The organism is Frigoribacterium sp. 9N (assembly GCF_902506305.1).
Lineage (GTDB): Bacteria > Actinomycetota > Actinomycetes > Actinomycetales > Microbacteriaceae > Frigoribacterium.
On sequence record NZ_LR733392.1, the window covers coordinates 412246 to 469129 of the forward strand.

At 72.3% G+C, this 56884-nt stretch carries 47 protein-coding genes and 3 pseudogenes (1 of these 50 cut by a window edge); 20 read left to right on the forward strand and 30 right to left on the reverse strand.

Translation table 11 applies throughout. The features are described from left to right. The first annotated feature begins 56 nt into the window (after window positions 1-56). Window positions 57-1823: an alpha-glucosidase gene (locus tag ARTHRO9V_RS05045; protein WP_159825919.1), complete on the forward strand. Its 1767-nt coding sequence runs from the start codon at window positions 57-59 to the stop codon at window positions 1821-1823. A gap of 140 nt (window positions 1824-1963) precedes the next feature. Further along, window positions 1964-2632, forward strand: coding sequence for a hypothetical protein (locus ARTHRO9V_RS05050; protein WP_159825921.1), 669 nt, complete (start codon window positions 1964-1966; stop codon window positions 2630-2632). 149 nt (window positions 2633-2781) lie between these two features. On the opposite strand, the gene ARTHRO9V_RS05055 is transcribed toward ARTHRO9V_RS05050, so the two are convergent. Next, the gene (locus tag ARTHRO9V_RS05055) at window positions 2782-3084 is read right to left on the reverse strand and encodes an SIP domain-containing protein (protein WP_236556922.1); all 303 of its coding nucleotides are present in this window, start codon (window positions 3082-3084) and stop codon (window positions 2782-2784) included. On the opposite strand from ARTHRO9V_RS05055, the pseudogene ARTHRO9V_RS05060 reads away from it, so the two are divergent. After that, window positions 2978-3271: pseudogene (locus tag ARTHRO9V_RS05060) on the forward strand (ATP-binding protein); the annotation flags it as partial. The gene ARTHRO9V_RS05055 and the pseudogene ARTHRO9V_RS05060 overlap by 107 nt on opposite strands. Further along, complete coding sequence (locus ARTHRO9V_RS05065; RefSeq protein WP_056044794.1) at window positions 3268-3981, forward strand: response regulator; 714 nt, start codon at window positions 3268-3270, stop codon at window positions 3979-3981. The pseudogene ARTHRO9V_RS05060 and the gene ARTHRO9V_RS05065, both read left to right, overlap by 4 nt. A 21-nt stretch (window positions 3982-4002) precedes the next feature. On the opposite strand, the gene ARTHRO9V_RS05070 is transcribed toward ARTHRO9V_RS05065, so the two are convergent. Continuing rightward, window positions 4003-4770 carry a hypothetical protein gene (locus tag ARTHRO9V_RS05070; RefSeq protein ID WP_159825925.1) on the reverse strand — a complete coding sequence of 256 codons (768 nt, stop codon included), beginning with the start codon at window positions 4768-4770 and terminating at the stop codon, window positions 4003-4005. A gap of 146 nt (window positions 4771-4916) precedes the next feature. On the opposite strand from ARTHRO9V_RS05070, the gene ARTHRO9V_RS05075 reads away from it, so the two are divergent. Continuing rightward, window positions 4917-5273 carry a hypothetical protein gene (locus tag ARTHRO9V_RS05075; protein ID WP_123569952.1) on the forward strand — a complete coding sequence of 119 codons (357 nt, stop codon included), beginning with the start codon at window positions 4917-4919 and terminating at the stop codon, window positions 5271-5273. 52 nt (window positions 5274-5325) lie between these two features. On the opposite strand, the gene ARTHRO9V_RS05080 is transcribed toward ARTHRO9V_RS05075, so the two are convergent. From ARTHRO9V_RS05080 to ARTHRO9V_RS05090, 3 genes and pseudogenes are all read right to left on the reverse strand, one after another. Beyond that, window positions 5326-7425: a carboxylate--amine ligase/circularly permuted type 2 ATP-grasp protein gene (locus tag ARTHRO9V_RS05080; RefSeq protein WP_201298917.1), complete on the reverse strand. Its 2100-nt coding sequence runs from the start codon at window positions 7423-7425 to the stop codon at window positions 5326-5328. Window positions 7426-7507: 82 nt separating this feature from the next. Further along, window positions 7508-7861: pseudogene (locus ARTHRO9V_RS15875) on the reverse strand (glutamate-cysteine ligase family protein); the annotation flags it as partial. A gap of 97 nt (window positions 7862-7958) precedes the next feature. After that, entirely contained in the window at window positions 7959-8615 is a 657-nt protein-coding gene (locus tag ARTHRO9V_RS05090; protein ID WP_056044801.1) for a TetR/AcrR family transcriptional regulator, read from the reverse strand. Between the two features lie 75 nt (window positions 8616-8690). Here ARTHRO9V_RS05090 and ARTHRO9V_RS05095 point away from each other — a divergent pair, with 75 nt between their 5' ends. Beyond that, entirely contained in the window at window positions 8691-10223 is a 1533-nt protein-coding gene (locus ARTHRO9V_RS05095) for an MFS transporter (RefSeq protein ID WP_159825927.1), read from the forward strand. Window positions 10224-10311: 88 nt separating this feature from the next. On the opposite strand, the gene ARTHRO9V_RS05100 is transcribed toward ARTHRO9V_RS05095, so the two are convergent. Both ARTHRO9V_RS05100 and ARTHRO9V_RS05105 read right to left on the reverse strand, forming a co-directional pair. Beyond that, a complete protein-coding gene (locus tag ARTHRO9V_RS05100; protein ID WP_056044802.1) occupies window positions 10312-12819 on the reverse strand; it encodes a glycoside hydrolase family 65 protein in 2508 nt (835 codons plus the stop codon). Next, complete coding sequence (locus ARTHRO9V_RS05105; protein ID WP_233568305.1) at window positions 12816-13658, reverse strand: HAD family phosphatase; 843 nt, start codon at window positions 13656-13658, stop codon at window positions 12816-12818. Before ARTHRO9V_RS05105 ends, ARTHRO9V_RS05100 begins: the two co-directional genes overlap by 4 nt. Before the next feature lie 341 nt (window positions 13659-13999). Here ARTHRO9V_RS05105 and ARTHRO9V_RS05110 point away from each other — a divergent pair, with 341 nt between their 5' ends. After that, window positions 14000-17461, forward strand: coding sequence for a DEAD/DEAH box helicase (locus ARTHRO9V_RS05110; RefSeq protein WP_159825929.1), 3462 nt, complete (start codon window positions 14000-14002; stop codon window positions 17459-17461). Window positions 17462-17489: 28 nt separating this feature from the next. On the opposite strand, the gene ARTHRO9V_RS05115 is transcribed toward ARTHRO9V_RS05110, so the two are convergent. Together ARTHRO9V_RS05115 and ARTHRO9V_RS05120 are read right to left on the reverse strand one after the other, a co-directional pair. Next, entirely contained in the window at window positions 17490-17789 is a 300-nt protein-coding gene (locus ARTHRO9V_RS05115; protein ID WP_056044807.1) for a putative quinol monooxygenase, read from the reverse strand. Between the two features lie 98 nt (window positions 17790-17887). Next, window positions 17888-19543 (reverse strand): molybdopterin-dependent oxidoreductase, encoded by a 1656-nt coding sequence (locus ARTHRO9V_RS05120; RefSeq protein ID WP_370516181.1) that lies wholly within the window; start codon window positions 19541-19543, stop codon window positions 17888-17890. A 192-nt stretch (window positions 19544-19735) separates the two neighbouring features. On the opposite strand from ARTHRO9V_RS05120, the gene ARTHRO9V_RS05125 reads away from it, so the two are divergent. Further along, complete coding sequence (locus ARTHRO9V_RS05125) at window positions 19736-21223, forward strand: APC family permease (RefSeq protein ID WP_159825931.1); 1488 nt, start codon at window positions 19736-19738, stop codon at window positions 21221-21223. Between the two features lie 61 nt (window positions 21224-21284). On the opposite strand, the gene ARTHRO9V_RS05130 is transcribed toward ARTHRO9V_RS05125, so the two are convergent. After that, complete coding sequence (locus ARTHRO9V_RS05130) at window positions 21285-22406, reverse strand: SDR family oxidoreductase (protein ID WP_123569946.1); 1122 nt, start codon at window positions 22404-22406, stop codon at window positions 21285-21287. A gap of 113 nt (window positions 22407-22519) precedes the next feature. On the opposite strand from ARTHRO9V_RS05130, the gene ARTHRO9V_RS05135 reads away from it, so the two are divergent. Both ARTHRO9V_RS05135 and ARTHRO9V_RS05140 read left to right on the forward strand, forming a co-directional pair. Beyond that, complete coding sequence (locus tag ARTHRO9V_RS05135) at window positions 22520-23068, forward strand: hypothetical protein (protein WP_056044812.1); 549 nt, start codon at window positions 22520-22522, stop codon at window positions 23066-23068. Between the two features lie 130 nt (window positions 23069-23198). After that, window positions 23199-25025, forward strand: coding sequence for a threonine/serine exporter ThrE family protein (locus ARTHRO9V_RS05140; protein WP_236556924.1), 1827 nt, complete (start codon window positions 23199-23201; stop codon window positions 25023-25025). On the opposite strand, the gene ARTHRO9V_RS05145 is transcribed toward ARTHRO9V_RS05140, so the two are convergent. Then, window positions 25022-25876, reverse strand: coding sequence for a site-specific DNA-methyltransferase (locus ARTHRO9V_RS05145; protein WP_123569944.1), 855 nt, complete (start codon window positions 25874-25876; stop codon window positions 25022-25024). The two genes, ARTHRO9V_RS05140 and ARTHRO9V_RS05145, sit on opposite strands and share 4 nt — an antisense overlap. Before the next feature lie 107 nt (window positions 25877-25983). On the opposite strand from ARTHRO9V_RS05145, the gene ARTHRO9V_RS05150 reads away from it, so the two are divergent. The 3 genes from ARTHRO9V_RS05150 (at window position 25984) to ARTHRO9V_RS05160 (ending at window position 28939) form a co-directional block, all read left to right on the forward strand. Further along, window positions 25984-26487 carry a hypothetical protein gene (locus ARTHRO9V_RS05150; protein ID WP_159825933.1) on the forward strand — a complete coding sequence of 168 codons (504 nt, stop codon included), beginning with the start codon at window positions 25984-25986 and terminating at the stop codon, window positions 26485-26487. A gap of 60 nt (window positions 26488-26547) precedes the next feature. Next, a complete protein-coding gene (locus ARTHRO9V_RS05155) occupies window positions 26548-28341 on the forward strand; it encodes a DEAD/DEAH box helicase (RefSeq protein ID WP_056044815.1) in 1794 nt (597 codons plus the stop codon). 181 nt (window positions 28342-28522) lie between these two features. After that, window positions 28523-28939, forward strand: coding sequence for a hypothetical protein (locus tag ARTHRO9V_RS05160; RefSeq protein WP_159825935.1), 417 nt, complete (start codon window positions 28523-28525; stop codon window positions 28937-28939). 216 nt (window positions 28940-29155) lie between these two features. Here ARTHRO9V_RS05160 and ARTHRO9V_RS05165 read toward each other — a convergent pair whose 3' ends face one another. After that, window positions 29156-30130: a RimK family alpha-L-glutamate ligase gene (locus ARTHRO9V_RS05165; protein WP_159825937.1), complete on the reverse strand. Its 975-nt coding sequence runs from the start codon at window positions 30128-30130 to the stop codon at window positions 29156-29158. A 1542-nt stretch (window positions 30131-31672) separates the two neighbouring features. Between ARTHRO9V_RS05165 and ARTHRO9V_RS15980 the strand changes: the two are divergent. Next, window positions 31673-31866 (forward strand): annotated as a pseudogene (locus tag ARTHRO9V_RS15980) (LysR family transcriptional regulator); the annotation flags it as partial. 124 nt (window positions 31867-31990) lie between these two features. On the opposite strand, the gene ARTHRO9V_RS05180 reads toward ARTHRO9V_RS15980, so the two are convergent. The 7 genes from ARTHRO9V_RS05180 to ARTHRO9V_RS05210 all read right to left on the reverse strand — a co-directional run bounded on the left by ARTHRO9V_RS05180 (window position 31991) and on the right by ARTHRO9V_RS05210 (window position 36890). Then, on the reverse strand, window positions 31991-32329 hold the full coding sequence (locus ARTHRO9V_RS05180; RefSeq protein WP_159825941.1) for a hypothetical protein: 339 nt from the start codon (window positions 32327-32329) through the stop codon (window positions 31991-31993). Continuing rightward, a complete protein-coding gene (locus ARTHRO9V_RS05185) occupies window positions 32326-32670 on the reverse strand; it encodes a HepT-like ribonuclease domain-containing protein (protein ID WP_056046849.1) in 345 nt (114 codons plus the stop codon). The genes ARTHRO9V_RS05180 and ARTHRO9V_RS05185 overlap by 4 nt, the downstream gene beginning before the upstream one ends. After that, window positions 32667-33158 (reverse strand): nucleotidyltransferase family protein, encoded by a 492-nt coding sequence (locus ARTHRO9V_RS05190; protein WP_056046851.1) that lies wholly within the window; start codon window positions 33156-33158, stop codon window positions 32667-32669. The genes ARTHRO9V_RS05185 and ARTHRO9V_RS05190 overlap by 4 nt, the downstream gene beginning before the upstream one ends. A gap of 56 nt (window positions 33159-33214) precedes the next feature. Further along, window positions 33215-34423, reverse strand: coding sequence for a GAF domain-containing protein (locus ARTHRO9V_RS05195; protein WP_159825943.1), 1209 nt, complete (start codon window positions 34421-34423; stop codon window positions 33215-33217). Between the two features lie 135 nt (window positions 34424-34558). Then, window positions 34559-35161 carry a hypothetical protein gene (locus ARTHRO9V_RS05200; protein WP_159825945.1) on the reverse strand — a complete coding sequence of 201 codons (603 nt, stop codon included), beginning with the start codon at window positions 35159-35161 and terminating at the stop codon, window positions 34559-34561. A 139-nt stretch (window positions 35162-35300) separates the two neighbouring features. After that, a complete protein-coding gene (locus ARTHRO9V_RS05205) occupies window positions 35301-35867 on the reverse strand; it encodes a type 1 glutamine amidotransferase domain-containing protein (RefSeq protein ID WP_123570651.1) in 567 nt (188 codons plus the stop codon). Window positions 35868-35990: 123 nt separating this feature from the next. Continuing rightward, window positions 35991-36890, reverse strand: a complete 900-nt coding sequence (locus ARTHRO9V_RS05210; RefSeq protein WP_236557075.1) for a sugar-binding transcriptional regulator — start codon at window positions 36888-36890, stop codon at window positions 35991-35993. 192 nt (window positions 36891-37082) lie between these two features. Between ARTHRO9V_RS05210 and ARTHRO9V_RS05215 the strand changes: the two genes are divergently transcribed. Together ARTHRO9V_RS05215 and ARTHRO9V_RS05220 are read left to right on the forward strand one after the other, a co-directional pair. After that, complete coding sequence (locus ARTHRO9V_RS05215) at window positions 37083-38828, forward strand: glycerol-3-phosphate dehydrogenase/oxidase (RefSeq protein WP_192124368.1); 1746 nt, start codon at window positions 37083-37085, stop codon at window positions 38826-38828. Between the two features lie 180 nt (window positions 38829-39008). Then, window positions 39009-39668 (forward strand): GntR family transcriptional regulator, encoded by a 660-nt coding sequence (locus ARTHRO9V_RS05220; protein ID WP_056046860.1) that lies wholly within the window; start codon window positions 39009-39011, stop codon window positions 39666-39668. Between the two features lie 73 nt (window positions 39669-39741). On the opposite strand, the gene ARTHRO9V_RS05225 is transcribed toward ARTHRO9V_RS05220, so the two are convergent. The 8 genes from ARTHRO9V_RS05225 to ARTHRO9V_RS05260 all read right to left on the reverse strand — a co-directional run bounded on the left by ARTHRO9V_RS05225 (window position 39742) and on the right by ARTHRO9V_RS05260 (window position 50060). Continuing rightward, window positions 39742-40782: a hemolysin family protein gene (locus ARTHRO9V_RS05225; RefSeq protein WP_159825960.1), complete on the reverse strand. Its 1041-nt coding sequence runs from the start codon at window positions 40780-40782 to the stop codon at window positions 39742-39744. Beyond that, the gene (locus ARTHRO9V_RS05230; protein ID WP_056046864.1) at window positions 40779-42158 is read right to left on the reverse strand and encodes a hemolysin family protein; all 1380 of its coding nucleotides are present in this window, start codon (window positions 42156-42158) and stop codon (window positions 40779-40781) included. Before ARTHRO9V_RS05230 ends, ARTHRO9V_RS05225 begins: the two co-directional genes overlap by 4 nt. 171 nt (window positions 42159-42329) lie before the next feature. Next, on the reverse strand, window positions 42330-43154 hold the full coding sequence (locus tag ARTHRO9V_RS05235; protein WP_200413342.1) for a GntR family transcriptional regulator: 825 nt from the start codon (window positions 43152-43154) through the stop codon (window positions 42330-42332). Further along, on the reverse strand, window positions 43135-44799 hold the full coding sequence (locus ARTHRO9V_RS05240) for an ABC transporter ATP-binding protein (protein ID WP_159825962.1): 1665 nt from the start codon (window positions 44797-44799) through the stop codon (window positions 43135-43137). Before ARTHRO9V_RS05240 ends, ARTHRO9V_RS05235 begins: the two co-directional genes overlap by 20 nt. Then, on the reverse strand, window positions 44783-46744 hold the full coding sequence (locus ARTHRO9V_RS05245) for a gamma-glutamyltransferase family protein (protein ID WP_236556926.1): 1962 nt from the start codon (window positions 46742-46744) through the stop codon (window positions 44783-44785). Before ARTHRO9V_RS05245 ends, ARTHRO9V_RS05240 begins: the two co-directional genes overlap by 17 nt. A 7-nt stretch (window positions 46745-46751) precedes the next feature. Further along, window positions 46752-47639 (reverse strand): ABC transporter permease, encoded by an 888-nt coding sequence (locus tag ARTHRO9V_RS05250; protein ID WP_236556928.1) that lies wholly within the window; start codon window positions 47637-47639, stop codon window positions 46752-46754. Next, on the reverse strand, window positions 47636-48589 hold the full coding sequence (locus tag ARTHRO9V_RS05255) for an ABC transporter permease (protein ID WP_056046871.1): 954 nt from the start codon (window positions 48587-48589) through the stop codon (window positions 47636-47638). Before ARTHRO9V_RS05255 ends, ARTHRO9V_RS05250 begins: the two co-directional genes overlap by 4 nt. A 4-nt stretch (window positions 48590-48593) precedes the next feature. Further along, window positions 48594-50060, reverse strand: coding sequence for an ABC transporter substrate-binding protein (locus ARTHRO9V_RS05260; protein ID WP_159828470.1), 1467 nt, complete (start codon window positions 50058-50060; stop codon window positions 48594-48596). Between the two features lie 601 nt (window positions 50061-50661). Here ARTHRO9V_RS05260 and cysK point away from each other — a divergent pair. Continuing rightward, on the forward strand, window positions 50662-51600 hold the full coding sequence (cysK, locus tag ARTHRO9V_RS05265) for a cysteine synthase A (protein ID WP_056046838.1): 939 nt from the start codon (window positions 50662-50664) through the stop codon (window positions 51598-51600). Between the two features lies 1 nt (window position 51601). Then, a complete protein-coding gene (gene epsC / locus ARTHRO9V_RS05270; RefSeq protein ID WP_159825964.1) occupies window positions 51602-52153 on the forward strand; it encodes a serine O-acetyltransferase EpsC in 552 nt (183 codons plus the stop codon). Between the two features lie 144 nt (window positions 52154-52297). Here epsC and ARTHRO9V_RS05275 read toward each other — a convergent pair whose 3' ends face one another. Then, window positions 52298-53059, reverse strand: coding sequence for an ABC transporter permease (locus ARTHRO9V_RS05275; protein WP_159825966.1), 762 nt, complete (start codon window positions 53057-53059; stop codon window positions 52298-52300). A gap of 53 nt (window positions 53060-53112) precedes the next feature. Then, window positions 53113-54054 carry an ABC transporter ATP-binding protein gene (locus ARTHRO9V_RS05280; RefSeq protein ID WP_159825968.1) on the reverse strand — a complete coding sequence of 314 codons (942 nt, stop codon included), beginning with the start codon at window positions 54052-54054 and terminating at the stop codon, window positions 53113-53115. Between the two features lie 131 nt (window positions 54055-54185). On the opposite strand from ARTHRO9V_RS05280, the gene ARTHRO9V_RS05285 reads away from it, so the two are divergent. Both ARTHRO9V_RS05285 and ARTHRO9V_RS05290 read left to right on the forward strand, forming a co-directional pair. Continuing rightward, window positions 54186-55412, forward strand: coding sequence for a sensor histidine kinase (locus tag ARTHRO9V_RS05285; RefSeq protein WP_159825970.1), 1227 nt, complete (start codon window positions 54186-54188; stop codon window positions 55410-55412). Beyond that, window positions 55409-56011 carry a response regulator transcription factor gene (locus ARTHRO9V_RS05290; protein ID WP_159825972.1) on the forward strand — a complete coding sequence of 201 codons (603 nt, stop codon included), beginning with the start codon at window positions 55409-55411 and terminating at the stop codon, window positions 56009-56011. Before ARTHRO9V_RS05285 ends, ARTHRO9V_RS05290 begins: the two co-directional genes overlap by 4 nt. A gap of 72 nt (window positions 56012-56083) precedes the next feature. Here ARTHRO9V_RS05290 and ARTHRO9V_RS05295 read toward each other — a convergent pair whose 3' ends face one another. After that, window positions 56084-56884, reverse strand: the 3' portion of a protein-coding gene (locus tag ARTHRO9V_RS05295; protein WP_159825974.1) for an acyltransferase. The gene runs 369 nt beyond the window's last position; 801 of the gene's 1170 nt are visible here — the last part of the coding sequence; its start codon lies off the right edge, out of view — the gene reads right to left on this strand; the stop codon is at window positions 56084-56086.

Consider the following 56884-nt stretch of genomic DNA (forward strand, 5'->3'; position numbering starts at 1 on the left):
CCCCTGGGGTCTCGGCGCCACGGCGTGGCCGGGGCCGGCCGTGACAGGCTGGGCGCGTGAGCGACTCGACGACGAACGACACCACCCCCACGACCGCCGGAGGCGCGGCGCACGACGCCCCGCCCGTCACCACCCCGCCCGCCTGGTGGACGACCGCGACGGTCTACCAGATCTACCCGCGCAGCTTCGCCGACTCGAACGGCGACGGGGTCGGCGACCTCGGCGGCATCCGGCAGCGGCTCGGCCACCTGCACGACCTCGGGGTCGACGTGATCTGGCTGTCGCCGATCTACCGCTCGCCCCAGGCCGACAACGGGTACGACATCAGCGACTACGACGACGTCGACCCGCTGTTCGGCACGCTCGCCGAGTTCGACGCCCTGATGAACGAGGTGCACGCGCTCGGCATGAAGCTGGTCATGGACCTCGTCGTCAACCACACGAGCGACGAACACCCGTGGTTCGTCGAGGCCCGGTCGTCGCGCGACTCCCCCAAGCGCGACTGGTACCTCTGGCGCGACCCGCTGCCGTCGGGCGAGGGGACCGACGCCGCGGGCACCCCCGGGGCCGGCACCCACCCGACCGCCTGGCGCAGCGCCTTCAGCGGTCCGGCCTGGACCCTCGACGAGCCCACCGGCCAGTACTACCTGCACATGTTCGCGTCGAAGCAGCCCGATCTCAACTGGGAGGACCCCGACCTGCGCCGGGCCGTCTACGACATGATGAACCGCTGGCTCGACCGGGGCGTCGACGGGTTCCGCATGGACGTCATCAACCACATCGCGAAGGAGCCCTCGTCGCTGGCGCCCGGAGCCCCGCACTTCGTCATGGGCGGGCAGATCCACGACCACCTGCGCGAGATGCACCGCGAGGTCTTCGCCGACCGCACCGACCGCGAGCTGATCACGGTGGGCGAGATGCCGGGGGTGACGGTCGACGACGCCCGGCTGTTCACGGCCGCCGACCGGCACGAGCTCGACATGGTGTTCCAGTTCGAGCACGTCGGCCTCGACCACGGACCGGCCTCGAAGTTCGACAACCTCCCGTTCGACCTCGTGGCGCTCAAGCGCTCGCTGTCGCGGTGGCAGGAGGGCCTCGCCGACCAGGGCTGGAACAGCCTCTACCTCGGCAACCACGACCAGCCGCGGTCGGTCTCGCGCTTCGGCGACGACGGCCGCCACCGGTTCGAGTCGGCGACGCTGCTCGCCACCGTGCTGCACCTGCACCGGGGCACGCCGTACGTCTACCAGGGCGACGAGATCGGCATGACGAACGCCGGGTTCACCGCGGTCGAGCAGTACCGCGACATCGAGTCGATCAACTGGTTCGACGAGTCGGTCGCGGCGGGGGCCGACCCCGAGTACCTGCTCGAGGCGTTGCGCTTCCGCAGCCGCGACAACGCGCGCACCCCCGTGCAGTGGTCAGGAGGCGCGGCGGCGGGCTTCAGCACCGGCACCCCGTGGATCGAGGTGGTCGCGAACCACGACGCCGTGAACGTCGACGCCGACCGCGCGGCGGGTGACCGCTCGGTGTTCGAGCACTACCGGCGGTTGATCGCGCTGCGGCACGAGTCGCCCGTGGTGGCGCTCGGGTCGTTCGAGCTGCTCGCTCCGGACGACGAGCGGCTCTACGCGTTCACCCGCACGCTCGGCGACGAGCAGCTGCTCGTGCTGGCGAACTGGTCGGGCGAGGCGTACGAGCTCGACCCGGCGCTCCACCCGGCGCTGCGGCGCCGGTCCGTGCCGCAGGTCGTGATCGGCAACGTGCCCGGTGGGGGCGGGCTGACGCTCGCGCCCTGGGAGGTGCGCGTCCTGCGGGGCTGACCCGCGCCTCCTCGGCTCCCCCGCGCCGCGCCGCGGGCTCGCATCGCACCGTCCGCTGAACGTCGCACCGCCGATGTTCGCGGTGCGACGTTCAGTCGACGGTGCGACTCGCGCCCCCGGGACGCGCTAGCGTCAGCGAGGTGAGCGATCCCGACGACGCGCCCGCGCCTCCCGACGACCCGGCACCCGCCGAACCGGCACCCACCGAGCTCCCGCACGGCTGGGTGCGCGTCGGCGAGCGCCGCTGGTGGTCGACGTGGGTCGGGGCGACGACCGCGTTCGCCTTCTTCGCGGCGATCCAGGCAGTCCAGTTCGTCTTCCGCATCGCCGAGATCAGCTTCCGGTGGGATCTCGCCCTGTTGGTGGCCGTCGGGGTGACGGTCGGGATCTTCGCGCTGATCACGGTGATCCGGAACGCCCTGGCGCCGCAGCCCTGGGTCGACCTCGACTCCGGGCAGCTGCGCGCCGGCACCCGCCGGCCGATCCCGCTGACCCAGGTCGATCGTGCCGTCCTCACGACGGCGCCCGTCGGCAACGGCGGCCGCGTGCTCGTGCTGCGCCTGACGGCGAAGGAGGCGCGGGTCGAGTTCATCCTGCGCGACCGGAAGGACGCGACCCTCGACCCGACCTCGACCGCCGTGTTGGCGGAGGCGCTGCGCCGCACCTCCGTCGCCATGCCGACCTCGATCCACGACCCCACCGGCCGGTTCGCGCGGTACAACTTCCCCGGCCACGTCGACCGCGACGACGCCGTCGCCCTCGTCGAGCACCCGCCCGCGGCCGGCGACCCGCTGCCCGCGGCCTGGTGACCGCGGCCCGGTGACCACGGCCTCGTGACCGGTTCGCCCTCGAGCGCCCTCGTCCGAGACCACGTCGCACCACCGTCGCGTCGTCGAACCACGCGAGAAGGTGGTTCCCCGACGCGACGGTGGTGCGACCTCGCCGACGGGTCCCGGACTCAGCGCTTCCAGTACCCCGAGAACGTGATGCGGTTCTTCGGCAGGCCCGCCGCGTGCAGGTGCCGCCGCCCGCCGGTCGCCAGCGCGGACTCGCCCACGACGTAGGCGTAGGCCCGTGGGTCGGCCGCCGACCGCGAGAGCAGTGCGGCGAGCGCCCCCTCCCCGGCGCGACACCCCCGGCACCGCCCGCCCCGGGTCGAGGTGACCGTCGCCCGGGTCGAGGGCGGCGTCCAGCTCGACGTCGAGGACGACGGCCCGGGGCTCGGCGACGTCGAGCTCGCCTTCCGGCGGGGGTTCAGCACCAAGCCGACGTCGGCGGGCGGACGCGGCATCGGCCTCGCGCTCGTCCGTCAGGCCGTGGGTCGGGTCGGAGGTCGGCTCGACGTCGCCACGGGACCCGACGGGACCACCTTCTCGGTGCTGCTGCCCGACCGGCGGCCGGACGACGTCGACACCACCGCCCGACGTCGGGGTGGGGTGCGGTCGTGACCGGCGCCTCCTCGTCCGTCGACCGGGTCCGCGTGCTCGTCGTCGAGGACGAGCCCCTGACCGCGGAGGCGCACGTCGCGTACCTCGACCGGCTGGACGGCTTCGAGGTGGTCGGCCGGGCGCGGGACGGACGCGAGACCCTCGACGCGGTCCGCGCTCTCGGCGGTCCCCATGGGCGCGGTCTCGACCTCGTGCTGCTCGACATGAACCTGCCCGACACGCACGGTCTGCAGCTCTGCCGGGCCCTGCGGGCGGCGGGCTCGAGCGTGGACGTCATCGCGATCACGGCCGTACGGGACGCCTCCGTCGTGCGGACCGCGGTGTCGCTCGGCATCGTCCAGTACCTGATCAAGCCGTTCACCTTCGCGACGTTCGCCGACCGGCTCGGGGCCTACCGGGCGTTCCGCGAGTCGCTGGCGACCGGGCAGGGACAGGTGACCCAGTCGGACGTCGACTCGGGGTTCGCCACCCTGCGCCGGGCACCGGCACCGACGCTGGCCAAGGGCCTCGCGCCGGCCACGCTCGAGCAGGTCGTGGCGGTGCTGCGTCGCGGCGGGTCACCGTCCGCGGGCGAGGTGGCGGACGCCGCCGGGGTGTCGAGGGTGACCGCCCGCCGGTACCTCGAGCACCTCGCCGACACGGGGGCGGCGACCCGCGAGCCCCGGTACGGCAGCCCGGGCCGACCCGAGCACGGCTACCGCTGGAACTGAGCGGACGGCCTGTCCTGCGGGTCAGCGCCGGACGAGCCGTGCGATCTCGGGCAGCGCCGCGAGGGTGCCGGATGCCCCGTGCTGGTCGGGGTCGAGGGCGAGACGCCGTAACCCGGCACGCGTGTAGGTGCCGACGTCGGCCACGAAGTCGGCGGGCGCGCGCCAGACCAGCCGGTCGGCCGACGACGCGTCGAGGCCGCGGGCGAGGGCGGCGTCCCGAGCGCGCTCGGGCGAGGTGAAGGCGAGCAGGGTCGGGGTGCCCTCGTCCACGACGGCGAAGGGCCTCGAGGCCCCGGCCGTGCCGCGGTCCACGAACCACCAGGCCTCGAGTCGGAACGCCGAGCGCCACAGGGCGACCGGGTCGTCGACCACGACGGCCGTGGTCCGCACCGGCGTCGCGTCGACCACAGGGGGCGGCACGACGACCGGTGCCGCGCTGCCGGGAGCCACCCGAGGAGGCGCGGGCCGCGTCACCGGCATCGGTCCCGCCGGCGGGGCCGCCCGGTCGACGACCTTCTCGAGCCAGGCTCGACGGCGCTGTCCCAGACCGATCCTCACGAGCACGATGCCGCCGGCGACGAGGACGGCGACCACGGCGAGGGCGACCACGACGTCGACGGACGACTGCCGACCGGGCGCCACGAGCCCGACGAGCAGCACCGACGCGCCGATCGGCGACCCGACGACGGCGATCGCGAGCAGCACGACTCCCCAGGTGAGTGCTGCGGTGCCCGACGGGCCGCGACGGCTCGACGGACGGCGGGGGTCGGAGGGGTCGGGGCTCGGCATCGGTCCAGCGTAGGGCGGCCGGCCGGGTGAGGCCCGGGTGCGGCGGCGGTGCCCGCTGCGACCCCGACGCGGCTCCTCAGCAGCAGCGACGGCGTCGCACGCCCCGGGGGATCGACGGAGACGTCCGTCGGCACTACGCTCCGACCATGGCCGACACGCGTGGACCCCAGATCGTCCGAGGCGACCCCGAGGTGACCCGGGCGACGCTCGACCTGAAGCTGCCGGTGGCGATGCTGCCCGGCCTCGTGCGTCGAGCACTGCAGGCGAGCCCCACGTTCTCGTTGCGCGACGCCGACGAGACGGGGGCCACGCTTCTGCGTCGGTCGGCGTCGGCCAGCGGCACGGACACCGTGAGGCTCGACTTCGCCGCGTCCGACAAGGGCAGCCGGGTCTCGGCCGAGGTCCACTCCCCCGGCGGCACGATCGGCACGTCGGTCAAGCGCCGCGACGACGACACGACCGCCCTGTTCGAGGCGATCGCGAAGGCCGCCGGGCCCTTCTGACCGGTGACGGGGCACGGGCCGACACCGCGCCTCCCTCGGGGACGCCGACGGGTCAGACGCCCACGATCCAGGTGTCCTTCGCGCCCCCGCCCTGCGACGAGTTCACGATCATGCTGCCCTCGGGCGCCACGCGGGTGAGCGCCAGGTCGGCGAGCACGCTCTCGCCCGCCCCGGTGCCGGTGAGGTACACGAAGCAGCGGAGGTCGACGTGCCGGGGCTGCAGCCCGGTCGGGGTCAGGGTCGGGTGCGACGACAACGTCACCACCTCCTGCGCGACCCAGCCGGACGGGTCCCGGGCGATCTCGGCCCGACGCTCGGCCACGACCGCCGTGCTGGCCGAGGGTCCGATCAGGACGCCGCGACCCCCCTCGCCGTCGACCGGCTTCGTGACGAGCTCGCCCACCCGGTCGAGCACCGCGAGCCGCTCGGCCGGGTCGCCCGTCCGGTAGGTCGGCACCGACTCGAGCAGCGGACGCTCGCCCAGGTAGTACCAGATGAGGTCGGGTACCGCGCAGTACATCGCCTTGTCGTCGACGAGCCCGTTGCCGGGGGCGTTGGCGAGCACGACGTCGCCCGCCGCCGCCACGTCCATCAGGTGCTCGCCGAGCAACGGGTCGTGCGGCGCGTGCACGTCGACCAGCTCGCGGTCGAGCCGCAGGTAGAGCGCGTCGACGACGGTGCCGGTCCTGCGGTCGACGACCCGCGCCTCCTGCACCTCGACGTCGTCGGCCTGCAGAAGCAGCAGCCCCGCGCCCTCGGCGAGGGTGCGGTGCTCGTACCAGGCCGGGCTCGCGGGGCCCTCGCTGAGGAGCGCGCCGACCGGCTCGCCTCCGCCCCGAGGAGGCGCGGCGTGCGCCAGCAACGTCGCCCTCAGCACCGAGAACACGCTCGTCGGGTCGAGCAGCCCCGCCGGCCGCGGAGCGTCCGGCACCACCTCGTCGAGCAGCCGTCGCACCGCGATCGAGAACGCGGCCCCGCTCGGTGCCCGGACGTTGTCCTCGAGCACGCGCCAGCCACCGAGCTCGTCGCGCACGAGGTCGAAACCCTGCACCGCGGCGCGCACGGCGTCCGCGGGCAGCCGGGTGGCCTCGGTCCGCCACCCCGCCGCGCCGACGACCTGTTCGTGGGTCAGCACGCCGTCCGCGACGACCCGGCGCTCACCGTAGGCGTCGCGGAGGAATGCCTCGATCGCCCGGGCGCGCTGGGTCAGGCCGGCCTCGAGGCGGCTCCACTCGTGCCGCGTGACGATGCGGGGCACGAGGTCGCAGTGGAACGCCCGGTGGTCGCCGCCGACGCCGAACCCGAGACCGGCCCGTTCGCACCAGGCGTCCCGCGCGACGGCGCGGGCGCGGGCCTCGGTCGCGCCGAGCTGCTGGAAGAAGCCGGCGACGTCCCGGTAGGCCGGGCGGGGGTGGAGTCCCGGGCCGATCGCCTCGTCGCCGGCACGGAACCGGTACCCCACGAGGGTCGGCGCCGGGTCGTCGAGCCCGGCGGCGGGGCCGTGCGTCTCGCGGACGACCAGGTCGACCACGTCGTCGAGCCGTCCCCTCTCGGCGAAGGCGGCGCGCTGCCGGTCGGCCGAGTTGCCCCGGGCGAGCGTGGCCTCGGCGAGGTCGGACACGGTCTGCCAGTCGCCGAACTCCTCGAGTTGTGGCCGCAGCCGGGTCACGAGCTGCCGGACCGCCTCGGCCGCGGGCAACCGCGAGGGGTGCTGCTCGAGGTCGAGCAGCTCGCCGGCGAGCCCGCTGCGCGCCGCCTGCCACATCGCGGCCCGGTGCAGCGGCGCCGCCCGGTGCCGGGCGGGGCGGCCGGCCTCGACGTCCGTCTCGGCCCGGCGCACCGCGGCGCGGTAGAGGCCGGCGATCAGCACCGCGTCGTCGACCAACGGGCAGGCGTCGCAGGTGCGCAGCTCGAGGGTGGGCGCGTGGCTCGAGGGCCGGACGTCGAAGTAGGCCATGCCGCTGTCGGCGATCACGCCCGACCCGATGAGGTCGGCGAGCAGCTGGTCGTACTCGGCGGCGTCGGCCATCGGGCCGGTCGCCCCGGCGCTCGGCCACCGTTGCCAGATGAGCGAGCGGATGCTCGCGTAACCGGTGTCCTGGCCGTTGAGGTAGGGCGAGCTGGCGCTCAGGGCGAGCAGGGCGGGCAGCACCCGGGGCGATCCGCCCGGCGACGTCCACGGCGAGGTCGCGGTCGGCGACGCCCACGTGGATCTGCAGGCCGCAGATCAGCTGCTCGTCCACGAGCAGGCGGTACTGCTCGTGCATGCGCCCGTAGCGCCCGGTCGTCGTCAGTTCGAAGTCGGCGACCTCGCTGCGCGGGGCCGTGCCGACCGCGCCGATGGCGAGCCCCTCAACGGTCGTCACCTCGACGAGGTCCCGACGGAGGGTCAGGATCTCGCGCCGCAGGTCGTCGAGGGTGGTCACGACCGGGACGTTCGTCTCGATCGTGGTGCGCTGCAGTTCGGCCCCGTAGCGGTCGGCAGGCAACCGGGCGAGGAGGTGCGGCGCCCTGGCCGACAGACGCCCCGTCTCGAGGTCGATCAGGTGCAGTTCTTCTTCCGCCCCCAGCGTCAGCTCTGCACTCATGCCTGCACAGTACGGGCGTGGCCCGGTTCTGCCCGCCTCTTCATGAGGATTTCACATGAACGGGTCACGAGGAGGCGCGGCCCCGTCGGCCTCGGAGTCAGACCCGAGCGGTCTGGCGCACCCCCGCGGCGGGCAGCAGCACGCCGTCGATGAGCCCGACGAGGTAGTCACGGTCGACGGGCTTGCGGAGGACGAGCACCCGGTACGACACCATCGACGGGGTGACGAGGGCGAGTGCCTCGATGTCGGTGTCGGCCGCGATCTCGCCTCGCTCGAGGGCGCGGCGCAGCAGCAGGCGGTTGGCCTCGGCACGGGGTTGGACGATCGCGGCGTCGACGGCCTCGGCCAGCTCGGGCGTGGTCGAGAGCATCGTCACGACGCCCGCCATGACCCGCATCTTCTTCTCGGCGTCGTCGATGCTGTGCGGCTTGATCATCGCCAGGAGGTCTCCGCGCAGCGTGCCGGTGTCGGGCAGGCCGTCGAGGTCGACGGCCCCCTGCTTGAGGCAGGCCACCGCGTCGACGACGAGTTCGCCCTTCGAGGCCCAGCGGCGGTAGAGCGTGGCCTTGCCGGCCTTGGCGCGAGCGGCCACCATCTCGATGGTCATGCCCTCGAAACCGGTCTCGGCGAGCACGTCGATGGTGCACCGGAGGATCTCGGGGTCGCGGCTGTGGTCGCGCTTGCGACCCGGTCGCGAGGGGGTCGCGGGGTCGGTCTCGGCGGGCGTCGTCGCCACGCCTTCCCTGTCGGTCATGGGGGCGACTCTACATCGGATGTTTACGAAACTGCCTGTATCCGAAACTCGCGAGACTCGTATATGCTCGCGCTCATGTCTCAGGCCTCCACCTCCCCTGACGGCGCGGCCCGTGCCTCCTCGTCCTCCCCCACCCCGCCGCCGTCCCGGCGCTGGTGGACCCTCACCACCGTCGCCCTCGCCCAACTGATGGTCGTCCTCGACTCGACCGTCGTGAACATCGCGCTGCCCGCCGCCCAGACCGACCTCGGCTTCTCGGACGGCGACCGGCAGTGGATCATCACCGCCTACTCGCTCGCCTTCGGCAGCCTGCTGCTCGTCGGCGGCCGCGTCAGCGACCTGATCGGCCGCAAGCGCACGTTCATCATCGGCCTGATCGGCTTCGCCCTCGCCTCGGCCCTCGGCGGTGCGGCCGGCACCTTCGGGCTGCTCGTCTTCGCCCGCGCCCTGCAGGGCGCGTTCGGCGCCCTGCTCGCCCCGACCGCCCTCGCCGTCTTGACCACCACCTTCACGATCCCGAAGGAGCGTGCCCGCGCGTTCGGCGTGTTCGGGGCGATCGCCGGTGCCGGCGGAGCCATCGGCCTGCTGCTCGGCGGGTTCCTGACCCAGTACGCCTCGTGGCGCTGGAACCTCTACATCAACGTCGTCATCGCCGCCGTCGCGATCGTCGGGGCCGCGATCTTCGTGTCGCACGTCACCCGCACCGGACTGCGACCCAAGCTCGACGTGCCTGGCACGCTGCTCGTCTCCGGCGCGCTCTTCTCGCTCGTCTACGGCTTCTCGAACGCCGAGACGCAGGGTTGGGACTCGCCGCTGACCTGGGGCTTCCTGGCGGCGGCCGTCGTGCTGCTCACCTCGTTCGTCGCGTGGCAGCGCCGGGCCGAGCACCCCCTGCTGCCCCTGTCGATCGTCCTCGACCGCAACCGGGGTGCCGCCTACGCGTCGGTGACCATCGCGGGCGCGGGCATGTTCGGCATCTTCCTGTTCGTGACGTACTACCTGCAGACCTCGCTCGGGTACACGCCGACCAAGACCGGCCTGGCCTTCCTGCCCATGATCGCGATGCTCGTCCTCGCGGCCCAGCTGTCGACGAACATCTTCGTGCCGCGCTTCGGGCCCAAGATCATGGTGCCGTTCGGCATGACCCTCGGCGTGGTCGGCATGCTGCTGCTCACCCGGCTCGACCTCGAGAGCATGTACGCCGCCAACGTGCTGCCGGCCCTGATGGTGTTGGGCTTCGGCATGGGCTCGATCATGCCCGCGTCGATCCAGACCGCCACGCTCGGCGTCGACCGCGGACACGCGGGCGTCGCCTCGGCCATGGTCAACACGAGCCAGCAGGTCGGCGGGTCGATCGGCACGGCACTGCTCAACACCCTGGCGGCGACCGCGGCCGCGAACTACGTGGCCGACCACCTGCCCGCCACCGGGGCCGTCGCGGCCGAGGCCGCCGTGACCGGCTACGCCACGGCGTACTGGTGGGGAGCAGGGTTCTTCGCGGTCGGCGCGGTCATCGCGGCCCTGCTGTTCCGTCGCCGCGTCCCGCAGTCGGACGACGTGGACGCGTCGGCCTCGCCCGCCGTGGACGCACCGGTCCCGGTGCACTGACGCGACCCCCTCGCCCGGACGACCCGCGCCTCCTCACCCCTAGGGGCCGGGGAGGCGCGGGTCGTCCGGGCGACGGACGTCGCGTCGGTCAGGACGCGGCTTCGTCCTCGTCGTAGCGGTCGACGCTGATCGTCGGGATCGACGCCGTGATGACGGAACCGTCGGCGCGCATCAGCCCGCGGAGGTCGCTCGTCGTGGGGACGCGCGTCGTGATGCGCGGCCCCTGGCCCTCGAGGGCCACCCGCACCGGAGCCTCGGGGGTGACCCGGAACTCGTCGCCGCGGACGGACAACGTCACGGCGTCGCCCGTCTCGACGGTGAAGACGATCTCGTGCTGGGCGAGGTCGACGCGCACGCGGCTGCCCTTGATCGCGACGCGGAACGAGAGCTCGTCCCAGTCGGCCGGCAGGCGCGGGTCGAAGGTGATCGAGCCGAGCCAGTCGCGCATGCCGCCGTATCCGTTGACCAGCGCGCTCCAGATGCCGCCGGTCGACGCCACGTGGACGCCGTCGGACGTGTTCTTGTGCAGGTCGGCCAGGTCGACGTACAGGGACGACAGGAAGTACTGCTGCGACAGCTGGTGGTGGCCCACCTCGGCCGCGATGATCGACTGCACGACGCCGGACAGGGTCGAGTCGCCCGTCGTCAGCGCGTCGTAGTACTCGAAGTTGCGCAGCTTCTGCTCGGGCGTGAACTCGTCGCCCTGCAGGTAGAGCGCGAGCACGACGTCCGCCTGCTTGAGCACCTGGAAGCGGTAGATGACCAGCGGGTGGTAGTGCAACAGCAGCGGTCGCTTGTTCGCCGGGGTGGCCTCGAGGTCCCAGAGCTCTTTGTCGAGGAACTGGGCGTCCTGCGGGTGGATGCCCCGGTGGTCGTCGTACGGGATGTGCATCGCCTCGGCGGCGAGCTGCCACCCCGTGATCTCGTGCTCCTCGAGGCCGAGGCGGTCGACCATCCGGTCGAACGCGACGGGAGAGTCGTCCTTCAGGCGGGTGACCGCCCGGACGGCCGCCCGCAGGTTCGCGCGCGCCATGACGTTCGTGTAGAGGTTGTCGTCGACGACGGTCGTGTACTCGTCGGGCCCGGTGACGCCGTCGATGTGGAACCGCTGGTCGCCGTTCGAGCGCCAGAAGCCGAGGTCGGCCCACAGTCGCGCCGTCTCGACGAGGATGTCGACGGCACCTCTCTGCAGGAAGTCCTCGTCGCCGGTCGCCTGGACGTACTGGCTGAGGGCGTGGCTGATGTCGGCGTCGATGTGGTACTGGGCCGTGCCGGCGGCGTAGTACGCGCTCGACTCGAGCCCGTTGATGGTGCGCCACGGGAACAGCGCGCCGCGCTGGTTCAACTCGACGGCCCGGTCACGGGCGGCGTCGAGCATGCCGAGACGGAAGCGCAGGGCATTGCGGGCGACGTTGGGCGAGGTGTACGTCAGGAACGGGAGGACGTAGATCTCGGTGTCCCAGAAGTAGTGTCCGCCGTAGCCCGACCCCGTCACGCCCTTGGCCGCGACCCCCTGACCGTCGGTCCGGGCCGTCGCCTGCGCGAGCTGGAAGAGGTTCCAGCGGACGGCCTGCTGGATCTCGGGTTGGCCGGCGACCTGGACGTCGCTGCGCTGCCAGAAGTCGTCGAGCCAGGCGCGCTGGTGCTCGAAGATCTCGGCCGTGGGCGTCTCGGCGGCCCGGTCGAGGGTGCGGTCGCACCGGTCGGCCAGTTCGCGAGGCGGCACGCCGCGACTCGTGTGGTAGGTGATCGTCTTGGTCAGGCGGACCTTCTGGCCGGCCTGCGCCTTCACGCGGTAGACGTGCTTGGCGATGTCGTCGTCGATCTGCGAGGACTGGTCCCACTCGGCGTCGGTCTCGATGCGGTGCTCGGCGCCGACCGCGATCGTCATGCCCGAGTTCGTGGTGCGGTAGCCGAGCACGGCCCGCGTGCCGCCGTTGCGGTTGAGCACGGGCTGCAGCACCCGGTCGTCGAACGACTCGGCCTTGCGCGGGTCGAACGCCTCGGCCGCGGCCCGCATGCCGGCGTGGTACTGGTCGCCCATGTCCTGACGGTTGAGGATCTGGCTCGAGATCAGCAGCGACGCCGACGAGTCGAGCATCGTGACCTCGTACTCGATGACGACGAGGTGGCGGTCCTCGAAGCTCACCAGACGGCGGCTGGTCACCAGGACGCGCTTGCCCGAGGGCGTGCGCCAGTCGATCTCGCGGGTGAGGACGCCGTCGCGGAAGTCGAGGCGTCGCGTGTGGCGGAGGATGTCGGCCTCGAAGAGCACGAACGGTTCGTCGTCGACGTAGAGGCGGATGACCTTCGCGTCGGGCACGTTGACGATCGTCTGGCCGACCCGGGCGAACCCGAAGGCCTCTTCGGCGTGCCGGATGGGCCAGGTCTCGTGGAAGCCGTTGACGAAGGTGCCGAACGAGTGACCGCCGCGCCCCTCGTCGGGGTTGCCGCGAAGGCCGAGGTACCCGTTGCCGACCGCGAAGACGGTCTCGGTGAGGCCCTCGTCGCCCTGGATGTACTCGTCCTCGACGAATGCCCACTCGTCGACGGGGAACCGCGAGCGGTCGAGCGGGTCGGACGTGATGTGGTTCACGACTGTGCCTCCGTGGTGCCGGTGGTGCTGCTGCTGGTCGAGGGGGTGCCCGGTGTCGCCTGGTCGGGATTCGGAGCCGAGGAGGCGCGGGTTCGGTCGAGCGCCTCGACCAACTCGCCGAGGTCGTCGACCACCAGGTCGGCCCCGAAGTCGAGCAGGGTCTGCGCGCCCGTGCCGCGGTCGACCCCGAGCACGAGGCCGAAGGAACCGCGGCGACCGGCCTCGACGCCGGACTGCGCGTCCTCGACGACGACGCAGTCGTCGGCGGTGAGGCCGAGGCGGCGGGCGCCCTCGAGGTACGTGTCGGGGGCGGGCTTGCCGGCGATGCCCTCGGCCGCGGCCACGACGCCGTCGACGATCACGTCGAAGCGGTCGCGGAGGCCCGCGGCCTCGAGCACCGGCACGGCGTTGCGCGAGCTGGAGACCACGGCGACCCGGACGCCCTCGGCGAGGGCCCGGTCGAGGAAGGCCACCGACCCCGGGTACGGCGTGACGCCGTTCTCGGCGAGCTCGGCGGCGAAGGCCGCGTTCTTGCGGTTGCCGAGACCGCACACCGTCTCGGCCTCGGGGTCGTCGTCGGGTGACCCCTCGGGCAGGACGACGTCGCGGGCCGCGAGCATCGCCCGGACACCGTCGTAGCGGGGCCGACCGTCGACGTGCTCGAAGTAGTCGGCCTCGGTGTAGGGCGCGAGGTCGTGCGCGGCGAAGTAGTCGCCGAAGAGGCGGGCCCACGCGCGCATGTGGACCTCGGCGGTCGGCGTCAGGACGCCGTCCAGGTCGAAGAGCAGGGCGCGGAGGTGCGAGAGGCGCGAGGCGTCGCGGGGCGTGGCGATGGACACGGGGTGCCGATCCCTTCGAGCGTGCGGGCAGGGTGAGAGGCACCGGGGCGACGACGGCTCGGTGCCGGTGAGGCGGGAACGTTTCGGGCAGGACGATGACGCGGGGCGACGGGACGAGCGGGTGGTGCGGGCCAGCTGCTGTGCCGACGGGGTGGTGCGGGGTGGGCCCCACGGGTCAAGTGTGGCACCGCTGCGCCCCGACACCTAGCCACACGTCCGGGGGTGTGGACGACGCACGCCCTGGGGGCGGGACGACGGGGGCCGACGGACGATCCCGGGGAGGACCACGACACCTGGGGAGCGAGCCGGAGGTGTCGGCGGCGGCTGACATCATGGGCGGCATGGACCTGGGCGACGAGTTCGACGTGCACGACGGCTTCCCGGCCGGTGACGGCGACGCCGACGGCCCCGTCCACTCGACGGCCGTGCCTCTGGTCGACGCCGTCGACGTCATCCGGCTCGTCGGGCCGCGCGCCTTCAACCGGGCGAAAGAATACGTCCGCGACGGAGCCGTGCTCGACACCGCCTGGCACCCCGCGGACGAGCGCCTCGAGGGCACCGTCCGAGGGGCGGAGTCGACGCCCTACCAGGTCGTCGTCGACCTGCGGGCGACCCGCGGCGAGTACAGCCGCCCGGTCCGCAGCCGCTGTACCTGCCCGATCGGCAGCGACTGCAAGCACGTCGCGGCGACGCTGTTGCAGAGCAACTCCCGGGCCGTGGCCGATCGCAGCGCCCCGGCCCCCACCGTCGACGAGCTGACGACCGGGGGCGTGACCGCGCTCGGGGCGGCCCGGTCCGGGACGGGAGCGAGCGACTGGCGGTCGACGGTGGGGGCGATCGGGCAGCCGACCCGCGCCTCCTCGGTCCGGACGACGCGCATGGGTCTGCTCTTCGAACTGCGCGACCGGGCGCACTCGACCCGGGGGCGCGCGGTCGCGCCCTCGGCCCGGCGGCAGGGCGGACCGACGGTGCAGCGACTCGGCGTGCGGCCGGTCACCCTGAGCGGCACGGGCAACTGGGTGCGCGGCAACCTGACCTGGACGTCGCTGCCGTACCAGCTCAACCGGCTGGCCATCGAGCCCGATCAGCACGCCTGGTTCGGCCAGTTCGCGGCGCTCCACCGGTCGGCGGTCTCGACCTACACGCCGGGCGACGCCGACTGGTTGTTCGTCGACGACTTCGCCAGCCCGTTGCTGTGGCCGCTGCTGGCCGAGGCCGGTCGCCTGGGCATCTCGCTCGTGACGGGCAAGCGCGCGACCGACGTCGTCGTCGGCGACGAGGCCCGCGTCACGGTCGACGCGGTGCGAGGCGACGACGGCTCGATGCTGCTGACCGCCGGGGTCACCGTCGACGGCGTTGCCCGTCGCGCGGAGTCGACCGGCGTCATCGCCGACCACGGGGTGTGGTGCGTCGCCCACGAACCCGCACCGACCTTCACGCTCGCGCCGACCGCGGGGCCGCTCGACGACGAGCAACGGCGGTTGCTGACCATCACGCCCGAGGTCGTGGTCCCGGCCGCCGACTCCGACGAGTTCCTCCGCGACTACTACCCCACCCTGCGCCGGCGCGTCGACGTCGTCAGCTCGGACGCGTCGATCGAGTTCCCGACGATCGTGCCGCCCGTGCTGACGCTCACCGTCGGGTTCGAGAAGGGGCAGACGATGCGCCTGACCTGGCGGTGGACGATCGACGGGGCACCCCGACCGCTGACGGCCCACTCCCCCGTCCCCGACCTGGCCGAGCTCGACGTCGTCCCCCGCGACCAGGTGCTGAAGGGGGTGACCGCAGCCGAGTTCGCGACCGGCACGCTGCCGGCACTCGAGGCGCGACCCGACGTGCAGGTCGACCTCGTCGGCACGCGGCCCGACTACCACGAGCTGGCCGACGAGCCCCGACTGACCATCACCACGATGCCGACCGACAAGCGCGACTGGTTCGACCTCGGCGTGCTGGTCACCGTCGAGGGACGGACCGTGCCCTTCACGCCGCTCATCACCGCCCTCGCGAAGGGTCGCAAGAAGTTGCTGCTGGTCGACCACTCGTACCTGTCCCTCGACCACCCGGCCTTCGACGAACTCAAGAGGCTCATCGACGAGGCGTCGGCACTCGACGAATGGGAGGTCGCGCCACGCATCAACCGCTACCAGGCCAGCCTCTGGTCCGAGCTCGACGAACTCGCCGACGAGACGGTGCCCGCCGCCGAGTGGCAGCGGTCGGTCGGCGGACTGCTCGCCCTGGCCGACGCCGGCGGCCTCGCAGCCGCCACGGCGACCCCCGTGCCGGCCACGGTCGACGCGACCCTGCGCCCGTACCAGCACGAGGGGTTCGCCTGGCTCGCCTTCCTCCACGAGCAGGGGCTCGGCGGGGTGCTGGCCGACGACATGGGCCTCGGCAAGACCCTGCAGACGCTCGCCCTCGTCGCGCACGTGCGCGAGACCGAACGGATGCGGGTGGGCGGCCCGGCAGCCGCCGCGGACCCGGCAGCGGCCCCGGACCCGCTAGCGGCCACGGCCGAGGCGGCCCCGGCCCCGGCCGCGGCCGACGGTCCCGGCGCTCCTCCCGCGCCGTTCCTCGTCGTGGCCCCGACGTCGGTCGTGTCGAACTGGGTGGCCGAGGCCGCCCGCTTCACACCAGGGCTGACCGTCCGCGCCGTGACCGCCACGCAGGCCAAGGGCGGACGCGGTTCGGTGCACGACCTCGCCCGGGGTGCCGACGTCGTCGTCACCTCGTACGCCCTGTTCCGCCTCGACTTCGCCGCCTACCAGGCCGAAGGGTGGGCGGGGCTGATCCTCGACGAGGCACAGTTCGTCAAGAACCGTGCCTCGCAGGCCCACCGGTGCGCGGTCGACCTCGACGTGCCGTTCAAGCTCGCCATCACCGGCACGCCGCTCGAGAACAGCCTGACCGACCTGTGGTCCTTGCTGCACGTGGTGGCGCCCGGACTGCTCGGCAGCAGCGTCCGCTTCGCCGACGACTACGTCAAGCCCATCGCCACGGGCGAGGCACCCGACCTGCTCCAGAAGCTCCGCCGGCGCATCCGACCCCTGATGATGCGCCGGACGAAGGAACAGGTCGCGTCCGACCTGCCCGCCAAGCAGGAGCAGGTCCTCCGCGTCGACCTCGACCCCGCGCACCGCGACCTCTACGACGCCTTCCTGCAGCGTGAACGACAGAAGCTGCTCGGCCTGATGGACGACCTCGACCGCAACCGGTTCATCGTCTTCCGGTCGCTCACCCTGCTGCGCCTGCTCTCGCTCGACGCCTCACTCGTCGACGAGGCCTACGTCGACATCCCCTCGGCGAAGCTCGACCAGTTGCTCGACGAACTCGAGGACGTGGTCGCCGAGGGGCACCGCGCCTTGATCTTCAGCCAGTTCACGACGTTCTTGCACAAGGTCGCCGCCCGGCTCGAACAGCGTGGCGTCGCGTTCGAGTACCTCGACGGGTCGACCCGACGTCGGGCCGAGGTGATCGACCGGTTCAAGACCGGCGACGCACCCGCGTTCCTCATCAGCCTGAAGGCGGGCGGGTTCGGGCTCAACTTGACCGAGGCGGACTACGTGTTCATCCTCGACCCGTGGTGGAACCCGGCCACCGAGGCCCAGGCGGTCGACCGCACGCACCGCATCGGGCAGACCGACAACGTGATGGTCTACCGGATGATCGCGAACGACACCATCGAGGAGAAGGTCCTGGCCCTCCAGGCCCAGAAGTCCCAGCTCTTCGACGCCGTGATGGACGACGACGCCGTGTTCAGCGCGGCGCTCACCGCCGACGACATCCGCGGCCTGCTCGACGCCTGACCCGAGCCGGGCCGGGCCGAGGCGGGCGTCAGGCCAGCGACACCGTCTCGGCGAAGGTCCGCGTGGTCGGCGGCGCGAGCAAGACCTCGGGCAGGCGGTTGGCCCCCTCGGGCGTGGCGCGCCAGGCGACGTAGGCGTCGTGGTCGGCCGACGAGGCCCACGTCTCGACGACGATCATGACCGACGGGTCGGCGTCGTCGATCAGCACCTCGAGCCCCTGGCAGCCGGGCCAGGCGCGCGTGGCGACGAGGGTCTCGCGGGCGATCTCGTGGGCGAGGTCGAGCCGGGCGGGGTCGACGTGCAGTTCGAGGTGGACGGTGGTGGACATGGTGGTCCCTTCGATCGGGCGGCGGCCCCGGGAGCGGGCCGCGCGGCGGACGGGCCGCGACCTCCCACCCTGGCACCCGCGCCTCCTCGTCCGCCGGGTCAGGCGACCTCGACGGTCACGCGGTGCCAGCCCTCGGCCCCGTTCGGAGCCGGCTGGACGTACTGCTCGCGCTGCCAGGTGCCGTCCGCGCCCTGCGCCCGCACGTCGATCGTGTGCGACCCCGAGCCCGCGGCCCCGGCGTCCCAGCGATGGACCCACTGGCGCCAGGTGTCGGCCGAGACCGAGTCGGCCAGGGTCGCGTCGAGCCACGAGCCGCCGTCGATCCGCACCTGGACCGCCTCGACGCCCGTGTCCGGCTGCCAGGCCACCCCCGCGATCGAGACCGTCCCGGCGTCGACGGATGCCCCGTCGCGGGGCACGTCGATGCGCGACTCGAGCTTGACCGGCCCCAGGGCGTCCCAGCCGCGAGGCGTCCAGTAGCCCTGGGCGTCGGAGAACCGCGTGACCTCCATCTCGACGACCCACTTGGTCGCCGACACGTAGCCGAACAGGCCGGGCACGACCATCCGCACCGGGAAGCCGTGCTCGATCGGCAGCGGCTGGCCGTTCATGCCGACCGCGAGCAGCGCGTCCGTGCCGTCGTCCTGCAGCACGTCGAGCGGCGTACCGGCCGAGAAGCCGTCGATGCTGCGCGACAGCACCATGTCGGCGCCGCCGTTCGGCCCCGCGCGCTCGAGCAGCGAGCGGATCGGGTAGCCGAGCCAGAGCGCGTTGCCGATCAGGTCGCCGCCGACGTCGTTCGAGACGCAGCTGAGGGTCGCCATGTGCTCCTCGAGCGGCAGGGCGAGCAGCTCGTCGAACGAGATCGTCACCTCGCGATCGACCAGGCCGTGGATGCGCAGACTCCAGTCGGCCGGGTCGATCGACGGCACCTGCAGGGCCGTGTCGATGCGGTAGAAGTCGGCGGCGGGCGTGACGTAGGGCGTGATGCCCTCGACGTCCAAGGAGGCGCCGGCCGGGACCGCGGCCTCGGTCACGCTCGCGCGGGGCAGCGTCAGGGCGCGCCGCAGGGCCGCGGCGTTCGCCCGGCCGGCGTTCACGACGCGGGCCCCCGTGCCGACGACGACGGCGGCCACGCCGGTCACGACCGTGTACGTGAGGAACGACCGGCGTTCGAGACCGGGCCCGCGCAACGGCGGGACGGGCTGGGTCTGCTCCGCCCACCCGGCCGACGTCGAACGGACCCACCGACGGAGGCGCGAGGCCAGCTTGTCGACCAGCAGCACGGCGGCGAAGGTGCCGACGAGGCTCGGGATGGCGTCGACCTGGCCGGCGTCCGCGCGGGTCAGGACCGCGATCACGGCGAGCGCCCCGCCCGCCACGAAGGCGATCTTGCCGATCGGCTGGCGGCGGTACTCGCCGTAGCCGGCCGCGCCGGTGATGACGACGAGCAGCACGCCCATCAGCACGAAGAGGGCGACCTTGTCGCCGGTGCCGAACAGGGACACCATCGCGTCCTTCACGCCGGCGGGGGCGAGGTCGACGACGGCCGAGCCAACGGCGAAGAGCGGGCTGCCGGTGGGCCCGGTGACGAGGGCGACGACCTCGGCGGCGGCGAGGAACGCGGCCATCGACACGATGCCGGCGAGGACGGCCCACAGCCCGGCGGCGCGGGGGGTCATCGGGTCGGTGGGGCCGGGCGTCGGTGCGGGGCCGGACGTCGACGACTCGGGTGGGGACAGGCGGACCGACATGGGCTCAGGGTACGACGCGTGGCTCGGGAACCGCCTGCGTCCCGACGACCGGGGACGCGCCTCCTGGTGTCGGGCGGACACCGCCTCTGTGTCGGGGGTGTGACGATGTCCGGCCGCCTCTTCCGCTGCCGCTCCGGCGGGAGCAGGATGACCGGAACGCCCGAGACACACCGATGCGCCCCGGAGGTCAGCATGTCGACGACGAACCAGCAGCCCCCGAACCCCCGGTCCGCGAACCCGCGATCCGCGAACCAGGCGCAGCCGCCCACGACCGACACGGGCGAGAGCCCCACCGAGCTGAAGCGGGCGATCGGTCCGAAGCTGCTGCTGCTGTTCATCGTCGGCGACATCCTCGGCACGGGCGTCTACGCCCTGACCGGGCAGGTCGCGGCCGAGGTCGGCGGTGCGGCGTGGTTGCCGTTCCTGATCGCGTTCGCCGTGGCCCTCGTGACGGCGTTCTCGTACCTCGAGCTCGTGACGAAGTACCCGCAGACCGCCGGCGCGGCCCTCTACGTGCACAAGGCGTTCGGCATCCACTTCGTGACGTTCATCGTGTGCTTCGTGGTGATGTGTTCGGGCATCACGAGCGCGTCGACGGCCTCACGGGCGTTCGCGGCCAACCTGGCGGCGGGCATCGGCGTCGAGCTGTCGAACTCGGCGGTGATGCTGATCGCGATGGCCTTCATGCTGCTCGTGATGGCCGTGAACTTCCGCGGGGTCAGCGAGAGCGTCAAGGCGAACGTCGTCCTCACCCTGATCGAGCTGTCGGGCCTCGTCATGGTGATCCTGATCGGGTTCTGGTTCATCGCCGGCGGCAACGCGGACTGGGGCCAGGTGGTGCTCTTCGAGACGCCGGGCGACAAGTCGCTGCTGCTGAGCGTCAGCACCGCGACGTCGCTCGCCTTCTTCGCCATGGTCGGCTTCGAGGACTCGGTCAACATGGCGGAGGAGACCAAGGACCCGAGCCGCATCTTCCCCAAGGTCATGCTGACCGGCCTCGGCATCACCGCCGTGATCTACGTGCTCGTCTCGATCTGCGCCGTGGCGATCGTGCCGATCGGCGACCTGGCCGACAACGAGACCCCCCTGGTCACCGTGGTGAACACCGCCGCCCCGGACTTCCCGATCGGCGGGCTGCTGCCGTACATCTCGATGTTCGCCGTCGCCAACAGCGCCCTGATCAACATGATGATGGCGAGCCGGTTGCTCTACGGCATGAGCAAGCAGGGCGTGCTGCCCGGCTTCCTCGGCAGGGTGCACCGGAAGCGGCAGACCCCCTGGGCGTCGATCGTCTTCACGACGGCGCTCAGCCTGGTGCTGATCGGCTACGTCTCGCTCTCGCCCGAGTCCCCGATCGTGGCCGTGCTCGGCGGCACGACGTCCCTGCTGCTGCTGACGGTGTTCGCCCTGGTCAACGTCGTCGTCCTCGTGTTGCGTCGCGACACCGTGTCGCACGGGCACTTCCGCGCGGGGACGGTCCTGCCGATCATCGGCGTCGTGGCCTGCCTCTGGCTGGTGCTGCCGGTGTCCTCCGGTCGCGGCGCCGAGCAGTACACGATCGCCGGCGGCCTGCTCGCGATCGGCGTCGTCCTCTGGCTCGCGACCTTCGTGTCGCGGCGGGGGAAGCCCGTGCCGAGCGACGCGATCGCCGACGCCGAGCGCGCCGACCCCCGGGCGTAGACGGCAGGAGGCGCGGCGCCGGTCTCACCACCGGCACCGCGCCTCCTCGGCCGATCGAGGCCTACGGGATCAGGCGGGCGGCGCGATAGCGCTCGAACAGGTCGACGAACGCCTGCTCGGTGCGGCGGTACCGGGTGAACCCGGCGTCGCGGGCCTTGCCCATGTCGGTGACGACCTCGATGTCGCGACCGAGGTCGCCGTCGGTATGCCACCACGAGGCGACGCGCGACAGGTCGGGCTCGGCGAGGTCGTGCTCGGCGACGAGGTCGCGCCACTCCTGCTCGAGGCCGACCATCTGCTGCTCGAGCGGACGCGGCTCGCCCTCGAAGCCCTCGACGAGCGCGGGGTCGATGCCGAGGTGGCCGGCCAGGCGGGGCCACAGCCAGCGCCAGCGGAACACGTCGCCGTTGACGACGTTGAACGGCTCGTCGGCACCGGCGGGGTCGGTCGCGGCCCAGATCATCTGCTCGGCGAGGACGCCCGCGTCGGTGACGTCGACGAGCGAGTTCCACTGCGTCTCGCTGCCCGGGAACGTGAACGGGCGGCCGAGGCGCTTGCTCAGCGCGGCCTGCACGGCGATGGTCAGCCCCATGTTCATGGCGTTGCCGACGGCGAACCCGATGACGGTGTGCGAGCGGTGCACCGACCAGGTGAACCCCTGGCGCTCCGCGGCGGCGAAGAGCTCGTCCTCCTGCGCGTAGTAGAAGTTCGGGTAGGGCAGGCGCTCCTCGTCCTCGTGGAAGGGCGTGTCGGGCATGTCGCCCGTGCCGTAGGCCTCGAACGGGCCGAGGTAGTGCTTCAGCCCGGTGACGAGCGACACGTGTCGCACGGGGGCGTGGTCGAGGGCGGCCAGCAGGTCGCGGACCATGGCGCCGTTCACCGCGATGTTCTCCGCCTCGGTGTCGCGCTTCTGCCAGGCGGCGAAGAACACGTGGGTCGGCTTCGCGTCCGCCAGCGCCGTGCGCAGGCTCTCGGCACTCGTCAGGTCGGCGGCGATGCCCGTCACCCCGTCGGACGAGGAGGCGCGGCGCGAGAGGGCAAGGACGTCCCACCCCTCGCGCGTCAACTGCTCGACGAGGGCGGTGCCGGTGATGCCGCTGGCGCCCACCACGAGGGCGGTGCCCGGAACTGTCGGGGCGGCGGGCCGGGTGCTGTCGGTCTGGGGGGTCTCGGTGGTGCTCATCCGTGTTCCAAGCCGATCGCGCCTCCCGGCATTCCCGGCCGGCGCGTCCACACCGACGTACCCCGCCCCTCGCGCCTGACAGGCCCCGCGAGGCCCGGGCGTACGGTCGGCCCATGGATCAGGACACGAACGAGCCCACCGGTCGCACGCCCGAAGACGAGGCGGCCGCCCTCGCGCTCGCCATCGTGTCCCAGGCCGCGGCCATCACGCAGGGCGACCCCGAGGCCGTCGAGGCCAGCGACGAGAACCTCCGCGAGGTCGTCGCCGAGCTGACCGACGAACCGCTGACGCCGCGACAGGAGGACGTCATGGCGACCCTCGGCACCGCCGGCGGCAGCCTCGCGGCCGGTCTCACCGCCGCCCTCGCCCACGAGAAGGGAGTCGACCCGGGAGTGATCCTCGGCTCGACCTCGCAGGCCATCGTGGCCCAGACGCAGTCGCCGTTCGCCGGCGGGCAGGACGACATGGACGACGACCCCGAGCTCGTCGCGCAGGCCGAACGCGACGCCCGGGCGCACGCCGCCGAGCGGGACGGCGACGACGCCCCCACGCGTGCTGACCACGGTCGCCGCGACATGGCCGACGCCGGCCGCGAGCGGGGCGACGCGGGCGAGGCGCGGGCCGAGCGCGGCGACGACGACGACGCCGACCACGCGTCCTAGGGCCGACGACCTGCTCGACGCGACGGGATCGGACGTCCGGCACCGCGCCTCCTAGACTCGACGGACGGGTCCGCGGGGACCGCCTCGGCGGTGCCCCGGCCCGCCGGTCGTGAGCGAGGAAGAGGTCAGCGTGTCGGACACCAGGCGCCCTGAGCGGCCCACCCCGGTCAAGCCCCGACCGCCGCGGGTGCCCAAGGCCCCGAAGGGCAGGCCGAAGGGGCCCGCCCAGTCACGACTGGTCAACCAGCACGAACTGCGCGACGTCCGGGCGCGACTGCGCGGCACCATCTACGAGGGCACGACGCCCGAGCACGGCATCGGCGGCGACCTCTACTCGCCCCGTCAGATCGTCGACTTCTGCCTCGACCTGGGCGACGTCATGCTGTCGTCGGGTGCCGACGTCCGCAGCACCGAGGTCGCGATCGTGGCCGTGAGCACCAAGTGGAACCTGGCCCCGCTCGAACTCGACATCACGGGCACGGCGATCACCATCCAGTACGCCCCGGCCGGCGTCAACCCGTTGGTCAAGACCCGGGTCATCTACGCCGAGGGCTCGAACCTGCACCGGCTGTCGAGGGTCTACCAGATCGTCGACGACCTGCTGCACGACGACCGCGACATGACCGAGGCGGTGGCCGGCCTCGTCGAGGTGTTGAAGTCCCCGCCCCGGTGGCCGTCGTGGCTGACCGACCTGGCGATGGGCCTGCTGGGCGTCTCCGTGACGCTGCAGGCCGGCGGCACGTGGCAGGCCGCCGTCGGCGCGTTCGTGGTGATGATCGGCATCATGACGTCCGGCCGGGGGCTGACCGCCCGCGGCATCCCCCAGTTCTTCGTCATCGGCCTGCAGGCCGCGTCCACCGCCGCACTCGGCACGCTCGGCATCTGGGCGGGGCTGCTGACCCCGGGAGGCGCGGCGGCGTTGGTCGCGGCCGTGGTCGTCCTCGTCCTGCCGCACCCCACGATCGTCACCTGGGCCCAGGACGCGATCTCGGGCTTCCGGTCGATGGCGGTCGGCCGCGCCCTGGTGATCGGGCTGATCGTCGCCGGGGTCGTGTGCGGCATCCCGGCCGGACTCGCCGTGACCGCACGGTTCGCGGACATCGAGGTCGACCCGACGAACATCACCCTGCAGGCCCTGCCGCTCTGGCTCTCGCTCATCTCGAGCTTCGCCGCCGCGTCGGCCAACTCGATCGCGCAGGGGTCGACCGCACGCATGATCCCGATCACGATCGGCGTCGCCCTGGTCGGCAACCTCTCGCTCTTCACCCTGCGCCAGCTCGGCCTGCCGCTCATGGGGGCCACGTTCGTCGCGGCGACCCTGCTCGGAGCGCTCTCGACCGTGGCCGCGGCTCGTCTGCGGACGGCGGCGACGGTCATCGCCGTGCCGGCGTTCTGCGGGTCGCTGCTGCCGTCGCTCGCCGTCGCGTCGTCGCTGCTCAACTTCATGGCCGGCAACGACGGCGCCGAGGTCGACTTCGTGTTCTCGATGCTGACGACCCTCGCGATCGGCGCGGGACTCGTGCTCGGCAGCCTGCTCGCGACCCCGGGCGCGCGCCGGTGGTTGCGCCGGGCCAAGCGCGTGCGGGTGCAGTCGGTCCACACGGACACGACGCCGATCAGCATCATCGTCCCGACGGTCGCCGCGGAGGCACCCGTCGCGGAGCCGTCGGTCGCGTCGCCCCGCGTCGCGGAGCCGTCGGTCGCGTCGCCCCGCGTCGCGGAGCCGTCGGTCGCGTCGCCCCGCGTCGCGGAGCCGTCGGTCGCGTCGCCCGCGCCCACGCCCACCGCACCGATCCCCGTGGTGCCGTCGGCCACCGAGACGGTCTCGAAGCCGAGCCCCACCCCTGAACGCCCGCGCCTCGCGGACCCCACGGCACCCCGCCTGCCCGGGGTCGCTCTCTCGACTCCGGTCCGATCCGCAGAGCCCCCGGCAGACGCGGCGACCTCGAACGGCTAGCGCTCGGCCCCGGCGGTCACCCCGCGCCCGGCGTCCCCGCGGCCCGTGTCGCCGCGCCCCGTGTCGCCGCGCCCCGGCAGCTCGACCTGGGCGTCCTCGCCCTCGAGACGGCGGATGATCGGCTGGACGTCGCCGATCTCGGCGCCGATCCAGTGTCGGTGCATCTTCTCGGCCACGGCGTAAGTGGTGCCCGACCCGCCGAAGGGGTCGAGGACGAGGTCGCCGGGCTCGGAACTGATGGTCAACACGCGCTCGAGCAGCTTCTCGCTGAGCTCGTTCGCCCCGCGGGTCTTCGTCGCCCGGTGTCGCACGGGCGGGATGTCGAGCCAGACGTCGGTCAGGTTGATCCCGTCCGGGTGCAGCTTGCTGCGGTGGCCGCCGTAGTCCTTGATGTCCCGGCCGCAGTGCCGGCAGACCTGGATCGGCAGGCGGGGACGGACGAAGCGCGACGGCTTGCCCTTGCTGTAGTAGAGCAGCGAGTAGTGCGACGGGTAGAGCTTGTTGGGGATCGGCAGACCGTACTTGATGTCGACAGCGACCCAGTGACGGAAGGTCATGCCCTCGCCGTTCAGCACGTGGCCCAGCTCGATGTTCCAGCGAGGGAGGTTGAACAGGTAGAAGGAACCGCCCGGCCGGAGCACGCGGACGCATTCGGCGATCCACCGACCGCACCAGGCCAGGTAGGCGTCTTCGTCGAGCGAGTCGTCGATGCCCGCCCCGTAGACCTTGCCCAGGTTGAACGGCGGATCGGCGAACACGAGGTCGACGGACTCGTCGTCGAGCTCGGCGAGGACCTCGAGGCAGTCGGCCTGGAAGAGTCGACCGCTGGCGGTGCGGTACGTCGGTTGCACATCGTCCTTCGGGGTGTCGCGGGGCGGGATCGGTCGTCGAGAAGACTACTTCGGGCCGCCGACACGGAGGCCCGTCCGTTCGACTGACGACCGGTAGGCTAACGACCGTGTCACCCCCTGCGAAGGAGCAGAAGCCGGACTCGCGGCAACCCCGTCCGGTCGACGAGGTGATCATGCTCCGCCGTCGGGGCCGACTCCTGCTCGACGACACCCTCGACCCCGGCGACCCGATCCTCCGCCCCCGGCGTCCCCCTCGACGAGGCCCGCCGAGCGTCTCCGTCCACCGCGAGCCGATCCCCCACCAGCCCGCACTCGCGCTGGCCCTGTCGGCGGTCGCCGCCGCCGGGTACGTCGCGTGGGGCTGGGGCGAGCTGGACGAGGGAGCCACCGGGTTCCCGTTCGGCCTCGCTCGAGGTCGCCGGGCGTCGACGCCCGTGGTCGGCCTGACCTCGGCGGCCTTCGCCGTGACGGCCCTCGCGTCGGCCACGGTCGGACGACGGCCGGGCCGGTCCCGGGCCCTGCGCCGACTCGCCGTCGCGACCTCCGCGCTGACCACGGTGGTCGTCGTGACCACGCTCGTCGCGACGGTGCTGCCCCTCGCACCGACCTGACTCGGCCCGCCTCGCGGGCGGGAGCAACAGCAGAGGGCCCGGACAAGCTACCGTTGCACCATGAGTGACACCACCGAGCAAGCCCCGAGCGACGCCACAGAGCAAGCCGACACGACGCCGACGTTCGCCGATCTGGGCTTGAGCGACCAGGTCCTGAAGGCCATCCGCGAGATCGGCTACGAGACCCCTTCGGCCATCCAGGCCGCCACGATCCCCACCCTGCTCGACGGCCGCGACGTCGTCGGGCTCGCGCAGACCGGCACCGGCAAGACCGCGGCCTTCGCCCTGCCCATCCTCTCGCGCCTCGACGTGTCGGCCAAGAAGCCGCAGGCCCTCGTGCTGTCGCCGACGCGCGAACTCGCGTTGCAGGTCTGCGAGGCGTTCGAGCAGTTCGCCTCCGGCATGCGCGGGGTCCACGTCCTGCCCGTCTACGGCGGCCAGGCGTACGGCGTCCAGTTGAGCGCGCTCCGCCGCGGCGTCCACGTCGTCGTCGGCACGCCCGGTCGCATCATGGACCACCTCGCCAAGGGCACCCTCGACCTCAGCGAACTCAAGTACCTGGTGCTCGACGAGGCCGACGAGATGCTGAAGATGGGCTTCGCGGAGGACGTCGAGACGATCCTCGCCGACACCCCCGACGACAAGCAGGTGGCCCTGTTCTCGGCCACCATGCCGCCGCAGATCCGTCGCATCTCGAAGCAGTACCTGAACGACGCCGAAGAGATCACGGTCAAGGCCAAGACCACGACCTCGGTCAACACGACCCAGCGCTACCTGATGGTGTCGTACCCGCAGAAGGTCGACGCGCTCACGCGCATCCTCGAGGTCGAGAACTTCGAGGGCATGATCATCTTCGTCCGCACGAAGAGCGAGACCGAGACCCTCGCCGAGAAGCTGCGCGCCCGCGGCTACTCGGCCGCAGCGATCAGCGGTGACGTCGCCCAGGCCCAGCGCGAGCGCACGGTCAACCAGCTGAAGAGCGGCAAGCTCGACATCCTCGTGGCGACCGACGTCGCGGCCCGCGGTCTCGACGTCGACCGCATCAGCCACGTCGTCAACTACGACATCCCGATCGACACCGAGTCGTACGTGCACCGCATCGGCCGCACCGGGCGTGCCGGTCGGAGCGGCGCCGCGATCAGCTTCGTCACGCCGCGCGAGCGTCGTCTGCTGGGTGCGATCGAGAAGGCCACCCGCCAGCCGCTCACGCAGATGCAGCTGCCGACCGTCGAGGACGTCAACAGCACGCGCCTCACCCGCTTCGACGACGCGATCACCGAGGCCCTGTCGCAGGACAGCCGCATCTCGGCGTTCCGCGACATCATCAGCCACTACGTCGAGCACCACGACGTGCCCGAGGCCGACGTCGCCGCCGCACTCGCGGTGGTCGCCCAGGGCGAGACGCCCCTGCTGCTCGACCCGAAGGACGAGCGCCCGCAGCGCGACGAGCGTCCGCTGCGCGAGCGCGACGACCGCGCCCCGCGCGCTGGTCGCGACGACGACCGGGGCGAGCGCCGTGAGCGTGGCCCGCGGACGTCGAAGCCGATGACCGCCTACCGAATCGAGGTCGGTCGCCGTCACCGTGTCGAGCCGCGTCAGATCGTGGGTGCCCTGGCGAACGAGGGCGGTCTGAGCCGCGACGACTTCGGGGCGATCCAGATCCGCCCCGACTTCTCGGTCGTCGAGCTCGCCTCGGACGTCTCGAGCGACATGCTCGACCGCCTGAGCGACACCCGCATCAGCGGCAAGCTCATCGAGATCAAGCCCGACCGCCGAGGAGGCGCGCCCCGCCGCGACGACCGCCCCGACCGGTCGCAGGGTGGCGAGCGGCCCGCCCGCAAGCCCCGCTACTAGACACCCGGCCGCACGGCCCACGACGCCGACCCGGCTCCCGCCTGGTCGGCGTCGTCGTGTCCGGGCGGTTCGTCGGCGACCAGCGGTCGCGCACGGGCGAGTTCGTCGTCCCCGGTCCGCTGAGTCGCCCGTCCACCACGAACTCGCCCGTGAACCCACCGTCCCCGCTGAACGGAGTCCGATGAGCACCCCGCCCTCCCCCGGTGGCACCGACGCGCTGTTCGGCGTCGTGCAGACCGCCCTCACGATCGGCAGTGCCATTCCGTTGCTGCTGTCGGTCGTCGCGCTCGTGCTCTTCGGCCAGATGAGACGTCGGCTCTCGGCCGGCCTGCCGGGAACGCCGGGCACGCGCCGCCTCGCCGACGACTCCCGCCGACTGCACGACCTGGCCCGGGTGAGCCTGCTGGGTGCCGCGTTCGGCCTCGTGCTGCTGGTGATCGGCCAGCTCGTCGTCGGCCTCGGCACGACGCAGGGCCTCGCGGCGGCGTTCGCCGGGCCGCTCGCACCCGTGACGATCGGTGCGGTCGTGCTGACCGGCCTCGCGGCCGTCGCGTTCGCGACCTCGCCGGCGCCTCCTGCGCCTCCTGCACGCCGCTGACCCCGTTCGACGTCCGCTCGATTCGTGCTCGTCGAGTGGGCAGAAACGGTCCTTCCCGGCCCGACCAAGGACCATTTCTGCCCACTCGTTCGGTGCTCACCCCGGGCGGGCACCAAGAACGGCTCACCCACGGCCCGGGGTGACGCGCGGCCCCGGGTCGGTACCGTGGCTGGATGACGTCGTCGACGGAGCTCGGCGGTGTCCAGGCGACCGGCGCTAGGCCGGGGTCACGGCGTACTCCGCCGCCAACACCTCGCCCAGCCACGCGGCGAGCGTCGCGGCGGCCGACACCGACGACGACCGCTCGACGTCCGGGTTGTAGTTGGTGTTCGTGTTGACGTCGTAGGGCACGAAGCGGCCGTCGACGGTCTCGATGAACTCGATGCCGGCGACCTCGATGCCGTGCTCGGCGACGAAAGCCTCGAGTCGCCGCACGAGCGGGTGCTCCGCGGTGACCGACGGGCGCACCGCGAACTGCGCGAACGTGGCCGGGTCGGCGCCGTCGGGCACGACGCACGCGTCGGCGGGGCACAACTCGAAGCTGCCGGCCGAGGTGTCGACGCGCACCGCGTAGACGAAGCGCCCGCCGACGAACTCGACGCGCGTGTTGAAGGGCTCCTCGGCCTGCAGGAACTCCTGCAGCAAGGTGATCCCGTCGACCGGCACCTCGAAGTCGGGCCCGTCGACGTACGCGTCGAACGAGTCGAGGTCGTCGAAGCGCCGCACACCGAGGCCCTTGCCGCCCTGGTTGTGCTTCGTGATGAACGGCAGTCTCTGCTCGCGTGCCCGGGCCTTGAGGTCGGCGGTGCCGAACACGGCGGTCGTCGCGGGCACGTCGAACCCGGCGGACGCCAGCGCCAGGTACTGCGCCACCTTGCTCACCTCGAGTTCGACGACACCGCTGCCGTTGATGGTCCGGCGCCCGTGCCGTTCGGCCCATCGCAGGGTCGCTCGCGCGACCTCCTTGGCCGTCCCCCGGCCGCGCGTGTGGGCCGAGCCGCTCAGCCGCGACCAGAACACCCCTTCAGGAGGCGCGGCCGCGAGGTCGAAGGACGTCCCGTCGAGCAGGTGCTCGCGGTGGGGCACCCCCGCGGCGTCGAGCGCGGCGACGAGCGGCGGCAGCCACTCGGCGTTGTCGTGCAGCACGTGCACGACGGGTGACTGGTCGGCGTGGTCGATCGGCGAGGTCATCGTTCGATCGTGCACCCTTCGGGCCCGGGGTGCCAGCACCGACCATCACGCGCCCCATGCGGACCGGACGATCGCGCACAGTGCTGCATCGTCGTCGGCGAGCGCCGAGCACTCGCCCGTCGCGGCCTGGCCGACCGTCTCGGTGGCGAGGTCGGCCGCCCCGCGCACGTCTCGCCGGAACGTCACGACGGTCCCGGCCGGTGCCGTCCGAACCGCGCCGACGACGTCCGCCAGGGCGGCGTGGGTGGCGTGGTCGTCGTCGAGCTCGATGCTGAGGCGGCCTTCCGTGGCGGTCACGGCCACGCCCTCGATCCGGGGTGCGGCCACGATGGCGCCCGTGACGGTGGCGAGCACGGCGAGTGCCTCGGGCCGACCCGAGAACGAGAGACCCCTGCGGTCGGCTGCACCGGACGAGACGCGGATCTCGTCCATCCCGGACACGGCCGCGGAACCACCGATGGCCTGCATCGCGGGCACGACGCCCTCGAGCCCCGACGTCCATACCTCGACCGACCGGGCGCTGATCGCCGAGTAGGTGACCGTGTCGGACGCGACGACGTCCACCAGCGACTCGGCGGCGGCCAGGTCGCCGTCGAGCTCTCGCCGTTCGTCCGGTGACGAGACGAAGCCGATCGAGGTGCCGGGCACCTCGGACATCCGGACGAGGACGCCGGCGATCCGTGCCGCTCGCGGGGACGCCTCCGCCACCTCGTCGCGCGAGTGGTGACCCGTGACGCTCGGTGTGTCGAGGTCGACCCGGATGCCCTCCGGCAGGACCTCTACCCGCCCGGCCCCGAGATCTGCAGCCCCCACGGCGTCGAGCAGACGGGCCTGGTCGGCGGCGTCGAGGACGACGTCGGACGTCGCGGGATCGTCGAGGACCGAGGGGAACCCGGAGACGTTCTCGGTCACGAACCGGCGGGTGTCCGGGCTCCACGCCGTCACGTCGACGTCGGCCAGCTGGGCCGCGGCGTCCCGAAGGGAGCGTGCCCGCTGCCAGGCCGAGACGACGTCCGACGAGTCCGAGGGGACCACCGTGATCCCGAACCCCTGCCGAGGCGAGTCGTCCCCGGTCGCCCCGTCCTCGCCGAACGCGTGCGTGGCGAGGGACACCTCGGCGAAGACCGCGTCGTCCGCGACGCGACGCGCGAGGTCGAGCTGGGCCGCCGTGTCGCCCTCGTCGGCGAGCACCTCGAACGAGACGGTGCCGCGCCGGACGTCGACGAACCGCCAGCCGGAGGAGTCGCCGACGTTGCGGGCCACGAACGGCCTGATGCGCTCGGCGACGGCTTCGAGGTCGTCGTCGGAGAGGTCGTCCTCGACCACGACCGTGGCCTGGGCCTCCGCGACGCCGAGGGGAGAGTCGCTCCCGGCCGACTCGATCTCGACCACGCCGCCGACACCGTCCATGAGCGACTCGAACCGTTGGAGCAGGTCACTCGAGCTGGCGCATCCGGCGGCGAGGGCGAGGACGGCCACGACGACGGTCGCCACGACGCCCCGCCTCGACCTGATGCCCATCCCCATGCCCATCCCCATCCNGCAGGCGTTGGGAGCGCGCGTGGTGGGGCTTGAACGGGTTGGGCTGGGGCGTGGCGGCGGGAGTGCGGGCCTTGACCTTGGCCGCCTTGGCCGTGAGGCCGGCCGGCGGCAAGGCCAAGGCGTCCAAGGGCAAGGGCCGTACGCCCGCCGTCAAGGGCCAGCCCAAGCCGTTCAAGAAGCGCCAGGGCCGCTAGCAACGCCGGAGGCGGGCCGCCCGACCGCCACCGCATCACACCACACCACGAAGTGGACGCGGCACTGCGTTTTCGCCTGGTGCGGTGTCCACTTCGTGGCGGAGTACGCCTCATGGCGAGGTGGTCACGTCGTGGCGGCCTCGGGCCCGACCGTGGCGAACCAGTCCGCGTACCGCGTGTTCCGTGCCATGCGGCGGGTCTCGTCGGGGGCGTCGTCGTCCCACCACACCGGGCCGCGTTCGCCGAGCGACGTCTTCGCGGCGTCGACCCGGGCCCGGGCGTCCTCGACGGCGGCAGCGTCGTCGGCGGCCAGCGCCGTCTTCTTCGCGCGCCGCGCCTCCATCAGGTCGTGGACCAAGGAGGCGCGGGTCGCCTCGTCGAGGCGAGGATCGGTCCGGCGCCACAGCCGGCCGCGGACCACGAGGTACCGGCCGTCGGGCGTGACCAGGGGTTCGGCGCTCATCCGTCGCGTCGGTGACGCTGCACGAGGGAGTGCAGGAGGGGAAAGCTCCGGGTCACGGTCTGCCAGAGGGTCTCACGGTCGAGGCGATCGTAGTGATGGACGACGAAGTCGCGATTCTTGGCGGCGAGTGAGAACTCGACCTCGTGGAACCTCGTGCCGTCGTACGCGACCAAGCGCTTGCTCAGGTCACCGGCCCGGTTGGCCAGCGCCTCGAACGCCAACGGAAGCGCAGGGTCGCCGTCGAACGCCTCGCGACCACGGGACACGAGCTCGGCCGAGGCCGCCAGGGTCGCGTCGAGGTCGACCAGCCAACGTTCGGCGCGGTCCGGAGAGGGGTTCACACGGGCACCGCTTGTGTCAGGATCTCGCGGTCGGCCTCGGGGTCGAGCCCCCGCCGGGACACGACGTCGACCGGACGCTGGAACACGGCTTCCATGTCGATCTCGAACTGCGCGAAGTCGAAGTAGGTCGCCTCGGCCCCCGGATCGACCAGGAGGTCGATGTCACTGTCGTCGGTCTCGGTCCCGCGAGCGACCGACCCGAAGACGCTGACGGCGTCGATGTGGCTCAGGCCCGCGAGGCGCCGGACGAGACCGGCACGCGAGGTGATCTCGTCCAGCAGCGAAACGCCCTCTCGACCAGACGGGGGACGCTCGGACATCTCGACGAAACGGCTCCACGGCACGATGACGACCTCGGGGCGGCGGTGCGGCCCCACGGCAACGGCCGGACGGTCGGGGTCGAGCCGGAAGTCCCTCATGAGGCGGCTGAAGCCGCTGCGGGCATCAGCCACGGCGAGGACGTCGGCGCTTCGGATGGAGGTCTCCATGGAGACGATGCTAGCGCGGAGCCCCTCATCGTGTACATCTTTCTGTACATCTGCTCTCAGGCCCGCGCGACGGCCTGCCTCGCGAGCTCGCGCTGCACGCTGAGGGCGAGCTCGCGCAGCATGACGAGGTCGACGCTCTCGACCGTGCGGGGCTCGGGGTCGGCGACGCAGAGCGCTCCGATGCGCACGCCCTCGGGGCTCTCGACCGGGTAGCCGGCGTAGAACCGCGCCGGCGCCTCGACGCCGAACCGTTCGTCGGCCCAGGCGTCCTCGACGATGAACGGCTGGCCGCCGGCGACCGTGTGGGCGCAGAACGAGAGCGCCATGGGCAGCTCGCGGTCGCCGCCCCCGGCGAGGGCCTTGTTCCAGTGTCGGTCGGCGGTGACGAGGGAGAACGCGGCCCCGCTCGCGCCGAGCAGGGTCCGCGCCCGTTCGACGATGTCGTCGAAGCGTTCTTCGGGGTCGGTGTCGAGGAGGCCCAATGCCCTGATCGCCTCCACGCGGTCGACCTCGGCCTGAGGGGCGTGCCGGCGCGCCCGGGCCACGCCGCCGCCGGCGGACATCTGCGCGTCGAGCATGGGCGCGAGCATCTCGGCCTGCGCCTCGCCCCAGCGGGCGTACTTGGCGATCAGCTTGTCCCGGTCGTCGTGGCCCGAGAGCGGCGACGGAGGCATGAGCACGTGCACCCGGGGGTGGGTCGAGCAGACGTCCCGGATGGTCTCGTTCAGCTCGGCCGCGTGTCGGTCGACGAGGCCCCCGCCGGCGATGCGGAACACCGTCACCTCGCTGGGCGACTGGACGCCCGTGACGAGCACGGGACTGCTCGCGCCCCCGGTCTCGGTCTCGATGTGCACGAGCAGGTCGACGAACGCGCGCCGCCACTTCGTGACGTCGGTCATGGCGAGGGCGTCGTTGATGCCCGTCACCACGACCACGGCGTCGTAGCGCGTGAGGTCACGGTGTCCGAGCACCCGGCGGGCGGACACCGTCCCCATCGAGGGGTCGGCCACGACGTCGACGTCGACCCCGCGACCCGTGGCCTGCGAGACGGCCCGCGCGAGGTGACCCGCGAGCCCCAGGTCGTGGCTGCGGACGCCCCACCCGACGGCGGGCCCGCTGCCGAACAGCAGCACGCGATCGGGGCTGACGCCGGGAGCGTGCGTCCGGGCGACGCTCTCGGGCCTGGGCAGCCCGAGGCGTCGGTCGAACCAGCGATTGCGCTGGCGGATCATCCCGCGCACGAGCGGGCTGACGAAACGGTTCATGCCGGGTTCCTCCCACAGCGGTGGCCTGATCGACGAGGGCTCCGCGTGGTGAGGGCCGAGCGGTGTCCCTCCATGCTCTCGCCCGGGTACCGGGCGGGACAGCCCCAGGTCGGGGGCCGCCGGACGGCGCGTCCGTCAGACCGCGCGGGGGCCGTCCGACCCCGGCGGCGGCTGGGCGAGCAACCGCGCGAGGTCCACCTCGACGAGATCACGGAGGCGCTGGTCGCGTTCGTCGGGATACGCCGGGTCGACCGCCTCGACGGCCGACACCTTCGTGACGATCGCGGCCCCGACGTCGCCCCAGGCCCGGTCGACCGCCGCCGCGACGATGTCGCGCACGAAGTCGTCGTCGGACTGCAGCTCGTCCAGCCGGTCGGCCACGGCCGTGTAGGTCTTCTCCCGGAACCAGAGGGTGTCGTCGTCCCCGCGCCGGTAGTCGTGCTGGTGTCGCGACCGGCCCTTGGCCTTGAGGGCCTTCGCCCGTTCGCCGCCGATCCGTTCGTTCTGCTCGCGTTGTTCCGCCGCGAGGCGACCGAGGATGGTGCGCACGGCCTCGCGGGTGCGCTCGTGGTCGAAGTGCTCGTCGTCGCGGAGGGCACGGATGACGATCGAGTTGGCCACCGAGACGACCGCGGCCGCACGCGAGATGAGCACCCCTTCTGCGACGGCGCGCTCGAGGGCGGCGGGATCGGGCGTCGCCGGCTCGGAGGGGGCCCCGCGCGTCTTGCCGAACTTCATCGCGCCTCTCTCTCGACCGGGTGGGCGCCGAAGCGCCGGGTGACGGACCGACGATGGCCCGACGTCCCATTAAAGACCCACGGCGGGGTCCGTCGCCCCGGGGTGGGACGACGGACCCCGCCGCGACGGAGACGACGGATCAGGCCGTGGCGGCCAGCGCCGACGAGGTCTCGCGGACGAAGTCGTCGAGGTCGCCGGGGTCACGCGACGTGACGAGCGTGAAGCCCTGCTCGACGTCGGTCACCACCGAACGGTCGACCCAGCTGCCGCCGGCGTTGCGGACGTCGGTCTGCAGCGACGCATAGGAGGTGAGCTCCTTGCCCGTCACGAGGCCGGCCTCGATGAGCGCCCACGGGCCGTGGCAGATCGCCGCGATCGGCTTGCCCGCCGTGGCGAAGGCCTTCACCAGGTCGACGGCGTCGCTCTCGGTGCGGAGGGTGTCCGCGTTGATGGTGCCGCCGGGAACGAGCAGGAGGTCGTGGTCGGCGGCGTCGACCTCGGCGATGGTCGTGTCGGGGCGGACGGTCTGCCCCGGGTCCTTGTCGCCGACGAGCGTCTGGATCGGCTCGGTGGAGACGCCGGCGACGACGACGGTGGCGCCCTGCTCGCGCAGCTTCGCGACGGGGACGACGAGCTCGTCCTGCTCGACGCCGTAGTTGGTGACGATCGCGAGAACGCGGCGTCCGGTGAGTTCGGTGCTTGCCATGGTGATGCTCCTCTCGGGGCCGGTCGGGGCCCGGTGTGCGACGCCTCCCGTCTACGCGGGCGGGCTGGGTCGTGGCTGGCTCGGTGTACCCCACCCGCGCCTCCGGACCGCGGCCCCTCCCGCTCAGCTGGCCAGGAGCGCCCTGGCGGTCCCCTCGTCGAGGATGAGGTCGGTGACCAGGCCCGCGGCGAGAGCACCGCGGACGCTGACCACCTTGGCCTCCCCCGCGACGACGCAGACGCGACGCGGCGCGCGTCGGATGGTCGCCAGGTCGGGCCCGGTCGCGCGCCGGTTGAGCTCGATGTCGGCCGACGAGCCGTCCTCGCGGAAGAACACGGTCGCGACGTCGCCCACCACGTGGTCGTGGGCCAGGCTGTCGTGGTCGCTCTGCTCGAGGTAGCCACCCGAGTAGACGTGGCTCGGCACGTGTGCCTCGCGCGAGCCGACGCCGAAGACGACGAGGTCCATGGCGCCCTGCAGCGAGAGGACGCGTCGGGTGCTGCGCTCCCGCCACAGGGCGCTCTTGGTGGCCGGGTCGTCGAAGAACGCGGGCACGGGGAACTGCTGGATCAGGGCGCCGTACGCGTGGCCGAACCGACGCAGGATCTCGCTGGCGTACTCGATGCCGGTCGTGCGGGTGTTCGCCGCACCGTTGAGCTGGACGAAGACGGTGTTGTGCGTGGTCTTGGGCACCAGGTACCGGCTGACCGCACTGACGGTGGAGCCCCAGGCGACGCCGACGACCATGTTCGAGTCGACGTACTGGGTGAGCGTTCGTGCAGCCGACAGCGCGACCCGGTCGAGCCGGTCGACGTCGCTGGTCTGGTCGGGCACCGGGACCACGTGCGCGACCACGCCGAACCGCCGGTGCAGCCCGTCGCCCACGGCCGTCGGCTGGTCGAGCGGGGACTTGATCTGGATGTCGACGAGGCCCGTCTCGCGTGCCGCCTTCAGGAGGCGCGACACCGACGAGCGGGACGTCTGCAGTTCGTGCGCGATCGCCTCCATCGTGAGGTCCTGCATGTAGTAGAGGTGCGCGGCGCGCAGGGCCTCCTGCGTGCGTTCGGACGTGTCGCCAGCGACCAACGGGACCTCCTTGCACGTTCGTGCAGATACGTTGCACCTTGTGTGCATCGGGACGACGATGAATCTACCGGCCCGCAGGACGAGTCGGTCACCACCACCTGACATCGCATCTCGAAAGAAGCAGTGACCATGTCGAAGAAGACAGACTCGATCCGTCCCAACGTGCAGCGCATCGTCGACCGCCCGACGGCACAGGTGCTCGTCGTCGGCGGTGGCATCAACGGCATCGCGACCTTCCGCGACCTCGCCCTCCAGGGCGTCGACGTCGTGCTCGTCGAACGGGCCGACTACGCGTCCGGCGCGTCCGCCGCGTCGTCCCACATGATCCACGGCGGGATCCGCTACCTCGAGAACGGCGAGTTCCGTCTCGTCCGCGAGAGCGTCGAAGAGCGCAACGGCCTGCTGAAGATCGCCCCGCACTACGTCAAGCCGCTGCAGACCACGATGCCGATCTTCTCGACGTTCAGCGGCATCATGAACGCCCCCTTGCGCATGCTGACGCACAAGCAGCGCTCCACGAAGGAGCGCGGCGCACTGCTGATCAAGGTCGGCATGACCATGTACGACTCGTTCTCGCGTGACGGCGGCTCGGTGCCCCGTCACAAGTTCCTCGGTCGCAAGAAGGCGCTGGCCGAGATGCCGCACCTCAACAAGGCCCTCAAGTACACGGGCACCTACTACGACGCGTCGGTGCACGAGCCCGAGCGCCTCGCGCTCGACGTGCTGAAGGACGGTCTGGCCGCCGGCGACAACGCCCGCAGCGCCAACTACCTCGAGGCCGTCGGGACCGCCGACGGTGGCGTGACCCTGCGCGACGTCGTCAGCGGGACCGAGTTCACGGTGAAGGCCGACGTCGTCATCAACGCGTCGGGCCCCTGGACCGACCTCACCAACAAGGCCTTCGGTGCCGAGTCGCAGTACATGGGCGGCACCAAGGGGTCGCACATCGTCGTCGACAGCCCCGAGTTGCTCGAGGCCACGAACGGTCGCGAGATCTTCTTCGAGAACAACGACGGCCGCATCGTCCTGATCTACCCGCTCAAGGGTCGCGTGCTCATCGGCACGACCGACCTCGAGGCCGACATGGCCGAGCCGGCCGTCTGCACCGAAGAAGAGGTCGACTACTTCTTCGACCTGGTGAAGCACGTCTACCCCGACATCGAGCTCAACCGCGACCACATCGTCTACCGCTACTCGGGCGTCCGCCCCCTGCCCAAGCACGACGACCTCGCCGCGGGTTTCGTGTCGCGCGACTACCGCATCGTCGAGACCGAGGTCGCCGAGCTGCCCGGCACGGCCGTCCTCAGCCTGGTCGGCGGCAAGTGGACCACCTTCCGTGCCCTGTCGGCGCACCTCTCCACCGAGGCGACGACGAAGCTCGGCGTGAAGCGCACGGTCGACACCACCGGCATGGCGATCGGCGGCGGCAAGGGCTTCCCCACCACCGAGGGCGCCCGCACCACCTGGGTCGCGGCCCACGCCGACGGGCTCGACCGTGACCAGGTCGACCGTCTGCTCACCCGGTACGGCACCCGCGCCTCCGACGTCATCGAGGTGCTGCTCGACCAGCCGTCGCAGGCACTCCAGGCCGACTCGACGCTGACCACGGCCGAGATCGCCTACTTCGCCGAGCACGAGGACGCCGTCCACCTGGCCGACGTCGTCCTGCGCCGCACGAACCTCGCGTTCGTCGGGGGCGTCACCATCGAGTTGCTCACCGAAATCGCGGACGTCATGGCCCGCTCGCTCGAATGGACGACCGAGCAGCGCGACGACGAGATCGAGCAGACCCTGACGACCCTGCGCGACTCGCACGGCGTCGAGGTCCACTCGCAGCACGTGCCGGCGGCGACCCCCGCCGCGGCGACGAACTGACGACACCGACCCGATCGAGAAGCCCCGCCCCTCCCTCCGAGGGGCGGGGCTTCGTCGTCGTCGCCGGGGATGTCGTGACCTGACATTGACATGTCGACTTCGCTGCCCATCGGGCAAAATGTGACGTTTCCGTATTAGGATGCTGGCCGGGCACACGCCCGTGAGGATCTAGGAGGCCGCATGCCGATTCCCGTCACTCCCCCTGCCGCCGAACGACAGCTGCTGCGCGACACGGTCCGCAGCCGCATCCGTGACGCGATCATCGACGGCACGCTCGAACCGGGCGAACGCCTGCACGACGACGAGCTGATCGCCTGGCTGCAGGTGTCGCGCACCCCGATCCGCGAGGCACTCGGCGACCTCGTGCGCGCCGGCCTCGTCGAGATGGCGCCGAACCGCTACACGAAGGTCGCGACGCCGAAGGCCGAAGAAGCCGTCCAGGCGGTCCAGACCCTGGGCGTGCTCTTCGGCGGCGCCGTCCGGCTGGCCGTCCCGAACCTGCCGGACGCCGTCAAGCGAGAGATCGTGCGGGCCATCGACGTCTGCCTCGGCGACCTCGACCGTGAAGACGCCCCGGCGTTGAACGCCCACGCCATCGCGCTCTTCTCGACCTACGTCGACCACTGCGGCAATCCGTCACTGGTCAAGGTCTGCACCGACGTCACCGACGGCCTCGCCTACAAACTGCGCGTGCCGAACATCGTGCAGGTGCTGCAGTGGGACTCGATGGCCGACTCGTTCGCCGCCCTGCGCGAGGCGACCGAGGCCGGTGACCCCATCGCCGCCGAACTCGCCGCCGAGGACCTGCACGCCCTGCCCGGCCAGCGCCCCGTCGCCTGAGCGGGCGGGCGCGGCCAACCGGGCGGGCGGGCGCGGCCGACCGGGCGCGTACGGCCGACCGTCCTTCGGTCCGTCAGACCGCCGTGACGTCGTCGACCTCGCCGACGAGTTCTTCGATGATGTCCTCCAAGAAGAGCACGCCGGTGGTGACGCCCTCGGCCGAGACGGAGCGGGCGACGTGCGCGCCGACCCGGCGCATCGAGGCCAGGGCGTCCTCGAGGTCGGTGTCGCGGCCCACGGCGCCCAGGCGGCGGATGCGCTTCTCGGGCACGGGTGCCTCGAAGGCCCCGTCGCCGGTGAGGTCCATGACGTCCTTGAGGTGCAGGTAGCCCGTGGGCTGGCCGTCTCCGTCGGTGAGCACGTACCGCGAGTACCCCCGGGCCGCCACGGCGCGCTGCACGTCGGCCGGAGTCGACCCCGGCGCCAGGTGCACCATCTCGTCGAGGGGCACCTCGACGTCGCGCACCTTGCGGGTGGTGAACTCGAACGCCGCCGACAGGGTGCCCGACGAGTCCGTCAGCGTGCCCTCGCGGGTCGACTGCTGGACGATCGTGGCGACCTCGTCGAGCGTGTACGAGCTCGTCGCCTCGTCCTTCGGCTCGACCCGGAAGAGCCTCAGCACGCCGTTGGCGATCGCGTTGAGCGACCAGATGACCGGCTTGAAGACCGTCGCCACGAAGACGAGCGGGGGCGCCAGGATGAGCGCCGCCCGGTCGGGCACCGAGAACGACAGGTTCTTCGGGATCATCTCTCCGACGACCACGTGCAAGAACGTGACGAGCACGAGCGCCACGACGAACGCGACGACGCCGATCGCCTCGGCCGAGAGGCTGGTGAGGCCGAGCGGGATCTCGAGCAGGTGGTGGATCGCCGGCTCCGAGACGTTCAAGATGACCAGCGAGCAGACGGTGATGCCCAACTGGCTGGTGGCCAGCATGAGCGTCGCGTGTTCCATCGCCCACAGGGTCTTCTTCGCGGCCTTGCTGCCGGCCTCGGCACGCGGCTCGATCTGCGAGCGGCGTGCCGAGATGACGGCGAACTCGGCGCCGACGAAGAATCCGTTGACGATCAGCAGCACGACCAGCCAGACGATTCCGGGCAGGTACTCGTTCATCGGTCGACCCCTTCGGTCAGCGAGGCCACCACGCGGTCGTGCTCGGTCGTGGGTGCGGCGGCGTCGAGGCCGCCGTCAGGTGGGGCCGGGACGAAACGCAGGCGTTCGAGGCGTCCGTTCGCGACGCGTTCGACCCGCAGGCTGCCGCTGCCGCTCTCGAGGGCGACCTCGTCGCCCACCTCGGGCAGGCGGTCGAGCCGGTCGATGACGAACCCGGCCACCGTCTCGTAGTCGCCGTCGTCGGGCACGCGGATGCCCGCCCGGTCGGCCAGCTCGTCGGGCCGGAGGGCACCGTCGAAGAGCACGGTGCCGGCCTGGCGCACGATGCCCACGCGGGCCCGGTCGTGCTCGTCCTCGAGCTCGCCGACGAGCTCTTCGACGACGTCCTCGAGCGTGACGAGGCCGGCGGTGCCGCCGAACTCGTCACGCACCACGGCCATCTGCAGGCCGCCGTGGCGCAGCAGGCCGAGCAGCGAGTCGGTGCCCATGCTCTCGGGCACGAAGCGCGCCTCCTGCATGAGGGCGGTCGCGACGACGGAGGCGCGCTCGGCGAGCGGAACCGCGAACGCGTGCTTCACGTGCACGACCCCGACGATGTCGTCGCTGTCGTCGCCGATCACGGGGAACCGCGAGAAGCCCGAGGTGAGGGCGGCCTCGACGACGTCGGCGGCCGAGCCGGTCGACGCGATGGTCGTCATGCGGACGCGCGGCGTCATCACCTCGGAGGCGTCGTGCTGCGAGAAGCGCAGGGTACGGCCCAGCAGGGTCGCGTGGTCCTGGTCGAGCTGGCCCTCGAGGGCCGACCGGCGCACGAGCGAACTCAGCTCTTCGGCCGAGCGGGCGCCCGACAACTCTTCTTTGGGCTCGATGCCCATGGCGCGGATGGCCGCGTTGGCGGTGTTGTTGAAGAGCAGGATGAGCGGCTTGAAGACCGTGGTGAACGCGGCCTGGAACGGCACGACGAACTTCGCGGTGGCGAGCGGCAGCGCGAGGGCGAAGTTCTTCGGCACGAGCTCGCCGACGACCATCGAGAAGAGGGTGGCGAGCACGATGCCCGCGACGCTGCCGACGACCGGGACGGCCGCGGCGGGCACGCCGAGCGAGTCGAGCGGACCGCTCAGCATCGAACTGATGGCGGGCTCGAAGGTGTACCCGGTGAGCAGGGTCGTCAGCGTGATGCCGAGCTGCGCACCGGAGAGGTGCGTCGAGGTGATGCGCAACGCCTTGATCGTGGGACCGAGGCGTTTCTCGCCCCGGTCGCGCCGCGCCTCCAGCTCGTTCCGGTCGAGGTTGACCAGCGAGAACTCGGACGCGACGAAAAAGCCGGTGCCGACGGTGAGCACGAGGCCGATGCCGACCATGACCCAGTCATTCATGTCGCCCCTCCCCGTCTGTGACGACCGCGCGGGCGGTCAGGCGTGGGAGAGGCCAGGGCATGTGAGAGGGAGGTTCGTCCATGACCGAGAACAGTAAGCAGATCCCCCGACCGATGCCTGAGAACGTGCAGTCGATGCAGTCGACCCGCCCTCGAGCCGAGGAGGCGCGGGTCAGGCCGGAGGGGCCGCCGCCGCCGTCGAGGTGGTCGGCGTGGGGGCCTCCGGCGTCGAGATCGTGGGCGTCGGGATGGTCGGCGTCGGGATGGTCGGCGGCAGGGCGGGCGGAGTGGCCCGCAGGTCGGCCACGCGGTCGGCCGGCTCGGTGCGGGCGAGGAACCCGATGCGCGACTCGCGCACGTGCCAGCCCATCAGCTCGGCGGCCCCGGCCTCGTCGCCGGCGTCGATCGCCGCGAGGATGCGTCGGTGGTCGGGCCAGAGCCGCTTGCCTCGCGAGAAGGTGTCGAGGGCGTACAGCCACTCGATCTTGTTCGACAGCTGGCGCAGCAGGGTGGCCAGGGTGGCGCTCCCGCTCAGCTGCGCCACGCCCACGTGGAACCGGTCGTTGAGTTCGACGAGACGGTCGAGGTCGCCGGCCTCGACGGCGGCGTCCCCGTCGTCGAGCAGCTGGCCGAGCACGCGCCGCGTGCGCCACCAGTCCTCGGGCGGCCGCGGCTCGCCGAACAGCTCGCGGGCCCGCAGGGCGGCGCGTCGCGCGGTCGAGATCTCGAGGGCCTCGCGGACGGCGAAGAGGTCGTCGGCCTCGTCGACCGGGATCGCCGCGACCCGGCTGCCCACGTGCGGCGTCGACTCGACGAACCCCTCGGCCTCGAGCGCCCGCAGCGCCTCACGCACCGGGACGCGCGAGACGCCGTGGCGGCGAGCGACCGACGCCTCGGTGATGCGCGTCCCCGGCACGAGGGCGCCCTCGACGATCTCGCGACGCAGGGCGTCGACGAGGACGACGGGCGTCGGGCCCTCAGAGGGCGAGGCTGGCACCGGGGATGGCTCCCAACAGTTCGGTCGTGTACTCGGCACGGGGCGACAAGAAGATGTCGTCGACGCTACCGCGCTCGACCACGGCGCCCTTGCGCATCACCACCACGTCGTGGGCGATCTGCCTCACGACCGCCAGGTCGTGCGTGATGAACAGGTAGCTGAGGCCGAGCCGACGCTGCAGGTCGCCGAGCAGCTCGAGGATCTGCTCCTGGACGAGCACGTCGAGCGCCGAGACGGCCTCGTCGCAGATGAGCAGCTCGGGCTCGAGCGCCAGCGCCCGGGCGATGGCCACGCGCTGACGCTGCCCGCCGGACAACTCGTTCGGACGGCTCTGCGCGACCGACCGCGGCAGGGCGACCTGGTCGAGCAGCTCGGCGACCCGGTGCCGACGCGAGGCACGGTCGCCGACGCCGAAGATGCGCAACGGCTCGTCGATCAGCCGCTCGACGCTGGAGGTCGGGTCGAGCGAACCGTAGGGGTCCTGGAAGACGGGCTGCACCCGGCGACGCAGCGCGCGACGGGACGCACCGCGGCTCGTCGTGATGCTCTCGCCGTCGATCAAGGCCGACCCGCTCGTCGCCGACTCGAGGCCGAGCACGATGCGGGCCACGGTCGTCTTGCCCGAGCCGGACTCCCCCACGATCGCCGTCGTGGTGCCGCGCGGCACCTCGAACGAGACGTGGTCGACGGCCCGCACCTGCTCGCCACGGCGACCACGGAGGCGGAACTCCTTGACCAGGTCGGTGACGGTCAGGATCGGGTCGACCCGCGCCTCCTTCGCGTCCGTCGCCTCGTCGAGGACGGTCTCGCCGCGACGGAGGGCGGTGGCCGAGGCCAGCGTCGGCGCCGCCGCGACGAGGCGCTTCGTGTACTCGTGCTGCGGGCGACGCAGGATCTGCTCGGGCGTGCCCTGCTCGACGACGCGTCCCTCGAGCATCACGACGATGCGGTCGGTGCGGTCGGCGGCGAGCCCCAGGTCGTGGGTGATGAAGAGCAGGGAGGTGCCACGACTCTCGACCAGCGTCTGCAGGTGGTTCAGGATCTGCCGCTGCACCGTCACGTCGAGCGCGCTGGTCGGCTCGTCGGCGATGAGCAGCTGCGGCTCCCGTGCCAGGGCGATCGCGATGAGCACGCGCTGGCGCATGCCGCCCGAGAACTCGTGGGGGAACTGCCCCGCCCGGCGCTCGGCCTCGGGGATGCCCGCCTCGCTCATCAGCGCGACGACGCGGCGCTGGACCTCGTCGTGGCCGCGGAGGCCGTGGGTGCGCAGCGCGTCGGCGATCTGCGCGCCGACCTTCATCGACGGGTTGAGGTTGGTCGACGGGTCCTGCGGCACGAGGCCGATCCGGGCGCCGCGCACCTGACGCATGGGGGCCTCGGTCGCCTGCGCGAGGTCGAGGGTGCCGCCGTCGGGCCCCGCCAGCTCGATCGTGCCACCCGTGATGTGGCCGGCCCCGGGCAGCAGGCGCAGGATGGCGGCGACCACCGTCGACTTGCCCGAGCCGGACTGGCCGACGATCGCCACCCGCTCGCCCGGCAGGACGTCGAGGTCGACGCCGTGGACGGCGGGGGTGTCGCCGAACGAGACGCGAAGGTCGCGCACGCTCAGCAGGGGGGAGGTCGGGTTCTCAGCGTCCTGCGGCATAGGCCTGGGCTCCTCGGGGGTTGGCGGCGGCGGAGAGCACACCGGTCTCGGGGTCTCGCGACACGCTGGACAGCCGGCCCAGGGACCAACCGCCGGCGCGGGTGACGACATGGCCGCGGGCGACCAGCGCGTCGATGACGTCGTCGCCCAGGCGGTCCTCGACCACGACGCCACCGGGCTCCCAGGTGCGCGGCCAGAAGCTGCCCGGGAACGACGTGGTGTGCAGGGCCGGGGCGTCGATCGCCTGCTGCGGGGTGTAGCCGCCGACGATCGTGCGCAGCAGGTAGAGCAGCTGCCACTGGTCCTGCTGGTCGCCGCCGGGCGAACCGAGCGCGACGACGGGCTCGCCGTCCTTCAGCACGAGCGTGGGCGTCAGCGTGGTGCGCGGGCGGGTGCCGGGTGCGAGCGTCGACGCCGTGCCCTCGTCGAGCCACGACATCTGCAGCCGGCTGCCGAGGCAGAAGCCGAGCTCGGGGATCGTCGGCGACGACTGCAACCAGCCGCCCGACGGCGTCGCCGACACGACGTTGCCCCAGCGGTCGACGACGTCGAGGTGGCAGGTGTCGCCGCGCGTCTCGCCGGTGGGCTCGGTGAACGGCTCGGCCAGACGGTCGGCAGGAGGCGCGGTGGCGGTCGTCGGGGCGTCCTCGGTCGGTGCGACGGGTGCGACGGCTGCGTCGGCTGCGTCGGCTGCGTCGGCCGCGTCGGCGCGAACCGGTGCCCGACCGGGGGCGGCGACGGTGGGCTCGCCGACGCCGGCGGGTGCCTCGCTGAGCGCGGGTGGCAGGTACTCGGTGCGCATCGTGGGCAGGGCGAACGGTTCGCGCCCCGGGACGTCGCCCGGTCGCAGCTCGTGCGACGCCCGCTCGCCGATCAGGGCGCGACGCCGGTCGGCGTAGTCCGCGGACAGCAGGACGTCGAGCGGCACGTCCCCGGGGCCGTACCAGGCCTCGCGATCGGCCATCGCGAGCTTCTGCGCCTCGACGATGGTGTGGGCGCCGTCGGCGGTCGACGGGTCGAGCAGGGCGTCGTCGAGCGGCTCGAGCAGCGCCAGCACCTGCAGCAGGGCGGGACCCTGACCCCAGGCGCCGGTCTTGGCGACGGTGTGGCCGCGGAACTCGATCGTGGTCGCCGGCTCGGTCGTGGCCCGGAAGGCGGCGAGGTCGGCGGCCGTGACCACGCCCGCGTGGTCGGTGCCCGACGAGTGACGGTGCGGAGTGCGGACGAACGCGTCGATCGCCTGCGCGACGTGTCCGCTGCCCCACTCGACCCGCGCCTCCTCGATCTTCGACTCGCGGGACGCCTCGGGGCCGAGGGCCTCGCCCGCCGCGACCAACTCGTCGAGCACGGCCGCGTAGGCGGGGTTCGTCAGCAGGTCGCCCTCACGGGGTACCTCGCCACCCGGCATCCACTGGGCGGCGGAGGTGGGCCAGTGCTTGGTGAACAGGTCGGCGACGGTCTCGATGGTCGACGCCACGCGCGCCACGATCGGGTGGCCGTCGCGGGCGTAGCCGATCGCGTAGGCCAGGACGTCGGCCAGGGACCAGGTGCCGTGCTCGGCCAGCAGCTTCAGCCAGGCGTCGACGGCGCCGGGGACGGCGGCCGCGAGGGCTCCCGACCCGGGGACGAGCTCGAGGCCCTCGGCAAGGTAGTGCTCGCGGGTGGCCCCGGCCGGGGCGGGGCCCTGGCCGACGAGCACGGTCGGCGCGTCGGGGGCCTCGGCCGTGGCGTAGATCGCCGTGAGGTCGCCGCCGGGACCGTTGAGGTGCGGCTCGACGACGTGCAGGACGAAGGCGCCCGCGACGGCCGCGTCGAAGGCGTTGCCGCCGCGCTCGAGGACCGACTGGGCCGAGGCCGTCGCCAGCCAGTGCGTCGACGACGTCATGCCGAAGGTGCCGCGCAGGTCGGGGCGGGTGACGAACTCGTCAGGGGTGGTGTAGGTCACGAGGGGGTCACTTCCGGTCGCTGGCGGTGGGGTCGAGGGCGTCGCGCAGGGCGTCGCCGAACAGGTTGAAGCCGAGGCAGATCACGGCGATCGCGAGACCCGGCACGACGGCCGCGAAGGGCGCCTTGGCCAGGTACTGCTGCGCGTCGCTGAGCATGATGCCGAGACTCGCCGTCGGCGGCTGGATGCCCAGCCCGAGGAACGACAGGAGGGCCTCGCCGATCACGGCGACCGGCATGATGACCGTCGCCTGGACGATGATCGCCGAGACGCAGTTCGGCAGGACGTGCTGGAAGATCACCCGCAGCCCCGAGGCGTCCATGGTCGTCGCGGCGAGGACGAAGTCGGTCGACTTGATGCGGAGCGTCTCGCCGCGCACCACGCGGATCATCGTCGGCACCTGCGCGATGCCGAGGGCGACCACCGCGTTCGTCAGGCTCGGACCGCTGATCGCGGCGAGCGCGACGGCGATGATCAGGAACGGGAACGCCAGCATGACGTCCGTGAGGCGCGAGATCACGCCGTCGAGCCACCGCCAGTAGCCGGCCAGCAACCCGAGCGGCGTGCCGACCACCACGGCCAGCAGCACCGACAGCACGCCGACCTGCAGCGAGACGCGGATGCCGTAGACGGTGCGCGAGAGGATGTCGCGGCCGAGGTCGTCCGTGCCGAGCACGTAGCCGACCGTGCCCGGCACCTGGAACGGCAGCTCGAAGTTCACCCGGGTCGGGTCGTACGGGGCGATGAGGGGCGCGGCGAGGCCGGCCACGAGGACGACGAGCAGCATGACGCCGCCCGTGACGCCGAGCTTGTTGCGGACGAGGCCGCGCCAGACGCGTCCCCGCCCCGACCCGAGGCCCGCCCCTGCGGCGGTGGGTGTCTCGATGACGGTCACGATGCGCCTCCTACCCTGATGCGCGGGTTGATGACGGAGTACAGGACGTCCACCGCCAGGTTGATCAGGATGTAACCGACCGTGATGATCAGCACGACGGCCTGGATCACGGGGTAGTCACGGGTGAACACCGAGTCGAGCGTGAGCTTGCCGAAGCCCGGCAGCGCGAAGATGCGCTCCGTCACCACGGCGCCCGAGATCAGGCCGCCGAGTTGCAGGCCGACGATCGTGACGACCACGATCATCGAGTTGCGCAGGCCGTAGCGCATCAGCACCCGCCCGCGCCCGAGCCCCTTGGCCCGCGCGGTGCGCACGTAGTCGGTCTTCATCGTCTCGATCATCGAGGCCCGGGTCTGCCGCATGATGACCGCGGCGAGGCTCGTGCCGAGGATCAGCGCCGGCAGGGTCAGGTGGTAGAACGCGCTCGCCGGGTTCTCGGCCACCGGCACGTAGCCCGACGCCGGGAACAGGCCGAGGCCCGCCGCGAGCCAGAGGATCGCCAGGATGCCGAGCCAGAAGTTCGGCACCGACAGACCGACCAGGGCGGCGGCGTTGGCCATCCACTCGGGCCAGCGTCCGCGGTAGCGCTCGGCGACGACGCCGAGGGCGACGCCCACGACGACGGCGACCACGATCGCGTAGAGGGCGAGCCACAGCGTCACCGGCAGGGTGGCCCCGATCAACTCGGTGACCGGGGTGCCGGTGCGGGTGGACTCACCGAAGTCGCCGCGGACGAAGTTGCCGACGAACCGGCCGTACTGCACCAGCAGCGAGTCGTCGAGGCCGAGGTCGGCCCGGATCGCGGCGACGCGCTCGGGCGTCGCCTCTTCTCCGGCGAGGGCCAGTGCCGGGTCGCCGGGCAGCTGGCGCACGCCCCAGAACACGACGATCGAGGCGATCACGAGCGTGACGGCCGACTGCCACAGCCGGGTGAACAGGTAACGGGTCATCAGGTCACTCCCCCTCGACGAACGCGGCGTTGCTGAGCCGTACGACGCCGTCGGCGTAGGTGGACACCCCGGCGACCTCGTTCGTCAGCGCGGTCAGGCTGCGGGTGCGGTACAGGTAGATCAGCGGTTCGTCCTCCTGCACCTGCGTCACGGCCTCGCCGTAGAGCGCCGCACGCTCGTCGACGTCGATGGACGCGGCGGCGTCGGCCAGCAGCTCGTCGACCCGGGGGTTGCTGTAGCCCGAGTAGTTGTTGCCGCCACCGGTGCGCAGGAAGTTCACCATGTTGCCGTTCGGGTCGACGCGGCCCGACCAGCCGAGCTGCAGCGCGTCGAAGTCGCCGCGCGACTGGACGTCGAGCAGGGTCGAGTACTCGACCGGGGTGATCGACAGGCGGAACCCGCCGTCGGCGACCTGGGCCTGCAACGCCTGGGCGAGGCGCAGCGTGTCGGCGTTGTTGCTGGCCTGGATCTCGATCTCGTAGGGCGTCGTCACCCCCGCCTCGGCGAGGAGGCGCTTGGCCCCCTCGGGGTCGTAGCCCGGGCACGCGTCGCTGGCATCGGTGGCGAACGGACTCGTCGGCGGGATCGGCGAGCAGGCGGTGTCGTTCCACCCGCCGAAGACGCTCTGGACCAGCGCGTCCCGGTCGATCGACATGGCCAGCGCCTGACGGACGCGCACGTCGCTCGCCAAGGGGGTGTCGATCTGGACGGGGTCGGTCCCGACGCCGTCCTGGTTGCCGATGTTCACGGTGATGCCCTGGTAGCCGAACGAACCGACCTGCAGCACCGTGAGGCCGTCGTCCGCCATGAGGGAGTCGACGTCCATCGTCGACATCGAGTCGGCGACCTGCACGTCACCCGCACGGACGTTCGCCGCACGGATGCTCGCGTCGGTGATGATGCGGTAGGTGATCGAGTCGAGGTGCACGTCCTCGGCGTCGTAGTACAGCGGGTCGCGCTCGACCGAGATCGAGGTCTGCGGCACGCGGTCGACGAACTTGAAGGGGCCCACGCAGACCGGGGCGTCGCCGAAGTCGTCGCCCTCGGCCTCGAGCGCCGTCGGGGACATGATCATCCCCGCGCGGTCGGCGAGGGCCGCGGTGAGCGGGGCGAAGGGGCGCTCGTAGGTCAGGCGCACCGTGTCGTCGTCGAGGGCCTCGACCCCGGTCACCGGGCCGAGCTCGCTGGCCCGCGACGAGTCGGGCTTGTCGAGGTGACGACGCAGCGTCGTGACGACGGCCTGGGCGTCCAACGGGGTGCCGTCCGCGAACACGGCGTCGGTGCGCACGGGGATGTCGACCGTCAACCCGCCGTCCGACAGCGTCGGCAGCTCGGTCGCCAGCAGCGGCACGAGGTCACCCTCGGCGTCGATGTCGTACAGCTTCTGGCACACGGTCTCCATGACGTAGCGCGTGTAGAGCGACGACGACGTGGTGGGGTCGAGGGCGTCCGGCTCGGCGGACAGCGCCATCACCAGGTCGCCCCCCTCGACGATGGTCCGGTCGCCGATCGGCGCGGTGGTCACGTCGGTCTTGTCGGGCGGGTTCGTCCCGGCGGGTTGCTGCGGGACGCAGGCCGTCAGGGCGAGCGTCGCGGCGGCGACGAGGGCCGGCAGCGCGAGGGCCCGGCGCAGGCGGCGACGCCCGGCCGGGGAGCTCGCGGCGCGGGACGCGCTCGCGGCGCGGGTCGCGCTCGCGGCGCGGGACGCGCCGCGAGCGCGTCCCGCGCNGAGGCTCCCGGGGCTCGAAACGGCCCTTCAGCGCGAGGGCCGGTTTCTCCACGAAGTGGTGCGAGAGAACGGACGTGCCGATCGCCGCCGCGAGCACGAGGACGACGCCGAGCGCACCCTGCACGTACGGTTCGACGAGGGCGATGAAGACGACGTGCCAGAGGTAGAGCGGGTACGAGACGGCCCGTCCGAACCAGGCGACCGGTGCCAGGGACAGCACCCAGGCGGGCGGCGGGGGACGCACACGTCGCTCGGGGACACACAGGGGGACGGTGCAGGACGGCTGCCTAAGATGAGCATCGATCCGTCCGCACAGACCCCCGTTCACGGAAGAGACCCGCGCATGCCCGGAATCCACGCCGACATCACCTCGGCCTTCGGCAACACCCCGCTCGTCAAGCTCAACTCGCTGCCCGCCGAGGGCGGGGCCGAGGTGCTGGCCAAGCTCGAGTTCTACAACCCGGGGGCCAGCGTGAAGGACCGTCTCGGCGTCGCCATCGTCGACGCGGCCGAGGCCTCCGGCGACCTGAAGCCCGGCGGCACGATCGTCGAGGGCTCGAGTGGCAACACGGGCATCTCGTTGGCCCTGGTCGGCGCCGCCCGCGGCTACCGGGTGATCGTCACGATGCCCGAGACGATGAGCGTCGAACGACGCACCGTCATGAAGGCCTACGGCGCGACGATCGTGCTGACCCCCGGACCCGAGGGCATGAAGGGCGCCGTCGAACGCGCCAAGCAGATCGCGGCCGAGACCGAGAACGCGATCTGGGCCCAGCAGTTCGAGACGCAGGCCAACGCCGAGATCCACCGCCGCACGACCGCGCCCGAGATCCTGCGCGACACCGACGGGAAGATCGACTTCTTCGTGGCGGGCGTCGGGACCGGCGGCACCATCACGGGCGTCGGTCAGGTGCTGCACGAGAAGGTCCCCGGTGTGAAGGTCGTCGCGGTCGAGCCCGCCGACTCGCCCCTGCTGAGCGAGGGCAAGGCCGGCCCGCACAAGATCCAGGGCATCGGGGCGAACTTCGTGCCCGAGGTGCTCGACCGCTCGCAGATCGACGAGGTGTTCCCCGTGCAGCTCGACGACGCCCTGCGCGTCGCGCGCGACCTCGCCACGAAGGAAGGCATCCTCTCGGGCATCTCGTCGGGGGCGATCATCCACGCCGCACTCGAGATCGCGAAGCGACCCGAGAACGCCGGCAAGCGCATCGTCGCCATCGTCTGCGACACCGGAGAGCGTTACCTGTCGACCGTGCTGTTTCAGGACCTCGCGGACGCCTAGGGTGCGGTTGGTCGCGCGCCTCCGCGAGGACCTCGACACCGTCCGGAGGCGCGACCCGGCTGCCCGAGGACGCCTCGAGACCGCCCTCGTCTACTCGGGCCTGCACGCGGTGTGGGCGCACCGCGTGACCTCGCGACTGTGGCGTGCGGGGCCGGCACCGCGCCTCCTCGGGTCGCGGTTCGCCGCCCGCCTGCTGTCGCAGATGGTCCGATCGCTGACCGGCGTCGAGATCCACCCCGGGGCCCGCCTCGGGGCCCGCCTGTTCATCGACCACGGCATGGGCGTGGTGATCGGCGAGACTGCGGTCGTCGGTGACGACTGCACGATCTTCCACGGAGTGACCCTCGGGGGCAAGGGACGCGGAGGCGCGCTCGGCCGCCGGCACCCCACCATCGGTGACGGCGTGATGATCGGTGCCGGGGCCGCCGTGCTCGGTGGCGTCACCGTGGGCAGCGGCAGCGTCGTCGGGGCCAACGCGGTCGTGACCAAGGACGTCCCGGCCGGGTCGGTCGCGGTGGGCGTGCCCGCCGTCGCCCGGCCGCGTCGACCCTGACCCGGCCGCGCCGGCCCTGACCCGACCGCGTCGGCCCTGGCCCGGCCGCGTCGGCCCTGACCCGGCCGCGCCAGCCCTGACCCGGCCGCGTCGGCCCTGACGATCGCGCGTCGGCCCGGGGACTTGGTCGGGGCCGATGGCCGCTCAGTGCCGGGGTTCCCATCGGAAGGCCTTCGTGGCCGCGAGGGCTCCAAGGGCGGCCCAGACCAGCGTCGGTGCCAGCAGCACGGACACGAGCGACAGGTCGCCGCCGTTCCAGGCGAGGGTGATCAGTTCCATCAGTCCGCCCCCGGGCAGGATGCGCTTGAGCCAGAGCAGGTCGTCGGCACCCGTGACCGTCCACCAGATCGCCACCCCGAGCGTGATCAGGTAGAGCGGCATGGTCGTGTACTGCGCGTGCTCGGGCGAGGTGCTGAAGCCGGCCGTGGCCAGGGCGAAGCCGGCGAACATGGCCTCGGCGATCAGGACGGCCACGATCAGCAGCCCGGGGTGCACCGGGGGCTCGCGGAGCGCGAGCACACCGAGCACGATGACGAGTTGCGCGACGCTGACCGCCACGACGGGCAGCACGAGCCCGGCGATGATGCCCGCGTCGCCGACGGACCCGCTGCGCAGCCGCTTCAGGTACAGGGACTGTCGACGGGCCGCGAGGGTGGTCGTCGCGGTGACGTAGACGCCGAGGCCCACCATGCCGATGATCTGCACGCCGGCGAGCATGCCGGCGGTGCCGTACGAGTCGAAGGCGTAGGTGAGGGCCCCGAAGCCGAGGGGCAGCAGCAGGGCGCAGAGGGCGACGGTGCGGTTGCGCACGAGCATGCGCAGCTCGGCGAGGGCGATGGCGAGCGGGCCGGAACGACGTCGCGAGCCTGCCGACCGGGTGGGGGAGGGACGGGTCACGGTGGTCATGGGATGTCCTTTCGGAGAGGGGCGTGGGGAGCGGAGTCGGCGACGGTCGACGGTCAGGAGGCGCGTCCGAGGTCGCGGAACACGTCGTCGAGTCCCGACTCGTGCACCGTGAGACGGGCCAACGGGCGATCGGCGTCGGCCGCCCAGCCGAGCAACGCCCCGAGGTCGCGCTGGGCGTCGTCGGTCTCGATCACGACGAGGTCGTTCTCGGTCCGGGCGACCTGCAGCGGGAGGCCGTCCAGCGGGCCGGGGGCGACGAAGCGGATGGAGGTCGTGCTGCCGGCGGTGAGGTCGGCGACGGTCCCTTCGCGGCGGATGCGCCCGCGGTGCATCAGACCGATGCGGTCGGCGTTCTCGGCGGCTTCCTCGAGGTAGTGGGTGGTCAGGACGAAGGTGACCCCCGCCTCCCGGAGTCCGGCGACCACGGCCCAGAGTGCGTCCCGTGCCGCAGGGTCGAGCCCCGTGGTGGGTTCGTCGAGGAAGATCAGCTCGGGCGTGCCCCAGACGGCCGCCGCGAAGTCGACCCGCCGTCGTTCGCCGCCCGAGAGCCGGGCGACCCGGGCCGAGGCCTTGTGGTCGACGCCGACGAGGCCGAGCACGCGGTCGACGTCGTCGTCGCGACCCGAGACGGCGCCCGACAGCTGGACGCTCTCGCGCACGGTGAGCTCGGGGGCGAGGCCCGAGTCCTGCAACATCGTGCCGATGCGCGGTCGGATGCGCCCCCGGTCGGTCGGATCGCCGCCGAGCACCTCGACCCGGCCCGCGTCGGCCGTGCGATGCCCTTCGAGCACCTCGAGCGTGGTGGTCTTGCCGGCACCGTTCGTGCCGAGGAGCGCGTACAGCTCGCCGCGGTGGACGGTCAGGTCGAGGCCGTCGACGGCGGTGAACGAGCCGTACGAACAGCGGAGGCCGTGCGTCGAGATGACGGCGTCGCCGCGCTCGGCGGAGCCGGGCGCGACGGCCGGTCGGGGCGTGGTGTCGGTGGAGTTCGTCATGACCTCGACGATCTCGTGCCGGGCGGACGACGGGTAGTGCCGGCGTGCCACCCGTGCCGTGTGACATCGGTCATGCTCGGCCGTGACATCGGGCACCTCCGTGCGTCGGCGGCCTCCGTTAGCGTGGTCGCATGCCCCACCTCCCGCTGGCCGTGCGTCCTCGACCGGGCGGCCACCTGCCCCCGCTCGCGCGCATGCGGCGGTACGTCACGTGGTCGTTCGTGGCGCTCGCGCTCTTCACCACCCTCGTCCTGGTCGTGACGCTGGTGGCCGAGGGCACCTCCTGGTGGTTGGTGGCGGCCTCTGGCGCCGCGGGGGCTCTCGTCACGGCCCACTCGTTCTTCTGGGAACGCCGCCCACCCGTGCCGTTGGCCGTCGCCGGTCTCGTCGTCTCGTACCTCGTCTGGCTGGCGGTCCCGCTCGGCGGGCACAACGCCCTGCTGCTCTTCCCCTTCGGCCTCACGGTCGGGTACCTGGCGACGACGCCCCCGTCCGCCTCCTGGCGATGGGTCGTCGCCGCCGTGGTCGCGGCGCTCGTGCCCGTGGTGGTCGTCGAGGTCGACGCGGCCGCACCGCTCGTGGGGCTGTCGACGGTGGTCGTGATCGGCCTGCTGTCGCTCTACGGGATCTGTCGGCTGAACCGGTACGGGTTCGACCTGTACCTCGAGATCGACGCGGCCCGCGAGACCCAGTCCGAGCTCGCCGTGATGCGCGAGCGGTACCGGTTCTCGGTCGACCTGCACGACATCCAGGGGCAGGCCCTGCACGTCGGTCGCCTGCAGCTGCAGTTGGCCGACAAGACCCTGGACCGCGACCCGGCCGCCGCGCGACGGCACCTCCGCGAGGCCGAGCAGCTGATCGTGCAGACGATCGCCGAGACCCGTCGGCTGGCCTACGGCGAACGCACGCTCACGCTCGCCGGCGAACTGGCCAACTCGGCCGAACTGATCCGGGCGGCGGGCATCGAGCTCGAGGTCACGGGCGTCCCTCCCGTCGGTCACCCGGCCGACGACCTCTTCGGCCACGTCGTGCGTGAGGCCACGACGAACGTGCTGCGTCACGCCCAGGCGGAGCGGGTCTCCATCGTGCTCGGCCCCGAGTCGGTCGAGGTCGTCAACGACGGTGCCCCCGAGCCCCTGCGCGGACTCAGCGGCCTCGCCCGTCTCGGCGAGAGATTCGCCGCGGTCGGCGGCACGGTGACCACCCGGCTCGAGAACGGCCGGTTCCGGGTCGAGGCGAGGGCGACGGCGACGGGAGCCGGCGGAGCATCCCGGCCGACGGCGACACGGGCCGGGGCGGCCCCCGCGGCATCGACCGGGGCGTCGACCGGAGCGTCGACCGGCACGGGGCCCGCATGATCCGGGTGTTGCTCGCCGACGACGAGACCCTGCTGCGTCGATCGATCGCCGCCCTGCTCGACCTGAGCGACACGATCACCGTCGTCGCCCAGGCCGCCGACGGTGCCGAGGCCGTGGCCCTCGCCGCGCTCCACGAGCCCGACGTCGTGCTGCTCGACCTCGAGATGCCCGGCATGGACGGCATCGACGCGGCGATCGCGATCCTGGGTCGACGACCCGACCAGGCGGTCGTGCTGCTGACCCGTCACGGCCGCCCCGGCGTGCTCCGTCGTGCCCTCCGTGCCGGGGTGCGGGGGTTCCTGCCGAAGTCGGTCGACCCCGACGAGCTCGAACGGGTGATCGTGCAGGTGCACGACGGCCGCCGCTACATCGACGCCGACATCTCGGCCTCGGCGATGATGGACGACTGCCCGCTGACCGAGCGCGAGCTCGACACGTTGCGACTGACGACCGACGGCTTCTCGGTGCGCGAGATCAGCGCCCGGCTGCACCTCGCGTCCGGCACGGTGCGCAACTACCTGTCGTCGGCGATGCAGAAGACCGGCAGTTCGTCGCGGCACGCCGCCGCCCGGGTCGCGCGCGAGCGCGGCTGGCTCTGACCCCGGCCCGCCCGGCGCGAGGCGCCATGCGTCAGGCGCCCGCACCCGGCGTCAGGCGCCCGAAGTCAGGCGTCAGGCGTTCGTGAGCTCGCGGTCGCGTGAGACGGTCGAGGAGGCGCGGCGAGGCTCCCGGGGCTCGAAACGGCCCTTCAGCGCGAGGGCCGGTTTCTCCACGAAGTGGTGCGAGAGAACGGACGTGCCGATCGCCGCCGCGAGCACGAGGACGACGCCGAGCGCACCCTGCACGTACGGTTCGACGAGGGCGATGAAGACGACGTGCCAGAGGTAGAGCGGGTACGAGACGGCCCGTCCGAACCAGGCGACCGGTGCCAGGGACAGCACCCAGGCGACGGGGGACGACGCCGTGACGAGACCACCGATCAGGAGCATCGAGGCCAGGCCCACGGCGGGCAACGCGACCGCGAAGGTGAGGACGCTCTGCTGCCACCCCGATCCGATGACGAAGAGCGACCCCACGACCCCGGCGAATCCGAGCCAGGTGGCGAGGGCTCCCCAGTGGCCGGCGAGGGCTGCCCGCACGCGGTCGGACCGCAGGACGACCGCGAGCACGCAGCCCATCAGCAGGGGGGCCACGTTGAGGACGGGGCTGAAGTAGATGTCGGGGGTCGCACCGCCCGAGGGGCGGTCGTAGAGGAACCAGGTGGCGACGGCCGAGGCGACCACGACCACCGAGAGGCCGGCGACCAGGGCCTTGCGCCTGACCGCGACGGCGAGCAGCAGCACCAGCACCGGCGGCCAGACGAGGTAGAACTGCTCTTCCATCGACAGGCTCCACATCGGCGCGAAGACGCCCTGCGAGGTGTCGAAGAACGCCCGGGCGACGTTGCCGGTGTAGGTGAGGGCGATCAGGGC

Bases quoted from the DNA above. Each gene is read 5' to 3' on its own strand.
- ARTHRO9V_RS05205 (WP_123570651.1), bottom strand. From the start codon at position 35,867: ATGGCAAGCACCGAACTCACCGGACGCCGCGTTCTCGCGATCGTCACC.
- ARTHRO9V_RS05110 (WP_159825929.1), top strand. From the start codon at position 14,000: ATGGACCTGGGCGACGAGTTCGACGTGCACGACGGCTTCCCGGCCGGT.
- ARTHRO9V_RS05215 (WP_192124368.1), top strand. From the start codon at position 37,083: ATGTCGAAGAAGACAGACTCGATCCGTCCCAACGTGCAGCGCATCGTC.
- ARTHRO9V_RS05285 (WP_159825970.1), top strand. From the start codon at position 54,186: ATGCCCCACCTCCCGCTGGCCGTGCGTCCTCGACCGGGCGGCCACCTG.
- ARTHRO9V_RS05160 (WP_159825935.1), top strand. From the start codon at position 28,523: ATGAGCACCCCGCCCTCCCCCGGTGGCACCGACGCGCTGTTCGGCGTC.
- ARTHRO9V_RS05095 (WP_159825927.1), top strand. From the start codon at position 8,691: ATGTCTCAGGCCTCCACCTCCCCTGACGGCGCGGCCCGTGCCTCCTCG.
- ARTHRO9V_RS05075 (WP_123569952.1), top strand. From the start codon at position 4,917: ATGGCCGACACGCGTGGACCCCAGATCGTCCGAGGCGACCCCGAGGTG.
- ARTHRO9V_RS05180 (WP_159825941.1), bottom strand. From the start codon at position 32,329: ATGAGCGCCGAACCCCTGGTCACGCCCGACGGCCGGTACCTCGTGGTC.
- ARTHRO9V_RS05225 (WP_159825960.1), bottom strand. From the start codon at position 40,782: ATGAACGAGTACCTGCCCGGAATCGTCTGGCTGGTCGTGCTGCTGATC.
- cysK (WP_056046838.1), top strand. From the start codon at position 50,662: ATGCCCGGAATCCACGCCGACATCACCTCGGCCTTCGGCAACACCCCG.
- ARTHRO9V_RS05120 (WP_370516181.1), bottom strand. From the start codon at position 19,543: ATGTCGGTCCGCCTGTCCCCACCCGAGTCGTCGACGTCCGGCCCCGCA.
- ARTHRO9V_RS05275 (WP_159825966.1), bottom strand. From the start codon at position 53,059: ATGACCACCGTGACCCGTCCCTCCCCCACCCGGTCGGCAGGCTCGCGA.
- ARTHRO9V_RS05070 (WP_159825925.1), bottom strand. From the start codon at position 4,770: ATGCCGAGCCCCGACCCCTCCGACCCCCGCCGTCCGTCGAGCCGTCGC.
- ARTHRO9V_RS05260 (WP_159828470.1), bottom strand. From the start codon at position 50,060: ATGGCGCTGTCCGCCGAGCCGGACGCCCTCGACCCCACCACGTCGTCG.
- ARTHRO9V_RS05220 (WP_056046860.1), top strand. From the start codon at position 39,009: ATGCCGATTCCCGTCACTCCCCCTGCCGCCGAACGACAGCTGCTGCGC.
- ARTHRO9V_RS05130 (WP_123569946.1), bottom strand. From the start codon at position 22,406: ATGAGCACCACCGAGACCCCCCAGACCGACAGCACCCGGCCCGCCGCC.
- ARTHRO9V_RS05165 (WP_159825937.1), bottom strand. From the start codon at position 30,130: ATGACCTCGCCGATCGACCACGCCGACCAGTCACCCGTCGTGCACGTG.
- ARTHRO9V_RS05230 (WP_056046864.1), bottom strand. From the start codon at position 42,158: ATGAATGACTGGGTCATGGTCGGCATCGGCCTCGTGCTCACCGTCGGC.
- ARTHRO9V_RS05240 (WP_159825962.1), bottom strand. From the start codon at position 44,799: ATGCCGCAGGACGCTGAGAACCCGACCTCCCCCCTGCTGAGCGTGCGC.
- ARTHRO9V_RS05125 (WP_159825931.1), top strand. From the start codon at position 19,736: ATGTCGACGACGAACCAGCAGCCCCCGAACCCCCGGTCCGCGAACCCG.
- ARTHRO9V_RS05255 (WP_056046871.1), bottom strand. From the start codon at position 48,589: ATGACCCGTTACCTGTTCACCCGGCTGTGGCAGTCGGCCGTCACGCTC.
- ARTHRO9V_RS05195 (WP_159825943.1), bottom strand. From the start codon at position 34,423: ATGAACCGTTTCGTCAGCCCGCTCGTGCGCGGGATGATCCGCCAGCGC.
- ARTHRO9V_RS05290 (WP_159825972.1), top strand. From the start codon at position 55,409: ATGATCCGGGTGTTGCTCGCCGACGACGAGACCCTGCTGCGTCGATCG.
- ARTHRO9V_RS05200 (WP_159825945.1), bottom strand. From the start codon at position 35,161: ATGAAGTTCGGCAAGACGCGCGGGGCCCCCTCCGAGCCGGCGACGCCC.
- ARTHRO9V_RS05155 (WP_056044815.1), top strand. From the start codon at position 26,548: ATGAGTGACACCACCGAGCAAGCCCCGAGCGACGCCACAGAGCAAGCC.
- ARTHRO9V_RS05210 (WP_236557075.1), bottom strand. From the start codon at position 36,890: ATGCAGGACCTCACGATGGAGGCGATCGCGCACGAACTGCAGACGTCC.
- ARTHRO9V_RS05135 (WP_056044812.1), top strand. From the start codon at position 22,520: ATGGATCAGGACACGAACGAGCCCACCGGTCGCACGCCCGAAGACGAG.
- ARTHRO9V_RS05090 (WP_056044801.1), bottom strand. From the start codon at position 8,615: ATGACCGACAGGGAAGGCGTGGCGACGACGCCCGCCGAGACCGACCCC.
- ARTHRO9V_RS05280 (WP_159825968.1), bottom strand. From the start codon at position 54,054: ATGACGAACTCCACCGACACCACGCCCCGACCGGCCGTCGCGCCCGGC.
- ARTHRO9V_RS05115 (WP_056044807.1), bottom strand. From the start codon at position 17,789: ATGTCCACCACCGTCCACCTCGAACTGCACGTCGACCCCGCCCGGCTC.
- ARTHRO9V_RS05190 (WP_056046851.1), bottom strand. From the start codon at position 33,158: ATGGAGACCTCCATCCGAAGCGCCGACGTCCTCGCCGTGGCTGATGCC.